Below are 45,428 nucleotides of genomic sequence, written 5' to 3' on the forward strand. Positions count from 1 at the left end.
CCGGAATCGTAATCGAGTCGTTCGCTACTTCCGTATAGACGCGCAAGCGCGGCGCGACAAACAACCAGTTTGCATAAGCGCCAAGCGTCAAGCCGATGACGATCCAGGCGGCACTCACCCCATCGACATACATCGCCCCCGGCAGCCCCATGAGCAGCCAGCCGCTCATGTCGGAAGCCCCGGCGCTGAGCGCCGTCACCGCCGGTCCGAGCGTCCGGCCGCCAAGCATATAATCAGACAAATTGGACGTCCGTTTATACGCCCAATAGCCAATCCAAAGCATGCCGACTAAATACACAATGACGGAAAATAAAACCATATGGGCTCTCCTTCCTCTACTGTCTTGTCACCACTTTCATCATAACGAAATTGATAGTATTTACACAATAGTATTTATTTTTCCATACCTCTATAATAAACAAATTGACAAAACCTTTGCCAACTCTACCCTCTTTCTGGTATAATATTCTGTAAATTCAAAATCAATCGTTTATGTCTTTTTATACATAAAAAATTATTTTATAAAAATGCACACGAAATGATATTAGCCATATGCCCTTCAGTTAATGTGGCGAAAAACATTGAAAAATGCGCCTTTTCCCCATTTATACGGCGTGCCAAAATGTTCAAACAATTATTTTTATAAAACCTATTGCATAATAACAAAAATATTGATAGTATGATAATCGTTCATCGACAATGATTCCAAAGGGGGATTTTATAGGATGTTAAAAATGAAGAAAGGTTTGATCGTAGCGGTCGTTGCTGCGTTGTTTATGGCGCTCGCCGCTTGTGGCAAGTCGACAGAAACAAGCTCTCCGTCAGGCGCTGAAAAAGAAGGGAAGCAAAAAATCACCGTCGGGACGGACGCGTCGTTTGCGCCATTTGAATATATGCAAAAAGGAAAAATTGTTGGGTTTGACGCCGACCTTTTGGATGCGGTGATGAAAGAAGCCGGCTTGGATTATGAATTAAAAAACATCGGCTGGGATCCGCTGTTCGCTTCGCTGCAAAGCAAAGAAATCGACATGGGCATTTCCGGCATTACGATTACGGACGAACGGAAACAATCTTATGATTTCTCAGCTCCGTACTTTGAAGCAACACAAGTCATCTTAGTCAAACAAGGCAGCCCGGTGAAAAACGCCCTTGACTTAAAAGGGAAAACGATCGGCGTTCAAAACGCGACAACCGGTCAAGAAGCTGCGGAGAAGCTATTTGGCAAAGGCGATCATATTAAAAAATTCGAAACGAGTGTTGTTGCCATTATGGAACTGCTAAACGGCGGTGTTGATGCTGTCATCACGGACAACGCGGTGGCAAACGAATACATGAAAAACAATCCGGACAAAAAATTGCAAGTCATTGAAGATCCACAAAACTTCGCTTCGGAATACTACGGCATGATCTTCCCGAAAGAAAGCGAATTGAAAGCCAAAGTGGACGAAGCATTGCAAAAAGTGATCGACAGCGGCAAATATGCAGATATTTACAAAAAATGGTTTGGCAAAGAACCGAATATGGAAGGCTTAAAACAACAACAATAAGCGCACGAACATAGAAAAATGCGTAACTGCTAGCAAGTTACGCATTTTTCTTAGAGAAAGGTGAGATCGATGGATTTTCGTTTTGATATTATTGTTGAATACGCCCCTTACTTTTGGCAAGGGCTGCTCGTAACGATCGGCGTATCATTAGCCGGCATCGTGTTCGGCCTCATTCTCGGCCTGTTCATCGGCCTTGGCAAAATGTCGTCCAACCCGATTATTCGTTTGCCGTTTTCGTGGTACATTAACTTTTTCCGCGGTACGCCGCTTGTCGTGCAAATTTTGCTCGTCCATTTCGGCGCCATGCCGCTCTTTTTCGCCCAGCCAAATGCCGTCGCTTCCCTGGCCGTCTCGCTGTCGCTCAACTCGGCCGCGTATGTGGCCGAGATTTTCCGCGCCGGCATCCAGTCGATCGACAAAGGGCAAATGGAAGCGGCCCGCTCGCTTGGGATGACGCATGCGCAGGCGATGCGCTACATTATTTTGCCGCAGGCGTTAAAGCGAATGATTCCGCCGTTTGCGAACGAGTTTATCGTCTTAATTAAAGATTCGTCGCTTGGGATGGTCATCGCCGCCCCGGAAATCATGTATTGGGGGAAATCGGCCGCGGGTGAGTATTACCGTGTTTGGGAGCCGTATTTAACAGTGGCGTTCATCTATTTGCTCTTAACGCTTTCGTTAAGCAAACTGTCACACTATCTTGAAAGGAAGTATTCGACCCAATGATTGACGTACGCCAGCTGAAAAAATCGTTCGGTTCGCTCCAAGTTTTAAAAGGAATCGATGTCCATATTCGCGAAGGAGAAGTCGTGGTCGTCATCGGCCCATCGGGGTCGGGAAAATCGACGTTTTTACGCTGTTTAAACTTGCTTGAGGATTTCGATGAAGGTGAAATTATTATTGACGGCATTAATTTAAAGGCGAAAGACACGAACTTAAATAAAGTGCGGGAAGAAGTCGGAATGGTGTTCCAGCGCTTTAACTTGTTTCCGCATATGACGGTGCTGAACAATATCACGCTGGCACCGATGAAAGTGCGGAAATGGCCGCGTGAAAAAGCGGAAGCGAAGGCGATGGAGCTGCTCGCCAAAGTCGGGCTGCAAGACAAAGCGCACGTCTACCCGGACTCCCTCTCCGGTGGACAGGCGCAGCGCGTCGCCATCGCCCGGGCATTGGCCATGGAACCGAAAATCATGCTGTTTGACGAGCCGACGTCAGCGCTTGACCCGGAAATGGTCGGGGAAGTGCTCTCGGTCATGAAGCAGCTGGCCAATGAAGGGATGACGATGGTCGTCGTCACCCACGAGATGGGCTTTGCCCGTGAAGTCGGCGACCGCGTCCTGTTTATGGACGGCGGCTACATTGTCGAGGAAGGGAAGCCGGAAGACTTGTTCGACCACCCGCAGCATGAGCGGACGAAAGCGTTTTTATCAAAAGTGCTGTAAAACGTCGTCTTGCCTGTTTGAGGCAAGACGACTTTTTTAGGCACATATCATGCCCCCTATAATGCAACCACGTTGCCTCTCCATCTCTTCAATGTTCCGTCAACGGCTCCCCCATTTCAGGCATCTATGACACCACAAAAGCCCTTCTGAACATAAAAAGCCGGCCGAACCCCGGCCAGCCTCGCTTTACAACACAAACTGCATCACCCAAATCGAACCGGCGACAACGACAACAGCAATAAAGAAGCTGTATACCATGTTGAACGTTTGCACTTTGCCGCTGTCGCTTTCGTTGACGTGCATGAATAGAAACAGCTGCAAGCTCGCTTGGATGATCGCGAACAAGACGATGATGACGATCACGGCTTTAAGCGGCAGCCCAGACGAGAGCGCCACCCAAAGAGCCGCAAACGTCAAGACGAGCGACAACAAAAACCCAATAATATGTTTCCACGGAAATGATTCGCGATGGCTGTTTGCGCCCATGTTAGATCACCATCCCTAACAAATAGACGAGCGTGAAGATGAAAATCCAAACGACGTCCAAAAAGTGCCAGTACAAGCTGACAATAAACACTTTGCGCGCTGTTTTCGGCGTAAAGCCGCGCTGGAGAAGCTGGATGATGATCAAAATCATCCAGCCAATCCCTACACTGACGTGGGCGCCGTGCGTGCCGACGAGCACGAAAAAGCTTGATAAAAATGCGCTCGTCTGCATCGTCGCTCCTTCATGGACGTAATGGATGAACTCGCGAATTTCAACCGTAATAAACCCCAACCCAAGCAGAAGCGTCACGAGCAGCCAAGCGATCAGCCCGCTCATGCGGCCGCGGCGCATTTCAAAAATGGCCAACCCACATGTGAAACTGCTCGTCAACAGCAACAACGTTTCGATCAAAACGTCTTTTACCTCAAACAGCTCCGCTGCCGTCGGCCCCGAGCCGGTCCGTTGGAACAAGACGAGATATGTCGCAAACAGCGTCGCAAACAGCGCGACTTCCGCCCCGAGGAAAATCCAGAAACCCAATATGTTCAACCGACTTTCTTGCGTCCGATACTCCAGCGGCACCGTTTCCTCATAGCGATGTGCAGCTTCTCCCATTCGTCACGCCCCCTTCCGCACCGCTCGTTCCGTCCGTTTGATTTCGTCAACCGGAATATGGTAGCCATCATCGTCTTCAAATGAGCGGAGAATCAATCCAAGCACAATGAACAACGCACCAACGATAGCCAACGCAAACCACTTGAACACAAGGCCGAACCCGGCGACGAAAAACGCCACCGACATCCAAAACGGGCGTCCTGAGTTGCTTGGCATATGGATCGGCTTCAAGTCTTCTTCTTTCACGTGGAAGCCGCCATACTTTTTCTTCATCACCCAATACGCGTCCACATCTTCGACAACCGGCGTCACCGGGAAATTGTAATGCACCGGCGGCGACGCGGTCGCCCACTCAAGCGTCCGTCCGTTCCACGGGTCGCCGGTCATGTCGCGCTCGCCGTAGCGGGCGCTGTAATAAATGTTGTAACAAAGCACGATAAACCCGATGCCCATCAACACCGCCCCGACCGTCGCGACGACGTTGAGCGGCGTCCAGCCGAGACCAGCCGAGTACGTGTACATGCGGCGCGTCATCCCCATCAATCCTAGGAAATACATCGGGAAGAAGCAGATGTTAAAGCCGATCATAAACAGCCAAAACGTCCACTTGCCAAGCCGTTCATTCAAGATATGGCCGAACATTTTCGGATACAATAATGCAAACCGGCAAAGCAGGCGAACACCGTACCCGCGATCAACACGTAATGGAAATGGGCAATCAGAAAATAGCTGTTATGGTATTGATAATCGGCCGCGGCCATTGCCAGCATCACGCCTGTCACGCCGCCGATGACAAAGTTCGGAATAAACGCCAGCGACCAAAGCATCGCGGTTGTAAAACGAATTTTCCCTTTTCGGATCGTAAACAGCCAGTTGAAAATTTTCACCCCGGTCGGGATCGCGATCGCCATCGTCGTGATCGAGAAGGCAGAGTTCACGGCCGGCCCTGCGCCCATCGTAAAGAAGTGGTGCACCCAAACGATAAAGCTTAAAAACGCAATGCCGACGATCGAACCGACCATCGCCTTATAACCGAACAGCCGTTTCTGCGCAAACGTGCTGACCACTTCCGAGAAAATGCCGAACGACGGCAAAATGACGATATACACTTCCGGATGGCCCCAAATCCAGAACAAGTTCGCCCAGAGCATCGACATGCCGCCGTTGGCCATCGTGAAAAATTGCGTGCCAAATACGCGGTCGAACGTCATTAATGCCAAGGCGACCGTCAACACCGGGAAGGCGAAAATAATGAGCACGCATGTGATGAGAATCGTCCACGTAAACATCGGCATGCGCATCAACGTCATGCCCGGCGCACGCATTTTTAAAATCGTGACAAGGAAGTTGATCCCGGTCATCAATGTTCCGATCCCGGAAATTTGTAAAGCGACAGCGTAATAGTTGTTGCCGACGCCATGGCTGAATTCGTTGCCGGCAAGCGGGAAGTACGCCGTCCAACCGGCGTCCGGCGATCCGCCGATGACGAATGAAATGTTAAACAGCAACGCACCGAAGAAAAAGAGCCAAAAGCTTAACGCATTCAAATATGGAAACGCGACGTCGCGCGCCCCAATTTGCAGCGGAACGACAATGTTCATCAAACCGATGATGAACGGCATCGCCATAAACAAGATCATAATCGTCCCGTGCGTCGTAAATATTTCATTATAATGTTGCGCGTCAAGAAACTTCATGTTCGGCGCGGTCAGCTGCGCCCGCATCAAAAGCGCATCAACGCCGCCGCGGAAGAGCATCAAAACTGCGCAAATAATGTACATGACGCCGATTTTTTTATGGTCGACGGTAGTGAGCCATTCGTTCCACAGCCATTTCCATTTTTTAAAATACGTCAAGACGAACACAATGCCGATTATCGTTAAAACGATCGCGACATCAGCCGCGTAAATGAGCGGCTCTCCGGTTACGAAAAACTCGCTCCATTTCATCTTTCGCTCCTCCTTTCCTACTCCCCATGATGGTGACCGTTTGTCATCGTTTCATCATGTTGATCGTCATTTTTCATTGGCTTTCCATCTCCATGATGGCTGTTCTGTTTCGCATGGTCAATCCATTGCAAGTGGGTGTTCGAAAACGTCATTCGCCCAACAAGCCCCGGTTTTAAAATTTGTGTGTATTTTTCCTCATCGAGCTTCGGGGCGGTTTGTTTCACTTCATTTATCCATTTGCGGAAGTCCGTTCCCGTTTGGGCGACAACCTCAAATTCCATATGGGCGAACTTTTCCCCGGAAAAGTTGGCGCTCCGCCCCATATACGATCCTGGTTTATCAGCTTGTAAAATCAGCTCTGTCTCCATGCCGTCCATCGCATATTTTTGTCCGCCTAGCTCCGGCACCCAAAACGAATTCATCGGTCCGACGGACGTGAGCTTGAATTTGACCGGCACACCGGCCGGAATATGGACGTAGTTGACCGTTTCAATGTTTTCTTCCGGATAGCTGAAAATCCATTTCCAGTTCGCCGCCGTCACATGAATCGTGATCGGTTTCACGTTCTCGGTCGGCGGCTTTTCCAATGCAAACGTCGCCTTCACTGTTGGAACAGCGAGCGCAGCGACAATCAAAATCGGAATGGCCGTCCAGACGACTTCAAGCAACGTGTTTCCTTCCTCATCCGGCGGCTCATAGCCGGCATTTTCCGGCTTCTCGCGATAACGAATGAGAAAAACGGCAAACAACGTAAATACAACAACAATAATGAACAACATAAAGCCGACAGACCACATGATCAAATCATACTGCATGCGCGCCACCGGCCCTTGCGGATTTAACACCGCTGTGCGCTCGACGCAACCACCAAGCAAAAGCAAAAACGGCAAGGCTAACATGACGCGCCATATCGCCTGTTTCATCGCTCTGTATCCCCCTTTATCCGTCCCCGATATCCAGGGCGTCTTCCATCCAATAATTTATTTGTTTTCTACCATATCAAAGTTGAAAATATTTGAAACCAACACACGCAAAAGTTCATAAATCAGCAAAACATTTGTCACCAACTGTTCAATCATTGTTCAAGAAATCGTCACTTGTTTTCCTCGTTCAGGGAAATATTGATGGGAAAAGGGATTGAAGGAAGAAAAAGCCATCAAAAAAACGGCCGGATTCCTACGTTCCAAAAAATCCGGCCGTTTCTTGTATGTGAACTACCCACCACCTACGCTTCGCTTAGAGGCGGGGGCTTCAAGCGACTTGTGTATGTTCGCTGAACGGTAAGCCACACACAAGAACCCTTTACGCTTCCCTTCGTTCCGAAGGTGTCCGTTCTAGCCATATTCTATCCTATTCGTTGGCTAACGCCAACCGACATTCATCTCCCACTTTCACTGGTGCTGGCGCACCTTCACGTTTAGAAGTAGAAGACTTCTTTCGGAGGGAAGTTAAATGGTATACCCTTGCAGCTCAAGCTGTTTGCGGATGCGCGGATTCAACGTTTGCCACATCCATTGTTGGTAGAGCGCTTTTTTCTCATTCGACGATAAATAATAGCGCGTTCCGGCTTGGCGGCGCGCGCGCTCAGTCACATCGTACAGCGCCAGCGCCGCGGCAACGGAAATGTTAAAGCTTTGGACGAAGCCGTACATCGGGATGACGAACGTCCCGTCTGCGAGTTTCAGCGCCTCATCGGATACGCCGCTATGTTCGTTGCCAAATAAAAGCGCCGTCGGTTTGGATACATCGATGTCGGAAAGAGGAATCGTCCCCTCGCCAAGATAGCTGGCATACACTTGATACCCTTGCTGTTTTAAGTCGTTGATGGCGGTTTCGATATCAGGCTGCCGGTGAAGCGTCAGCCATTGGTCAGCATGGCGCGTCACGAGCCGGTTTGGCGAAAATGGCGCTTTTCCCGTGACGATATGGATGTCTTGAACGCCGAACGCCTCGGCTGTCCGCAGCACCGCTGCCTGATTGTGCGGGTCGTCGACCGCTTCAATCAAAACCGTAATATAACGGGTGCGCTCGTTAAGAACGTCATACATTCGTTTTAATCGTTTCGGCAAAATCATTTCCCAAACCGGACGCGTCTGCTCGGTCAGCAGCCCTTCTTGCTGCAGCTGGGCAAGAAACGTCTTCATGTCCCGTTCTTCCATGTCGATCACCTTCGCTCCGTTCCTCTTCTCCTGTGCTTTCCTATTGTACAAAATAGGATGCCGCTGGGCAATCTCGATCATTCCCTGAACTATTCAAACTATTCTATAAATAATATTTTGGAAACATTGTTCATTTACAAACTATCATTCATGCGGCTGCCGGAATCATTAACTTCGTCGTCTTGACTGCGGCTTTATCGTCATGCAACAACGGCATTTTCAGCACGAGCCGGATAATGGCGAAGCAAAACGGGGCTGACCCAAAAGAGCGGTAATGCTCCTATCTGGGGCGACATAGAAAAATAGACCAACACGAAAAACCCGGTAAAACCGAGGATTTCAGAGGTGGTCTCTTTCACATACTTCGGTTACATTTCATCAAAAAGGGACTTTTGAGTCAGCTCCGTTTCCTTTTCATTTGTTGGCAACTGCACAACCCGTCCCTCATCTTTCTTTGACGCCGATGTACGCCTGGCGCGGGTGGTTCGGCTGATCCGGGTATTTCAATCGGATTTTCCCTTCGTCGACCAGCTTCCCTAAGTAGTTGGTGCGCAGCCCATCCGGCGTCCGTTCCAACAGCGTCGCCAACTCTTTCAGCCGCAACGGTCGCTCGCAGCACAGGCGGACGATCATCTCTTCCATAACCGCCGGAGCCAACCGCTTTTTTCGACGTGCTAGTTCTGCCATCTCCCACAGCCGCTCATCGATCGACTCGTTTCTCTCTTCTTCCTCCCTTTCATCAACAGATATAGCATTATTTACGGAGTTTGGTGTTTTATTAACGGAGTTTTCACCTTTATTAACGGAGCATGTCGGGATATTTACGGAGTCAACCTCGTTTTTTACGGAGTTCGCCTCCCTATTCAAGGAGTTTTTCGAGTTGTTTACGGAGTTTTGTTCGATAATAACGGAGTTGAGCTCCTTATTTACGTAGTTGGCCTCGTTACTTCCGAAGTCCACGTCATGTTGATCCGCACCGTGTTCTATCCATGCTTGTTCTTGCTGTTGCAATGATTCATTGATTTCTGTTTCAATTGTCGCCCCCGCCTCAGCTGGAAACAACAATGGGCATAACGTCACGATCGTGCGGTCTGGATTCATTTGCTGCAAAATATCGACCGGCTGGACAAGCGCCCGTTCCTGCCAATCATGCATGCGCTTCAAACCGGATCCTGCGCGTTTGCATACATCGATCAACAAAAACATTTTAAAGATGTTCGGATTGCGCAGATTGCTCATTTGTCCAGCCATAGCGGCTTCAATTGGCAGGCGGAACCGGCCCGGGTTGGCAAATCGAAACGCCCCGTCCTCTTTTTCAACGGTAATGCCGCCTTCTTCCCCGTAATCGGCATGAACGATGGCATTAGCGAGCGCCTCGGCGAGCAGATCACGCCCTTCCTCAAGCCAAACGTGGCGCTCCAACTCCGCCAACACGCGGAAATAAAAATCATAGGCGTTGCCGGACCACGTTCCATCCTGCGATGTGAACCGCTTCGCCCATCCTGCCGCCTTTGCACCGTCATATTCCCGGTATTCTAAAAAATATTGCGGCAGCACCTCGGTAATGATCCGCTCTTCGCTGAACATCACGAGTCCGGCGAGCGTCAGTCCTTCTTTGCTGCTGTCGCGCAGCTTGCCCCAAGCGCCGATTTTGTATAAAAACTCTTTCGTCTCAAGACTGTTCCATGGATGCCCCGGTTTGGCGCGGGCAAACTGCTCCCGGTAATGGCTGACGGTCTCAAAATTGAGCTCGCTCAAGCTGTAATGCTCTAAAATAAAGCTGTCTGCCAACCCATTGGCGCGTTCATGAAACGAATGTGTATATTTATTCACTCTTGATCTTCCTTTAACATTATTTTTGCAAAACAGTCTTGACCTCTTTTTTTCTATTGTACCATCTTTTATTCTCCTTGCGGACGATTGCCAAAAAAAGAAAAGGGTTGTGGATATGTGGAACGAGCACACGCCGGTCGCCGACATTGAACAAGGAGAGCGGCTGTCCGTCGTGACGCGCAGCAAACGGCGGGTCACATGCGACCACATCGCCGTCTGTTCCCACTTTCCGTTTTATGACGGCGGATTTTATGTTTCCCGCATGTATGCTGAGCGCTCGTATGTCATTGCCATCACAGCTGCAGAGCCATACCCGGGAGGCATGTACTTGAGCGCCGACAACCCGAAGCGCTCGGTCCGTTCCGCAGCGGCAAATGGCGAGACGCTTATTCTCATCGGCGGGGAAAACCATAAGACCGGCCAAGGGGTGCCGACAATGCGCCATTATGAGGCGTTGTCCTCGTTCGCCTCGCAGTTGTTTACGGTAAAAGACATTCGTTACCGTTGGTCGGCCCAAGACTTGACGACGCTTGATAAAGTGCCATATATCGGCCCGATGACGGCAGGGACGCCAAACATTTATGTCGCGACAGGGTACCGGAAGTGGGGGATGACAAACGGCACAGCGGCGGGGATGATGTTGTCCGACCTCATTCTCGGCCGCGACAACCGGTATCGCGACTTGTACTCTCCGTCGCGCTTTTACGCCGACCCGAGCGTGCGGCAATTTTTCACGACAAACCTCGATGTCGCCAAACACTTGATCGTTGGAAAAATCGAACTAGCTGTTCGCCAGCCGCAAGATTTGGCGCGCGGAGAAGGGGCGGTCGTCTCGGTCAACGGGAAACGGGCGGGCGCCTAATAAGGACGAGGCGGGAACGCTTCATGTCGTTGATACGACGTGCACCCATATGGGCTGCGAGCTGGAGTGGAACAGCGGCGACAAGACGTGGGACTGTCCATGCCATGGCTCGCGCTTCTCGATCGATGGCGATGTGATCGAAGGACCGGCGAAACAGCCGCTCGCGTGCATTGAACTTGATGACACGAAGTGACGCGCTGACGCGAGACGGCGGCGCATGCAGAACATCGTTGCAGTGGACATGTCGACCTTGAATTCCAATGGGGGTTGGGAGCGTATATTCCTAACCCCCTTATCGTTTTCATTTGCCGATCGCGCATTTCGTGATAAGATGAAAATGAGAGTGGACTGTACGTTACATGATGTTTTCGGGAGGGATGACGCATGGACTTTGAACCGATTTTTCTCACCCCTGTCTTCCAAGAACGGATTTGGGGCGGCACGAAGCTCGCCGAACGATTCGGCTACGACATTCCGTCTTCGCAAACAGGGGAATGCTGGGCGGTGTCCGCCCATCCGCACGGACAGACAGTCGTCGCCCGCGGACCGTTTGCCGGGATGACGCTTGGTCAATTATGGGAGGAACGCCGCGATTTGTTCGGCCACTTCCCGTCTGATCGCTTTCCGCTGTTGACGAAAATTTTGGACGCCAACGCCGACTTGTCCGTCCAAGTCCACCCGGACGATGAATACGCCAAAACGCATGAAGGCGGAGAGCTCGGCAAAACGGAATGTTGGTACATCATCGATTGCAAGCCGGGCGCTGAGCTCATTTACGGCCATTACGCCGAGACGAAGGAGCAGCTGCGCGCCATGATGGAGGCGGGGGAGTGGGAGCGCTTGCTCCGGAAAGTGCCGATCCGCCCGGGCGACTTCTTCTATGTCCCAAGCGGCACGATCCACGCCCTTTGCGAAGGAACACTCGTCCTCGAGACGCAGCAAAGCTCGGACACGACATACCGCGTCTACGACTACGACCGTGTCGACAGCCAAGGGCGCAGGCGGGAGCTTCATCTTGACAAAGCAATAGATGTCACGACTGTCCCGCACCGCGACATCGACATCCGCCCCCATGTCGCCGAATTCCCGGGCGCGACTGTGACGACATTCGTGGAAGGCGACTACTTCGGCGTCCAAAAATGGGACGTCCGCGGCGCGTTCGAATCAGAGCAGGCAAAACCGTTTCTCATCGTCAGCATCCTCGAAGGCGAAGGCGAGCTTGTCCGCAAAGGACAGACATACTTGCTTCGCCGGGGCGACCATTTCATTTTGCCGCATCAATTCGGCCGTTTCACCATTCGCGGCTCCCTCCAGGCGATCGCGTCGTGGCCGCGGACAGGCAAATAAACGACTGACTTCCTCAACCAATGGGTTGCAACATACAAAAAAGGTGTCCTCTTGCCTTTGGGACACCTTTTTCTATTGTCCACCCGAGAAGGGGACGGCTGAACAGAACATGCCGTTCAACAATAGGATTTCACCCATGAAGAAATCCCATCATCTTCCCCGCTTAGGAGAAAGATGTCCCTTTCATTTGACCGAGACGATACACAGAGGCAATATGCCGCGCCGTTTGCGTCACATACTGTTCCGCCTGCTCGAACGCTTTCTCAAACGGAATGACGCCGGGAACAATTGTAAAGAGGGCGTCAATGCCATGGTCTAAGACGACCGCACTGTCGTCGCCTAACGAACCGGCGATGCCGATGACCGGGACGCCGAACTGCTTCGCCGTTTTGGCGACACCGATCGGCGTTTTTCCGAATATCGTCTGTCCGTCGATCCGTCCTTCACCGGTAATGACTAAATCGGCGCCTTTGACGCGCTCCGCGAGCTGAACCGTCTCGATCACAATATCAACGCCGCGCTTCAGCTCAGCCGGGAGGAACGCAAGCAACCCCGCTCCCAAGCCTCCGGCCGCGCCGGCGCCGGGAATGTCGCCGACTTGTTTGCCGAGTTCGCGGCTGATGACGTCGGCATAGTGCGTCAAGTTCTGGTCGAGAACCGCGACCATATCCGGTGTCGCCCCCTTTTGCGGGCCGAAAATGGCGGACGCGCCTCTCGGTCCGGTGAGCGGATTATCGACATCGCATGCGACATCAATGCGCACGTTCTCTAGACGCGGATCGAGCCCGGACAAGTCGATCGACTGCAAATAAGCGAGCGCTCCGCCTCCCGGACCGATGTCCCGGCCGTCTTCGTCCAAAAGCCTTCCCCCAAGCGCCTGCACCATGCCGGCCCCGCCATCGTTTGTCGCGCTGCCGCCAATGCCGATAATCAAATGAGTGGCGCCGGCGTCAAGCGCTGCTCGGATCAGTTCTCCCGTCCCCCGTGTCGTCGTCACCAACGGATTACGTCGGTCGCGTGGGACAAGGTGCAGCCCCGAGGCAGCCGCCATCTCGATGACCGCTGTCTTCCCGTCGCCGAGCAAGCCAAAAAACGCCCGCACCGGCTCACCGAGCGGTCCGGTCACGTTCACTTCCACGATGCGGCCGCCAGTCGCATCAACAAGCGACTGCACCGTCCCTTCCCCGCCATCGGCCATCGGCACTTTCACGTACTCAGCTTCTGGAAACACCGACCGGAACCCGCGTTCCACCGCCTCGGCGACTTCGAGCGCCGAGAGGCTTTCTTTAAACGAATCTGGGGCAATGACGACCTTCATCTTTTTCCCTCCTCGATGTCGTGAAACGGGGCGACACATGGCCATAACGATGCAAACGCAGCCGGCCGCACGAACAGCGGATTCATATCCGTGCGGCGCAAGCCACTAGGCCGCAGCGGCCCAGACGATGGCCATCGCGGTCAGAGCGGCGGTCGCCCCCTACTATTGTTTTCACCAACGAAAATGCCGTTTCCTTTATCGGGCAGGCAAACAGATAGATGCCGAATGGGCCAATGACCGTTGAAACAGTCTTGACCGCGATCAACGAAGGCAACGCTGCGCACTTCCGTCGCCGCGATTTTCCATAGGGCTCAGCTCGGAAGTGCAGCGCCCTCAGTCCGGCGTACATTTGATTTCCAGAAACTCGCGGTCTCTCGTCCCCGCCCGATGGTGCTGATGGAACGATCGATGTTTGATCCCCGTCCTTTCGCCGCTCGTATTATATACAACGAAAGAGGCAGGATCTAGCGGCATCGCTCATGATGTCAAATTTTGATAAAAAAAGACGGAGACAGCCGCTTTTGTGTGAGTAAAATATTTGTGGGTGACATTCCAAAATGATCCCCGACGAGGGTTGCGAACTTTTGTTCACGACGCTCGTCGGGGCCACCAAGCGAAGCGCGGTAGAACAAGCAAATGTCATGCAAAAAGGACTCTCTCCCTGCTATGATGGTAATTATCAACATCAACCGAAAACAGGAGGGAGAGAGTCCATGAAACATCTTAACACATAATGGATTTTATGGAAATAACTAGAGGAACAATTCGTCAGAACTCTTCAAAAGGTGTTCGCTGTCTTGTTGGCGGCCCTTTTGGAGGAGATCGATCAACAATTGGCGGAAGCGCGGGACAAGCGCCGGTATCAGCTGAAAGACAAACGGTCGACTACGATCCAAACGCTGTTTGGAGAAGTGACGTTTCGACGGAACGACTACTATGACCGGCAAACGGGGAACTATACCTTCTTGCTGGATGCCGAATTAGGCTGCTGGAAAGACCAAGGGCTTCGGGCGTTTCTGAGGGCGATGGCGGCCCGAATCGACGGGATTTGGCGGAGAAATGGGCAGTTGGTGGAGGAAGAAGAGACCCGAACGGCGGCCTCGGCCTCAACAACGTCCAAGCGGATCGAACAGGCCAAGCGGAAGGCCGGACGGTTATGGGCAGATGTGGTGCGTCAGAATCTACCGTGTCTGCAGCGGTCATCCAGGACACCGATCCATCAAGCGTTGTCGGTGCTCCGGGATGGTGGTTGTGTGTAAAAAAATGGAATATCGTATCATCGCCTCAAGATGAGGGATGAGAGTCCAAAAGCGCTTACGATATGAATTCCTGAAAATGGTTCGCTAACTAGTGATTGACAACGCCCGTAGTGAACCGAAAAAATGTTCTCCACAAAGTCTTGACTGACTCGACGCATACCCCTTGCCTCTTGGGGCGATGTTAAAGTCGTTGTTTGCCGATAAAACGTCCGAACATCGTGTCACCATTTATGTATCACACGAAACATTATCGGAACAAAACCAGCTAAACTGAGAAAAAAGTATTAAAAAACATCCCCCAAAGTAAAAGGGGACGGCTCACTTGTGATACGGCTCCCCCCGATTGATCCGAAATGCGCGGTAAATCTGCTCGAGCAAAATGAGACGCATGAGCTGGTGAGGAAACGTCATTTTCGAAAACGACAACGCCTCGTCAGCGCGCGCCATCACTTGTTTGCTTAAGCCAAGCGAGCCGCCGATGACGAACACTACCTTGCTTTTGCCATAGGTGGCGAGCTCATCGAGACGGGCGGCAAATTGCTCGGACGATTTCATCTTTCCTTCAATCGCAAGCGCGATGACGTGGGCGTCATGCGGAATTTTCGCCAACAGCCGCTCGCCTTCCCGCTGTCTGATTTGCTCTTCCTCAAGTTCGCTTGCCCGTTCGGAGGTTTTTTCATCGGCGACCTCAATGATCTCAATTTTTGCATATGCGGACAGACGCTTTGTGTACTCATTGATCCCTTGAATTAAATATTTTTCCTTCAATTTGCCCACAGCAGCAATGGAAATATGCACACATCATCCCCACCTTACAAACAACTTATCAACAATATTTATCCACATATACACAACACATATCCACATATTGTGCAAAAACATCAGCATCCTACGGCATAGACAGCCTTTTTCTTGCAAAAACGGCACAGTTTTTCGCTGTTATCCACAAACATGACATCAGGGGCCTGCTCCGTCTCATCCACATATTCGTCAATGGCCATATCGATGTGCTCCTCACATGTGAATATCATCATTCTCGCTCCTTTCCTTGTGGAAAAAAGAAGGAGCGTTTCCGCTCCTCCATCGTTTTCGTTTAATACGACTCACGCGTCAACTTCATCGTGACCGTGCGTTTTTCCCCATCACGATAAAACGTGACTTCCATCCGGTCGCCGATCGATTTTTTCGTATACAAATATTTGCGCAAGTCGAGCACATTGCGGATTTTTTCGCCATCAAGCGCCACGATGACATCAAACTGTTTTAAGCCTGCCTGGGCGGCTGGCGACATCGGCACGACTCGGATGACCGCAGCCCCTTCTGTTACATTCGGCGGCAAATGAAGCGTCGCCTGCAAATGGTACGATGGGATGTCGCTCAGCGAGCGAAGTTCAACGCCCATATATGGACGGCGCACTTGTCCGTATTTTTCCAAGTCCGAAATGATCGGAATGGCTGTGTTGATCGGGATCGCAAATCCGATGCCTTCAACCGCCTCTTGGGCGATTTTCATCGAATTAATGCCAATGACTTGCCCTTTGATGTTGACGAGGGCGCCGCCGCTGTTGCCCGGGTTAATGGCTGCGTCTGTCTGCAATACTTCCGCATTCCAATCCGGAGAGCCGTCCTGGTCCAAGTCAACTTCCACCGTCCGGTTCGTCCCGGAAATAATGCCTTGCGTCACCGACCCGGCAAACTGCAGGCCAAGCGGGTTGCCGATGGCGATGACCGGCTCTCCTGGCTTTACCGCGTCGGAGTCGCCGAACTCAGCCACCTTTTTCACATGCTTTGCATCGATTTCCAGCACAGCCAAGTCCATTAGCACATCGCTGCCCAGCAGCTTCGCCGGCACTCTCGTCCCATCTTTGAGGCTCACTTCGAGCTGACTGGCGTTTTCAACAACATGATGGTTCGTGACGATAAACGCCCGTCCTCCCGCTTTCTTGTAAATGACGCCCGATCCGACGCCAGCCTCGCCTCCTTGCGACCAGAAGCTGGCTTCTTGAATGTTGACAACGCCGACAACCGCATCCGATACTTGGTCGATCGCCTTTGTCACCGCCGTCGTCACATCGACGGAAACGCTTTGCCGAACCGCAGGAGCTTCACTTTCCCCTTCCGGCTTCCCTCGTTCCTCTTGCGACGGCACGATGTCGTACGGGAGGACGTCCCAACGGGAAAACGCCGGAATGGACATGAGGACAAGCAATCCTCCTAACACAGCGCCGACAAGCGTGGACAAAAACGAACCGCTGCGCCGTTTCCGTCTCGTTTGCCCGTGCGCTTCGTAATGGTCATCGTAATATCCCACATTCACCACCCTTTCCACATTCGTCTTCATCCCTCATTATAATCATCAATAGAGAAAAAAATCCAACAAACACATTTTCCCCAGTTTAGCCAAAACGCCTCTCATACATACGCCAACGCGGTCGCCCGACGGGGATCGGTGTCGTATAAATGAAAGCGGGCGCCGACTGCCAGCCCTCTTTGTTCCAATATTTGCGCCACAGTCATGCGCGCCAGCTCTTTCATATTGTTATCTTGACTTAAATGAGCCAAATACACTTGTTTTGTCCGCTCCCCGATCACATCGGCAAGCGCCAGCCCTGCTTCCTCGTTCGAAATATGGCCGACATCGCTTAAAATGCGGCGCTTGACGCTCCACGGATACCTCCCCATCCGCAGCATCCCGACGTCGTGGTTGCTTTCAAACACGAACACATCAGCATTTTCGATCGTCTTTTTGATCCGCTCGCTCACGTAGCCGGTGTCGGTGAGCAACGCAAGCTTTTTTCCCCCGTAGTGAAAGACGTAAAACATCGGTTCAGCCGCATCGTGAGAGACGCCAAACGATTCGACATCCACATCGCCGAACGTCCTCACCGCGCCGAGTGGAAAGACAAATTTTTGTTCGGCCGGAATGTCGCCGACGACCTGTTCCATCGCCCGCCATGTTTTTTCATTCGCATACACAGGCAGGCGGTATTTGCGAGCGAGCACCCCAAGCCCTTTAATGTGGTCGCTATGTTCATGGGTGACAAGCAGCCCATCAAGCTCCTTTGGATGGCGGCCGATTTCGGCAAACAGCTGCTCAAGCTGCCTGCCGCTCAACCCGGCGTCGACGAGCAAGCGTTGGCGGTCCGTTTCAACGTAAAACGCGTTGCCGGTACTGCCGCTGGCCAGTACACTAAATCGCATCGTCATTCAAGCTCACTCCAACACACTTCCTTCATCGGTAATGACTTGTCCTTCAAACGCATTCACAAAATAATCTTCTTTCCGATTGACGACGATATGCCATGTCGGCGTCAACACTTGGGAAGCGGTAAACTGGACGAGGCCATAGTAGCCAAGCTCCACTTTCGTGACGCGGTCGCCCGGCTGCAAATATCCTTTCCGGTACAGCGTCTCAAGAGCTTTAATGGCCGGAACGATGTCTTGTTTCCGCTCGTATTTTTCCAAGTCATCGAGCATCGTCTGTTCATAAGAAACAGCTTTTTGCTGCTTATTGACATGAATGATGAGCTTGCTGTTTTCGTTGCCATAAATCATTTTGCCTTCGTACACTTGGTAACAAATTACCGTTCCTTCCCCTTCATCAAATGACCAAAGGGCGTACTGCTCCCCATCCAAAATATAGCGCCGCAAAAACTCGCGCAACTGGTACGGGTCGCTGACATTTAAAGCAATGGGATGGAGAAACGTTCCTTTCAATTTCGTTTCTCCTTCTTCGATTTTTACTTTTTGCGCGGACAGTTTTTTCGTATCGGCGGCGGTAAACGCTCGGCTTTTGCCGCTGACGTACGCCGCTTTCGTCACTTCTTTCGGCAGCTCCACATACGTGATGCCGTTCGCTTTGAGCTGCTCTTCAATGGTCGTTTCCAAAATGACATCAAGCTGGCTGCTGTTTCGTTTTTCCATAAACTGATACACTAAAAAGCAGTCGAGGATGAGGAACACAATGATGAAAATCGTCTTCGTTTTACTCCAATCCATTCGTTCCCCCTCCTCCGCCGTCCCCATCGTCGCTCACTTTTTTCCACGTTTGCTCGTACAAATAAAACCACGCCGGTTCCAGACGAATCACTTTCTCCCGTTCCGGATCTTTGAAGAGCTCGTAGCCGATGGCGATATCTTTCACGAGCGATTTGCGAACGCCTTTCGCTTGTTCAAGCTGTTTGACGATCTCACGGCCGGACGGCAGCGTTTTCGGGGTTCGGGTGCGGTCGGGGATTTCCAGACGGAAGAGCGGGCGCTGATATTTCATTAAATCGCTCGCCCCCCACGTCTCCACGATTTCCGACATGCCGTATTCATTAAAAACCGGATACCCGTTGACAACAAGCCGGAAAATGACTTTCCGATCTTCTTCACTCCAACGGGCAAAATGGTATAAATCAGTCCAGCCGCCATGTTCATTGACAAAATCAATGCTTTTTTGAATGAAGTGAGTTTCTTGATCAGTTTGGCCCATATTGGAGACACGGGCTGCCGGATTGACATACAGAAGCAGGCGCTGAAAGAAATCGACGTCCATCAGTCGCGAACCATCGGTGTACTCCTCGCCAAACGGAATCAAGTCCTTTTTCACAAAGCTCGGGTCGCTAAACAGCGCTTCTTTAAACTTATCGACGTCCAACTCATCGGTGTAGTATTGCAAACTGCTAAGCTCCACTTCTTTTTCCGGCAAATAAAGCTGCTTCGTCTCGCTGACCGGATAAGCGAAATAACGTGGAAAATGGTTGGCCTCCTTCGCCAGCCGGCTGATGGCGTCCTGCGAAGCGTCACTGGCGGTCGCCTTATAAATTTTGTGCCTATCGGTTGCGATAAAATAGACTGGGAATTTATCCCCTTCACTGAATGGAACAAGAATGCGGTCAAATGCCAAGCCATCAAGCCCTCTATCTTCCACCGTGAAGATCAACCGGTAAATATCGATCGGCAGCTCGTCTGGGTAAATGATTTCCAGCCGCTCTTTTCCGTCTAAAAACGACAAAAACTTTCCTTGCGGGACGGAAGATGAAATGTTCTCAAAATCGTCGAGCGCCCATTTTTTGACTTCTTTCAGCACTTCATTTTTCTTTTCCTCTTTCGTGAGGGCGTAGTGGGCTCCGCCTTTATGGATGAGCACCTGCTTTGGCTGCACGACCATCGCCGTATCAACTTGCGTATTGCTGACGGAAACGTGCTGAATATACTCGTCGTTTTGCAGCACGTCATATTTAGGATGATACGTCCATAAAGCAAATGTCATCATAATGCTGATGAGCACAAGCGACGTCAACACAACTGTTTTGATCGCTTCATACATCGTACCAGTCATCCTTTTGCTCCCGTTCTAGCGGCAGCGTAAAATAAATCGTCGTCCCTTTATGTTCTTTGCTTTCCGCCCAAATCGTCCCGCCATGGGCGAGCACGACTTCTTTGGCAATGGCCAGTCCGAGGCCGGTGCCGCCCAATTTGCGCGACCGCGCCTTATCGACCCGGTAAAAACGCTCAAAAATTTTCGCCAAATCGGCCTTCGGGATGCCGACCCCTTCGTCGCTGACGCTGACAATGATCTCGTCGGCCAGCTCGCGGACGCGGAACGTGATCGTCCCGCCTTGCGGAGAGTATTTCAACGCATTGGAAATGATGTTATCCAATACTTGTGTGATTTTGTCCTCATCCACTTCGATGAAAATCGCCTGGCGCGGAATTTTGCGAACGAACCGGATGTTATCGCTTTTTGTCAGTTCAAACCGGTCAATCACTTTATGAAAATAAGCCGAAAAATTGATCCATGTCTTTTTCAGCTTGTAATCTTTGCTGTCGAGCTTCGACAGATGAAGCAAGTCGTTGACGAGCCGAATCATGCGCTCCGTTTCATTTTGCACGACTTGAATGAACCTTGGAGCGATGTCTTTATCTTGCCAGGCGCCATCCGCCAATGCCTCTAAATAGCTTTTCATTGTCGTCAAGGGCGTGCGCAGCTCATGCGAGACATTGGCGACGAACTGCCGCCGCTCGCGGTCGATTTTTTCTTGCTCGGTGATGTCGTGCAAAACGACAATCAGCCCGTTGACAAACCCGCCCTCTTTTTGAATGACCGATAGTGACGCCCGCAAAATGTACAATTCCTCATCGGTGCTGAAATCCAAAATGAGTGAGTCGCGTTCCTCGAGCAGCGTTTCAAACGTATATTGGTCAGCGATGCCGAGCACGTCGACGATCGAACTCGACAGCACTGTTTCACGTGAAACATTCAAAATGTTTAACGCCGCATCATTAATGAGAATGACGCGGCCGCGGCGGTCGGTCGCGATCACGCCATCGGTCATGTGCGTCAACACCGACTCAAGCTTGCGCCGTTCGCCTTCCGTTGTCGCCTGCGCTTCCTGCAGTTTTTTCGTCAAGTTGTTAAAGGTCATCGCCAGCTGGCCGATTTCATCATAGCCGTACACTTTGACTTTGCGGGAAAAATCGCCCCTTGTCATCGCCAGCGCTTGCCGGCGCATATCGGAAATCGGCCGGGTGATGGTGCGCGACAAAAAAATACCGAGCACGGCGGTAATGGCGAGCGCGATCCCCGTCCCAGTCGCCAAAATCATGTTGATTTGCCGCATTTGCGAAAAGACGTTTTCCATTGAGGCAATAACGTAAATGACCCCTTTGACTTCCCCGCTCGTCTTAATCGGAGTCGAGGAAATGTACATACGATGGCCTGTCCTTGAATCAAGCATCATCCGGTCGACAGTTTCGCCGGTGACGAGCGAACGCTTCACGTAAATCTCCGTCGTCCGCTTCCCGACGATGTTTTGCATATACGGATTCGACGTCGCCAACACCTTCCCTTTGGCATCAATGACGCGCACTTCGGAAATATCTTGGGAAACGAAATCATGAAGAAGCGAACGGATGTCTTCTTCCAATGTCGGGCTTTTTTCATCGCGCTCCCGATTCATTGCCTGCTCGACGTTATAGGCGAGCAGCGTCACCCGTTCGTTCAGTGAGTTTTTGAAATTTTGCACAAGCTCCGTTTCCAACTTACGGACAAAATACACGCCGATGATTTGCATGGCGACAAGAATGAGCAGCACATAAATAATAACAAACTTAAAGCGGATCGAACGAAATGGCCCTACTTTTTTCATGCCGACTCATGACTCCTGTTCCGGGTTGCGCAAATAATAGCCGACGCCCCGTCTTGTGACGATCCACGACGGATGGGAAGGGTTGTCTTCGATTTTTTCACGCAGCCTTCTTACCGTCACATCGACCGTGCGCACATCGCCGTAATAGTCGTAGCCCCAAACCGTTTGCAGCAAGTGTTCGCGCGTCATCACTTGGCCGATATGTTTCGCCAAATAGTGGAGCAGTTCAAATTCGCGCTGGGTCAACGCGATCGTCTCCCCCCGTTTTTGCACGACGTACGCATCTGGACGGATGACAAGCGGCCCGATGACGATTTCATTCGTTTCATTCTCCACTTCCTCTTGGTTGGCTGTTTGCGCATGGCGGCGCAAGTTCGCTTTGACTCGCGCCAGCAGCTCGCGCGTGCTGAACGGCTTTGTCACATAATCGTCCGCCCCCAGCTCCAAACCAAGCACTTTATCAATCTCGGAATCTTTCGCCGTCAGCATGATGATCGGCATGTCGTATTTTTTCCGCACCTCGCGGCATACTTCCATGCCGTCTTTCAGCGGCAGCATAATATCCAATAAAATCAAATCCGGCATCGTTTCTTCCACTTTTTGCAGCGCTTCCTCGCCGTCATAGGCGCAGATGACTTCGTACCCTTCTTTTTGTAAGTTAAATTGCAAAATATCGGCAATCGGTTTTTCATCGTCAACAACTAAAATGCGTTTTTCCATCTCGCTCACGCCCTTCCTTTTGCGATGGAATGCTATCATTATTAATTTACCACGTTATAAAAACGAAATCATCCTTTGCCCGCTGCCATTTTGAGGAGCAAACCATATATATAGATGCAATTTGAAGATTTACCATTTGCAGCCTTTATCGACTGTCAGGCGACCGAACAACGCCGCTTCACAGACCCATATATGGGTCTGTGAAGCAGGTGGTTGTTCGGTCTTCCGTCACGCCTTGGCGTGACGGGGCAAGCCTATGGCTTGCCTTCGACAGTCGAAAATGGACAAACCGCTTTTCCGTCAAGGATATGTTAAACTTCTTCGTTGCATCTATATAGATGCAATTTAAAGCTTTAACATTTTTCGTTTTTACCGGTCATTTCATCCGAATGTCAAGTGACCGAACAACACCGCTTAAAGACCCATGAATGGGTCTTTAAGCGAGTCGTTGTTCGGTCTTCCGTCACGCCTTAGCGTGACGGAGGCAAGCCTATGGCTTGCCTTCGACAGTCAAAAATGGATGAGCCACTTTTCCGCCAAGGATATGTTAAACGATTTCGTTGCATCTATACAGTGAAAAGGGCATAGACGCACGCGCATGACACCGATCACGGACGGAACCGCTTTTCCTCCGCGAATGAAAAAAGCATAGACGCATGTGCATCTATGCTTTGGTGTTCACCGCTAGCCGCTTATGCATAAACGCTGCGGACGACGTTCGTTTGCGAGCGGTCCGGACCGACAGAGAAAATCGAAAGCGGGATGCCGGTGAGTTGGGAAATGCGTTCGACATAGTGGCGGGCATTGGCCGGCAGCTCGTCCAAGCTTCTCACCCCGGTGATATCTTCCGTCCAGCCCGGCAGCTCTTCGTAAATCGGCTCGCATTCCGCCAAAACTTTTAAGCTGGCTGGAAACTCCTCGATCACTTCACCGCGATATCGGTAGGCGACGCAAATTTTCAACGTTTCAATGCCGGTCAACACGTCAATCGAATTGAGCGACAAGTCGGTGATGCCGCTCACCCGGCGGGCATGGCGAACGACGACGCTGTCAAACCAGCCGACGCGGCGCGGACGGCCGGTTGTCGTCCCATATTCGCGGCCCACTTCACGAATGCGGTCGCCGATTTCATCATGCAGCTCGGTCGGGAACGGCCCATCGCCGACGCGCGTCGTATAGGCTTTTGCCACTCCGACGACGTGCTTGATTTTCGTCGGGCCAACGCCAGCACCGATCGTCACCCCGCCGGCCACCGGGTTGGAAGACGTAACAAACGGGTACGTCCCTTGGTCGATATCGAGCATGACGCCTTGCGCTCCTTCAAACAGGACGCGGCGTCCTTCATCAAGCGCGTTGTTCAATACGACCGATGTATCACAGACGTATTTTGCGATTTGCTGGCCATACTCGTAATACTCTTCAAAAATGTCCTCGAAGCGGAACCCTTCGGCACCGTACACTTTTTCGAACAACATGTTTTTCTCTTCCAAGTTGCGGGCCAGCTTTTCCGCAAACACATCGCGGTCGAGCAAATCGATGATGCGGATGCCGATGCGCGCTGCTTTATCCATGTACGCCGGCCCGATTCCTTTTTTCGTCGTGCCGATTTTATTGGTGCCTTTCCGCTCTTCCTCAAGCCCATCCAATTTCAAATGATACGGCAAAATGACATGGGCGCGGTTGCTGATGCGCAAATTATCGGTCGAAACGCCGCGCTCATGCAAATAGGAAAGCTCGGCGACAAGCGCTTTCGGATCAATGACCATGCCGTTGCCGATGACGCAAATTTTGTCTTTATAAAAAATGCCCGACGGGATTAAGTGAAGCTTATACCGCTCTCCGTTAAACACGATCGTGTGTCCGGCGTTGTTCCCTCCCTGGTACCGGGCAATGACTTCCGCGTTTTCCGATAAAAAGTCTGTAATTTTCCCTTTTCCTTCATCGCCCCATTGCGTGCCGACAACAACGACTGACGACATGGCGAGCACCTCCAGTTTCCTCGGTCTAAACATTGTCAGTGTATCAGTTTTTCGGTGCAAAGTCAATGAAACACGAACATTTTAAACAGTTATAAACTTTTTGTTCGTCTATTAAACCCGAAAGGAGGCGCCTGCCGCCAACGTGAGCCGGTTTACGCCCCCGGCGGAATTTGCGCCTCATCGAAGCGGCGCTCTAGGTTGACAAACTTATTATACTCTTTAATAAAAGCGAGCTGCACCGTTCCGACTGGACCATTGCGCTGTTTGGCAATAATGATTTCAATGATGTTTTTGTTCTCAGAATCTTTGTTGTAATAGTCATCGCGGTACAAAAAGGCGACAATGTCGGCGTCTTGCTCAATGCTTCCGGATTCACGAATATCGGACATCATCGGCCGTTTGTCTTGGCGCTGCTCGACGCTGCGCGACAGCTGCGACAAGGCGATGACCGGCACTTCAAGCTCGCGGGCGAGCGCCTTCAGCGAGCGGGAAATTTCCGATACTTCCTGTTGGCGATTTTCTTTGCTACGTCCGCTCCCTTGAATGAGCTGCAAATAATCAATGACAATCATGCCGAGCCCGCTTTCCTGCTTAAGCCGGCGGCATTTGGCGCGAATGTCGCTGACGCGGATGCTCGGCGTGTCGTCGATATAAATGCCGGCGTTCGATAAACTCCCCATCGCCATCGTCAGCTTGCCCCAGTCTTCCGGCGTCAATTTGCCGGTGCGCAAGTTTTGCGCGTTAATGTTGCCTTCTGCACAAAGCATCCGCATCACCAGCTGCTGGGCGCTCATCTCCAAACTGAAAATGGCGACATTTTCATTCGTTTTCGTCGCTACATTTTGGGCAATATTTAAGGCGAACGCTGTTTTCCCAACCGACGGCCGGGCGGCCACGATAATCAAATCGCTCCGCTGAAAACCGGACGTCATCCGGTCAAGCTCGGTGAACCCGGTCGGGATGCCGGTGATTTCCCCATCCCGGTTATGGAGCATCTCAATATTGTCATACGTTTGCACGAGAATGTCCTTAATATTTTTAAAGGCGCCCGAATGCTTCCGTTGGGAAACCTCCATAATTTTGCGCTCAGCTTCATCAAGCAAAACGTCGATCTCGTCTTCCCTTGTATATCCGTCTTGCGCGATCGATGTCGCTGTGCGGATGAGGCGGCGCAGCACCGATTTTTCCTCGACGATGCGGGCGTAATATTCGACGTTGGCCGCTGTTGGCACGGCGTCGGCGAGCTCGCTTAAGTAGGAGACGCCGCCGATTTCCTCAAGCTGCTCGGAAGCGGCGAGTTCCGCCGTCACCGTCACCAAATCGACCGGCTCCCCCCTGTCGGCGACGCGAAGCATGGCGTGAAAAATTTTTTGATGGGCTGCACGGTAAAAATCCTCTGGGATTAAAATTTCCGAAGCAGGCACTAACGCAGCGGGATCCAAAAATACGGCGCCAAGCACCGCTTGCTCAGCTTCAATGCTTTGTGGAGGAATTCGTTCTGAAAACAGCTCGCTCATCGTTTCACCACCTTTTCCCCCGTTGTATCTTTCTCTGTTGCAGCTAATAAGCAAAGGAGCCCCGCCGCAGCGGGCGGGGGCATCTTCGCTTCCTGAAATGAGACGTCGCCGTTATTTTTGTTCTGTCACATGCACTTTCAGCGTCGCCGTTACCTCTGGGTGGAGTTTCACCGGCACGTTCGTGTATCCAAGCGCGCGAATGGCATCGGCAAGCTCAATTTTGCGCTTGTCGAGCTTCAAGCCGTGTTGGGCTTGCAGCGACTCGGCGATTTGTTTGCTCGTAATCGAGCCGAACAAACGGCCGCCTTCGCCTGCCTTTGCTGGAATGGTTACTGTCAGCTTCTCAAGCTGTTCTTTCAATTTTTTCGCATTCGCCAGCTCCTCGGCCGCCTGGCGCTGCTCTTTTTGTTTTTGCGCCTCGAGCGCTTTTAAATTGGCTGGCGTCGCTTCAATGGCCAGCCCTTGTTTAAATAAGAAGTTGTTGGCATAGCCGTCGGCGACATTTTTGATTTCCCCTTTTTTCCCTTTTCCTTTGACATCCTTTAAAAAGATGACCTTCATGATGGATTCCCCCCCTCAAAATAGTCATGAATGGCTTCCCGCAGTTGCCGCTCCGCCTCTCCGACCGTCACCCCGGACAGTTGGGCGGCAGCATTTGTCAAATGTCCGCCCCCGCCCAACTTCTCCATAATGACTTGCACGTTGATGTCGCCAAGCGAGCGGGCGCTGATGCCGACCGTCCCATCTGCCCGCTTGGAAATGACGAAAGAGGCGGCGACGCCGCTCAGCGTCAGAAGCGTATCGGCGGTTTGCGCGATCAACACTTGATCGTGCACCTCGTTCTCGCCCCCCTTGGCGATGGCGATGCCGTGTTCATCAATCACCGTCCGCTCGACCAATTTCGCCCGTCTGACGTAATTCGTTACGCTTTCCCGCAGCAATTTTTGCACAAGCACCGTATCCGCTCCTTGGGCGCGCAAATACGACGCCGCATCGAACGTGCGGGAACCGGTGCGGAGCGTAAAACTCTTTGTGTCAACGACGATGCCGGCAAGAAGCGCCGTCGCCTCCAGCATCGACAGCTTCACCCGCTTCGGCTGGTACTCAAGCAGCTCGGTGACCAATTCCGATGTCGATGAAGCGTACGGCTCCATGTAGACGAGAATCGGCGCTTCAATAAACTCTTCGCCGCGACGATGATGATCAATGACGACGATATGATCCATGCGGTACAGCAGTCGTTCTTCAACGACAAGCGACGGACGGTGCGTATCCACGACGATGAGCAGCGTATCTTCTGTCACGAGCTCAAGCGCCTGCTCCGGTTTGATGCATCTCGACCATAAATCAGCATGTTTTCTCATTTCTTCGAGCAGCCGTTGCGCACCTGCATCCGTTTTTGCCTGGTCAACAACAATAAACCCTTCCTTTTGGTTTGATTGAACGACCTTTAAAATGCCAATCGCCGCCCCGAGCGCGTCCATATCCGGATATTTATGCCCCATAATGAGCACCCTATCGCTTTCAGCGATGAGCTCGCGAAGCGCATGGGAAATGACGCGGGCGCGGACGCGTGTCCGCTTTTCCATCGGGTTCGTTTTTCCGCCATAAAACTTCACTTTTCCGTTTCCGTGTTTGATCGCTACTTGATCGCCGCCGCGCCCGAGCGCCAAATCCAAGCTCGATTGCGCAAGCGTCCCAAGTTCTGGCAGTGGGGATACGCCGGCGCCAATGCCGATGCTCAACGTGAGCTGGGCTTGGTGTTTGGCCGTCTGCTCGCGAACCTCATCCAAAATAGAAAATTTGCTTTTTTCCAACCGGGTCAATATGTGCTCATTCAATACGGCAATGAATCGATCCGACGACGTTCGCTTTAAAAAGATGCCGTAATCGTTCGCCCATCGGTTCAACACAGAGGTTACAAGGCTGTTCAATTGGCTTTTCGCTTGATCGTCCATCCCTTGCGTAATTTCATCATAATTATCAAGAAAAATGATCGCCATCGCCAACCGCTCTGCCTCATATTGCCGTTTCAGCTCCATATGCTCTGTAACATCGAAAAAGTAAAGAAGCCGTTCGTGGCGGCGGACGATGACTTTCAGCTGTTTTCCGTTCAGTTCCATAATCTCCTCGTCCGCCTTTCCTTTTTTGACGAAAGCGGCCAACGGTTCGGACAGCTCGGCAAGCGAGCGGCCAACCAACGTCTGTTCCTTAAAGCAGGAGGCTAAAAACCGGTTCGACCATTCGATTTTCCCTTCCTCATCGATGAGCATGATGCCGATCGGCATCTGCATAAGCGCTTCCTCGCCGACTTTCTTCACCCGATACGACAGGTTGGAAATATATTGCCCCAGCTCTTGATACAAAGAGCGCTGTGACCAAATGACATAATAAAGCGTAAACCCAACGGTGAGAAAGCCGATCAGCCCAAGCAGCCAGTGGAAATAAAACAGGCCGGCCGCCATGAGCACCGCCAAGGCGGCTAACGCATAGGATGGATAGCGGTATGCTTTCCTCTCGTAAAAATGGGACATTCAAGTCAGCTCCTACACTGAAGAAATGGCTCACCTTATCCAATTATTTATAGGCGGCGGCGCAAATCAAATCCTAAATCAATTATACCGAATATCGCCACAAGATAAAGTAGAAAAGGCAGGAATAAACAAACAACCGTCCCAGCGATCACCACGCCTTTCGCAATGCCTTTTTTGTAGGCGGCGTAATACAAAAACGAAAATCCTTGTACTGCCATGGCAAGCTGCAGCACATAAGAGAGGTTCAATACAGCAATATAAGGGAAAGTTCCCTCGGCAAACGGAAACATGGAAAGAACAAGCACCATGATGTATATCCATAGCACGCTTTTTGGCAAGGAGAGCTCACGAAACGGCGGCCACGTGCCGACCGGGAGCTTCAGCCGCTTCATAATGGGCAGCGAGACCATGATGGTCACGTAGGCGAGCGCCAACGCAGCGATGACAAACAGCGTCGGAACCATGTAGCCGATCAGTTCGATTCCTTGTTCAAGCTGCTTTTGCATCCCAGCTGGCGGCTTTTGGCCCATCGCTTCCATCATGCGCATCGCCGTATCAAACGACTCGCGCACTAAACCAAGCGTATCCCGGATCATGTCAACTTGGAAAAATTGAATCGAAATGATGTAATCAAGCACGATGTTGGCTAAAAACACGAGGGCGCCGACAAGCCAGATGAGATAGCGGTTTTTCTGTTTCGCCAACATCGCGCCGACCGTTATGCCAACAGTGCCAAACATAAGCGCCATCGGCAGCGACAAAAACGAACCGATAAGGCTGGAGACAACGAGAGCCGCAACGAGCAGCAACCAGGCAGGGGCAAGCCCGTGACGCATCGTAAACACCATAAATGGAAGCGCTAAAAACAGGGCAGCGACAAAGCCGATCACCGGCACGTACAACGCCATCAAAAACAAAACGGCAAACAGCGCGAGTTCGATGGCTGCTTCAGTGAGGGCGTGCGTTTTCCGCAATGAACGTTCTCCTTTCCATCTAGTTTACTCAGCATAAATAGAAAAAGCAGTAAGGTCCCCCTTACTGCTTTTTTCAGCTCACTCATCGGCAACGTACGGCAACAGCGCCATTTGGCGCGCCCGTTTGATTGCGACCGTCAGTTTGCGCTGATATTTCGCGCTCGTTCCCGTCACACGGCGCGGTAAAATTTTGCCGCGTTCAGAGATGAATTTTTTCAGCAAATCAACGTCTTTGTAGTCGATGTGCGTGATGTTGTTTGCCGTGAAATAACATACTTTGCGGCGTTTGCCACGACCGCCTTTCCGTCCTGCCATGCTTCGTTCCTCCTTTCCGCTTCTATCGTTTCCATGATCGTTCAAAACGGTAAATCATCGTCGGAAATATCAATCGGCTGGCCGTCATTGGCAAAAGGATCTTCGTCGAGGAGGCCAACCCCTTTCTCGCTTGAATGACGGTGGTTCTGATCTTGTCCGAATGGGAACGGATCCCCATAGTATCCGCCTGCTGCTGCCCCACGCTGCTCATTGCTTCCTTTTGGCTCAAGAAATTGGACGTTGTCAGCCACCACTTCCGTCACATACACGCGTCGGCCTTCCTGGTTTTCATAGCTGCGGGTTTGCAGCCGGCCGTCAACCCCGGCCAAGCTCCCTTTTTTCAAGAAGTTGGCGACGTTTTCCGCTTGGCGGCGCCAAACGACGCATTGAATAAAATCCGCCTCCCGCTCGCCCTGCTGATTCGTAAACGGGCGGTTGACCGCGAGCGTGAACGTGGCAACAGCCACTCCGCTTGGAGTGTAGCGCAACTCCGGATCTTTCGTTAACCTGCCGACCAAAATGACGCGGTTAATCATCAGAACCACCTCGTACTATATACAAAAAATTATTCTTCTTCTTTCACAACGATATGGCGGATAATGTCTTCGCTGATGCGCGCTAAACGGTCAAATTCTTGCACCGCTTTCGGCTCTGCCGTGACGTTGACAATCATGTAGTAGCCGTCGCGATATTTTTCAATTTCATAGGCTAAACGGCGTTTGCCCCAATCCGTCACATTCGTAATCTCCGCACCGTTTTCTTTCAACACGTTGTTAAACCGCTCGACGAGAGCTTGTCTTGCTTCATCGTCCATGTTCGGGCGGATGATGTACATGATTTCGTATTTTCTCACGCTCGTCACCTCCTTTTGGTCTAAACGGCCCTTCCCGTCGAAGGGCAAGGAGCAATAATCATTACTCACATTCGTTGATTATACCATGACTGTCGGCAATAAGCAAGGCTATTCCGCTTCATTCCGATGACGGAAACATTCGCCAGAATTAGCACTGGAAGTTCACCACGCCGCCAATCATTTTCCTTTCTCCGCGGCATTGCACATGGAACTCACGCAGTCTGCCGCCCCTTGGCCGCGGACTCTGTCGACAATGGCGTTACACATTGAACCGGAAGTGCATGATGTCGCCGTCTTGCACTTCGTAATCTTTCCCTTCCAGCCGCACTTTGCCGGCTTCGCGCGCCGCCGCCATCGAGCCGGCAGCGACTAAATCGTCGTATGAAACGGTTTCAGCGCGAATGAACCCGCGCTCAAAGTCAGAGTGAATAATACCGGCGCATTGCGGCGCCTTCATCCCTTTGCGAAACGTCCATGCCCGCACTTCTTGTTCACCGGCGGTAAAAAACGTCGCCAGCCCAAGCAAGCTGTAGGCGGCGCGAATGAGCTGATCGAGGCCGGATTGTTCAATGCCGAGCTCTTGCAAAAACTGCTGTTTTTCCTCATCGCTGAACTCGGCGATTTCTTCTTCAATTTTTGCACAGACGACAATCACTTCCGCATTGTCGCTTTTGGCAAACTCACGCACTTCCGCGACGAACGGATTGCTCTCCGGATCAGCGACATCGTCCTCGCCGACATTGGCGACATAAAGCATCGGTTTGGTCGTCAGCAAGTGCAGCTGCTTGACGACTTTCATCTCTTCATCGGCAAACTCGATCGTGCGCGCCGGCTTGCCGGCTTCGAGCGTCTCTTTCAGCCGCAGCAAAATTTCGTATTCAAACGCCGCCTCTTTGTCTTTTTGCTTGGCGATTTTGCCCACCCGCTCCACTCGTTTGTCGACCGTCTCCAGGTCAGCAAAAATAAGCTCTAAGTTGATCGTTTCAATATCGGCGAGCGGATCGACTTTGCCGGCGACGTGGGTGATGTTTTCATCGCTGAAGCAACGGACGACTTGGCAAATCGCATCAACTTGGCGAATGTGCGACAAAAACTTGTTTCCAAGCCCTTCCCCTTTGCTTGCTCCTTTCACGATCCCGGCGATGTCGGTAAACTCAAAAACCGTCGGCACGGTCCGCTTCGGCCGGAACATGTCGGTCAGGACGGTCAACCGCTCGTCCGGCACTTCTACGACGCCGACGTTCGGTTCAATCGTGCAAAACGGATAATTGGCCGATTCGGCACCTGCTTTTGTAATGGCGTTAAACAACGTCGATTTGCCGACGTTTGGCAACCCGACGATTCCTGCTGTCAATCCCATTCGTTCCACTCCTCTTTCCCGTTCGCATCTTCCCTCATTATATGGGCTGGCACAAAAAATGACAAGCTTCAATGCGCACAGTTTGCAGCGCCGGAACGAGAGGGTAATGCTGAGAATGGTTTGAACGGAGCGGATGGATCGTCAACAACCGGTACGGATACTTGGCGGCCAATGCCGGATGAGCTTCTTCCGACTCAGCCGGGTACATGATTTGCAGCCGGCCGTCCATTCCTTTTTGCCGGGCAATGTTCGAAGTGAATTCATATTTGCCGCTTGGCGTTTGGAAACGGCGGTCATGCCATGGCACCGGCTCGACGGGCAGAAGAATACGATGCTCAGCTTTGATCCGCTCGAGCGTAATCCCTTGTGTTTCCAACGGGCGCAGCGCCATGGCGAGAAACTGCTCGCGCGTATAGGCGAACACATCGCCAAAGCCAAGCCGTTTGGCCAGCTCCGTCCAAATCCAAAGATCAGGCTTCGCCTCGCCCGGCGGGTCGACGAGCTTCGGCCCGTAATTCAAATACGCATGGTACATTGACGAACAATAAACGTCTTCTTCCTCAAACGAAGCCGCAACCGGAAGGACATAATCAGCAGCGGCGGCGGTATCAGTCATAAACTGTTCAAAGACAACAACAGTGTTGACCGAGGCAAACGCCTCTTTCATTAAATTCGTATTCGGGCTGACGCAAAAGCCCCTTTTTGATGAGATGCAACCGAAGTATGGGAAAGAGACCCCCCTCCTGAAACCCTTGGCTTTACCGGATGTTTCGTGGCGGTCTATGTTTCCATGCTGCTCCAGATAGGAGCGTTACCGCTCTTTTGGATCAGCCCCTTTTGTCATTCTTCATGCCTGACTAACACTTTTTTCATTTTGCGAATAAACTCTTTGCGCGGCAACAGAACGCTGTGGGCGCACCCCTCGCATTTGATGCGGATATCCGCGCCTAAGCGGATCACTTTCCAACGGTTCGTGCCGCACGGGTGCGGCTTTTTCATCTCAACAATATCATACAAGCCAAATTCCTTCTCTTCCATCTGCTCACCTCCATGATTATCATGATTTCTGCCCTTGCCATTTGGCATCAAGCGGCTCCTCTCCGCTTCGCCGATGCAACACGAACCTTGGGTATGCCATTTCGATTCCGCGTTCGTCTAAAAGCATCTTTACTTCTTTGCGGATGGCTCTTGCCACACCGACATGGCACATCGGCTTCGTTTCGCATGTAATACGAAGCACCATTTCCGAGTTTACTAAGTTTTGCACGCCAAGCAACTGCGGCGGTGCGACCATATCCTCGTATTTGTCCGGCAACTGCAGCAGCAGTTCACGAATCGCTTTTTCTGCCTCTTCAATATCTTCTTCATAGGAGATGCTGATGTCCACTACCGCCAAACTGTTGTGAAGTGAATAGTTCGTCACTTGCGTAATGCTGCCGTTAGGCAAAATATGCACTTCTCCCGTCCAGCTTTTAATTTTCGTCACCCGAAGCCCGATCTCTTCCACATACCCTTCAAAATTGCCGATGCGGACGTAATCGCCGACCGCAAACTGGTCTTCAAAAATGATGAAAAACCCGGTGATGATGTCTTTTACTAAGCTTTGCGCCCCGAAGCCGACGGCCAGGCCAACAACCCCGGCCCCAGCCAACAACGCTTTGACCGGAACACCAAACGTATCTAAAATCATCAACAGCGCCATAAAATATAGTACGTACGTAATCACATTGTCTAACAGCCGCGTTAACGTCATCTCTCGCCGTTCCGAAATGCGGATCGGTGCTTTCTCCCGCACTTTGAACATATTATGAACGGCTATTTTCAACACTTTCACTGCTGCGGCGCATATGAGTAGGATAAGAACAATCTTAAGCGCCCCTGTTCCAATTCGAAGCCATAGCTCCTCATTCGTCAACAGCTCGAGCAACCGGTTAACCGTTTTTTCCATCGCATTCAATGTTGACGACACCTCAACCTTTTTCTATTCTGCGCTTTTATTTTAACAAGATGGACCGCCGATTTGTAGTCAAATGCAGGCAACGGGCGAAAAAGAAAAGACAAGAAAAGACAAGAAAACAAACATCGAGATGTATATGATTTTTTTATTTTCCGTATACTGTTAATAATTTTGAACCGAAAGTAGGAGTGAATCGCATGAGCATACCGTCGATATTTTTCTCTTCCCGGGAAGAAAGGAATCGCGTTTTTTATGATGAACAGGGGGCGGCATCGTCCATCGCCTGGCGAATCACTTCGCTGCTTCCCGATCCGCTCGTTCAACCGATTGCCGTCGTCTGCATCGGCACGGACCGTTCGACCGGCGATTCGCTTGGACCGCTCGTCGGCACGATACTGAAGGAGAAGCCATTGGCCCGTTTTCACGTATACGGAACGCTTGAAGAGCCGATTCATGCGGTCAACTTGGAAGAAAAAGTGGGGGCCATTCAGCTGATTCATCGCGATCCGTTTATCATCGCTGTCGACGCTTGCCTCGGACGGTTGAAAAGCGTCGGGGCCATCACCGTGTCGAAAGGGCCGGTTCGCCCCGGAGCCGGAGTGAACAAGCAACTTCCCCCTGTCGGCGACGCCCATATTACTGGAGTCGTCAATGTGAGCGGGTTTATGGAATTTTTCGTCTTGCAAAATACGCGTCTTCATCTCGTCATGAATATGGCGAAAACGATCGCCAACGGCATTTATGAAGCGGAGCGGCACATCATCCGCAAAGAGCGAGCCGCCCAACCGCTTCTGAAAGACCGGCATTCCTTATGGTAAACAGCAAAATCCCCTCTCATCCGGCTGTTGTTCTTAAAGAGGGGATTTCTTTTGCGCTCCTTGAACGCCCGGTTTAGGCGCTCCCTCTGCACGGACGTCGTTTGTCCGCTCTCGGCCGAAGAGGCGGCCGTCTATTAGACGAATGAAAGAACACACACGGCAGCCGCCACGACAAGAATGCTCGGCAGCAAATTCGCCACGCGAATGTTCGTCAAACCGAGCATATTCAGCCCGATGGCCATAATTAAAATTCTGCCGGTGGCCGTTGATTCCGCGATGAATGAATCCAGCACTTCCCTTGGCACGAACCGTTCAATTTGCGTGGCCAGCAGCGCGATGCCGCCTTCGTACAGGACAACGGGCAGGGCGGAGAACATGACGCCGATGCCGAGCGTCGTCGTCAAAATGACGCTCGCAAAGCCGTCTAAAATCGCCTTCGTATACAAGACGCTATGATCGCCGCGCAGTCCGCTGTCAAGCGCCCCAACAATCGCCATCGCCCCGATGACAAACAACAGCGTCGCGCTCACAAATCCTTTGGCACTGCCGATTTCTCCGCTGCCGCCGACTTTCTTTTCCAGCCATCGTCCGAGCCGGTTCAGCTTTTCCTCCCAATTCCACCATTTGCCGAGAATGCCGCCGAAAACAAGGCTGAAGATGACAATGAGAAACTGTTCGCTTTTCATTCCCATTTGGATGCCAAGGAGCGCCACCGCCAGTCCGATTCCTCCCATCACCGTCTCTTATACCCGTTCGGGAATGCGGTGAAACCATTTTCTAATCAATGCCCCGGCTACAATGCTGAGCCCGTTCACAATCGTTCCTAGCAATACCATGATGTTCACCCCTCTCTAGCTCCAGCAAAAATAAACCGGCCCTTATTGCCAGACCGCTCTACTCGTCGAACTGCACATCAAGCAGTTCCAATATTCTTTGCAAGTCTTCCGGAGAAAAAAACTCGATTTCAATTTTCCCCTTTTTCTTCGTCTGTTTGATCGTGACGTTTGTGCCGAATTTTTCGCGCAACAGCGATTCGCTCTCACGGAGAAACACGCTTTTTTCCGGCGGTTTCCGTTTCGATGTTTCACGTGAAACATTTTCGTTGATTTGCCGGATCAGTTTCTCGAGCTGGCGGACGTTCAGCCCGTCGCGGACAATCCTCTCGATCACGAACTTCATTTTGCTTTTTTGCTTCAGCCCGAGCAGCGCACGTCCATGGCCCATTGACAGCGTTCCATCGGCAAGCAGTTTTTGCACGTCGGGAGGAAGCGACAAGAGGCGCACATGATTGGCGACGTGCGGGCGGCTCTTTCCGACGCGGCTGGCGACTTCCTCCTGGGTCAGATGCAGTTTGTCCATCAACATTTTATAAGCCATCGCTTCTTCAATCGGGTTCAAATCTTCGCGCTGCAAGTTTTCCAAAAGGGCAAACTCCATCATTTGTTCATCGGTCAGTTCGCGCACGACGACCGGCACAAACTGCAGGTTCGCCTCTTTTGCCGCCCGGTAGCGCCGCTCGCCGACGACAATTTCAAACCCTTTGACCGACTGGCGGACGATGAGCGGCTGCAAAATGCCGTGCTGCAAAATGGACTGTTTTAACTCTTCGATCGTTTCGGGCTGAAATGTTTTCCGCGGCTGGTATGGATTCGGATGAAGGACATGAATGCTGACCTCCTGCACCACTCCCTCTTTTCCGTCGAGTTCGAGGTTGTGAAACAGCGCATTAATGCCTTTGCCAAGACCTTTAGCCACGCTCAAGCACCTCCTTCGCCAACTCTAAATACACTTCCGCCCCCCGCGATTTGACATCGTACAAAATCACCGGCTTGCCGTGGCTTGGCGCTTCGCTCAGCCGCACGTTTCTCGGGATGATCGTTTCGTACACCATTTCGCGAAAATACTTTTTGACCTCCTGAATGACTTGCAACCCTAAATTCGTCCGCGCATCGAGCATGGTCAACAAGACGCCTTCGAGGCGCAAATTATAGTTTAAGTGGCGCTGCACAAGCCGAATCGTGTTCAGCAGCTGGCTGAGCCCTTCAAGCGCATAATATTCGCACTGGACGGGAATCATGACGGAATCGGCCGCCGTCAGCGCATTCAGCGTCAGCAGCCCTAGCGAAGGGGGGCAATCGATAATGATAAAGTCGTACATGGCTTTCAGCGGCTCAAGCGCATTTTTGAGCCGGATTTCTCGGGAAATGACCGAAACAAGCTCAATTTCTGCACCGGCAAGTTGGATCGTCGCCGGGATGACATATAAGTTTTCAATGTTCGTCGGCCGAATGACCTCTTTCGCCTTCATATCGCCAATAATGACATTATAAATGCATTCGTCGACATCGCCTTTTTCAATGCCGATGCCGCTTGTCGCGTTTCCTTGCGGATCGGCGTCAACGAGCAGCACTTTTTTTCCGAGATGCGCCAAACAGGCCGACAGGTTGACAGCTGTTGTCGTTTTTCCGACTCCGCCTTTCTGATTTGCAATAGCAATGACTTTGCCCACGGTGCCACCTACCTCTATTCCTTACTCGTAAATTCTATTTTACCATGAAAAAAGGAAAATGACTTTGTTTTCTGAAAGAAAAAAACCCCATCAGCTACGCTTGATGAGGCAAAAGGCGACTTGATGATTATTTTTTCGCGATGCGAATCGTAATTTGATAGTAATCGTCAAATTCCTCTTCTTCGGAATGGACGGATACGCCACTGTTTTCCACCATGGAGAGCGATTGGCGGATCGTGTTGACGGCGATACGCATATCGCGGCTGAACGCCTTCCGTTTCGGCTTCGGCTTTCGCTCGCCAGCCTCGAGCATCTTGACGACCCTGTCTTCCGTCTGCTTGACGTTGAGCTGTTTGTCGATGATTTCTTGCAACAGTTTCAGCTGTTTCTCTTTATCTTTCAACACAATTAACGCGCGTGCGTGGCGCTCAGTGATCGTCCGCTGCAACAGCGCCTCTTGCACTTCCTGAGGGAGTTTTAGGAGACGCAGCTTGTTGGCGATCGTTGATTGCCCCTTGCCAAGGCGCTGGGCGAGCGCCTCCTGCGTCAAATCGTGCAGCTCGATCAGCCTGGCGTACGCCATCGCCTCTTCGATCGGCGTCAATTCCTCGCGTTGTAGGTTTTCGATGAGGGCGACGGAGGCGGTTTCTTTGTCGTTTAAGTTTTTCACAATAGCGGGGATTTCCGTCCAGCCAAGCTTTTGCACCGCCCGCCATCTCCGCTCGCCGGCAATGATTTCAAATTGGCCGTTTCCGCATTCACGCACAACGATCGGTTGAATAATGCCATGCGTGCGGATCGTCAACGCCAATTCATCGATTTTCTCCTCATCGAACACAGCGCGCGGTTGGAAACGGTTTGGAATAATGCTGGAAATGGGAATATGGCGCACTTCTTCCCGGTCTTTGTCTTCTCCCATTTCTTCTTGCTCTTTTTCTCCAAAGCTGAACAAGCGCGAAAACGTATGCTTCATCCCCCTACACCACCTTTGGACATACTTGGCCGATATTCTCTGTTTTGCCCGGCATACGCCGCTGCTTTAGGCCGTCTTTTGTTTCCCTTGGCATAGGACGCAAAGCGGAGGGACGGACCCCCGCGCCGTCTGCAAGGGGTTTTATTGAATCGGTTGTTTGCTCGGCATTCCCGGCTTGCGCGGATATCGAGCCGGCGTCTTTTTCGTTTTGCGGACGAAAATGATCGTCCGTTCGCCCTCTTCGAACGGCAGCATGAACGTTTCCACCGCCGCCACCTCCCCGCCAAGCACAGAAATTGCCTTCTCCCCCTCTTTCAGCTCTTCCGGCGCTGAGGCAGCTTTCATCGCAATGAATGTACCGCCTGTCTTCACAAGCGGAAGACAAAGTTCAGCAAGCACCGGCATGCGCGCCACCGCTCTAGCCGTGACGACATCGAACGATTCGCGCATCCCCTTTTGGCGGGCGAACGTCTCGGCGCGGTCATGGTACAGCGCTACATCCGCAAGTTCCAGCTCTGCTGCGAGATGCTCCAAAAAGCGGATGCGCTTTTGCAGCGAATCGACGATCGAGATGCGCAGCTGCGGAAAGCAAATTTTGAGCGGAATGCTCGGAAACCCCGCCCCGGCGCCTACATCGCAAAGCGATATAGGCGCGGAAAAATTGTAATAGAAAGCCGGAGAAACCGAATCAAAAAAATGCTTTACATAGACGCCGGGCTTGTCCGTAATGGCAGTCAAATTCATTTTCTCATTCCATTCCACAAGCAGTTCATAATAGCGCTCAAACTGCGCAAGCGCCCGGGAAGAAAGGGAAATCCCTCTCTCTTCAAGCATGGATTGAAATTGTGTCGCCTCCATATGCCAATCCTTTCCCTCATGATTTATTCATTCGACACGCGCGCGATTCTTCCTTGTTCCAAATACACTAATAATATCGAAATATCGGCGGGATTGACGCCGGAAATGCGCGATGCCTGGGCAATTGAGAGCGGCCGCACTTGCTTCAGTTTTTGCCGCGCCTCGGTCGCCAGCCCTTGGATGGCGTCGTAATCGATATCTTCCGGGATTTTTTTGTTTTCCATTTTTTTGAGCCGCTCGACTTCCTGCAGCGATTTTTGGATGTAGCCTTCGTACTTGATTTGAATTTCGACTTGCTCGGCCACTTCCGGAGCGATGTCCTCGTCCGCCGGCGCCAGTTTTCGAATATGTTCATACGTCATTTCCGGACGCCGGAGCAAATCAGCGGAGCGGATGCCGTCTTTCAGCTCGCTTCCGCCCGCTTCGCGGATGACTTCCTGCACTTTTGGCGTCGGTTTGATGATCACCGTTTGCAGCCGCTTTTTCTCCCGCTCGATCGCCTCTTTTTTCGCCAAAAATTTTTGATACCGCTCTTCGGAAATGAGGCCGATCCGATAGCCGAGCTCGGTCAGGCGCAAATCGGCGTTGTCGTGGCGGAGCAACAACCGATATTCAGCGCGCGAGGTGAGCAAGCGGTACGGCTCGTTCGTCCCTTTCGTCACCAAGTCGTCGATTAAGACGCCAATATAGGCGTCCGAACGGCTTAAAATGATCTCCTCGCGGCCGAGCGCACGGTGGGCGGCGTTAATGCCGGCCATAATGCCTTGGCCCGCCGCTTCTTCATAGCCGGACGTACCGTTGATTTGCCCTGCGGTATACAAGTTTTTCACAAGCTTCGTCTCGAGCGTCGGCCAGAGCTGGGTCGGCACGATCGCATCGTACTCGATCGCATATCCCGCCCGCATGAGCTGCGCTTTCTCAAGCCCCGGAATCGTTTCAAGAAGCTTGCGCTGAATATGTTCCGGCAGGCTCGTTGACAGTCCTTGCACGTACACTTCTTCCGTTTCCCGCCCCTCCGGCTCGAGGAAAATTTGATGGCGCGGCTTGTCATGGAACCGAACGACTTTATCTTCGATCGATGGGCAATAGCGCGGTCCGGTTCCTTTAATCATGCCGGAGTACATCGGCGACAAATGCAAATTTTCATCGATGATTCGGTGCGTTTCCTCCGTCGTGTACGTCAGCCAGCACGGCAGCTGATCCGTGATGTATGTTGTCGTCTCGTACGAAAACGCCCGCGGCTCTTCGTCGCCCGGCTGAATTTCCGTTTTGCTGTAATCGATCGTCCGGCTGTTGACGCGCGGCGGCGTGCCCGTTTTAAAGCGGACGAGCTTAAACCCAAGCTCCTCTAAATGCTCGGACAGCTTGATCGACGGCTGCTGATTGTTCGGTCCGCTCGAATATTTAATGTCGCCAATGATAATCTCCCCGCGCAAAAACGTCCCGGTTGTGATGACGACCGCCTTGGCGTAATAATGAGCCCCCGTTTGCGTAACGACGCCTTTGCAGACGCCGTCTTCCACGATGAGCCGCTCAACTTTGCCCTGCAGCAGCGTCAAGTTTTCCTGCCTTTCAAGCGTCTTCTTCATTTCCCGCTGGTACAGCACTTTATCAGCCTGGGCCCTCAGCGCGCGCACGGCCGGGCCTTTCCCGGTGTTGAGCATCCGGATTTGAATGTATGTTTTATCGATGTTTCTTCCCATTTCCCCGCCGAGAGCGTCGATTTCACGCACGACGATCCCTTTCGCTGGGCCGCCGATCGACGGGTTGCACGGCATGAACGCAATCATATCAAGGTTAAGGGTGATGACGAGCGTTTTCGCCCCGATGCGCGCAGCTGCCAATGCCGCTTCACAGCCAGCATGGCCGGCGCCGACGACGATGACGTCATACGATCCTCCTTGGTAATCCATGCTTGTTTCCTCCTTGCTTATTTTCCTAAACAAAATTGAGCAAACAGCTGATCAATCAAACTTTCGTGCACTGTATCACCCACGATTTCGCCAAGCAGCTCCCACGCCCGGCGCAAATCGATTTGCACAAGATCGACCGGCATGCCGGCGTCAATGCCGGCCAAGGCATCGTCAATCGCCTGTTTCGCCTGCTCGAGCAAGGCGATATGGCGGGAGTTGGAGACGTATGTTAAATCGCCGGCTTCCAGTTCGCCGCCGAAAAATAAGTCAGCAATCGCCTGTTCCAATTCATCAATTCCTTGTTCGCGCAACAACGACGTCGCCACAACCGGACGGCCGGCCGCCAGCTCGTTCACGCGCTCCATGTCAATCTTCTTGGGCAAATCGGTCTTATTCACAATGACGATGACATCCATCCCTTCCGTCATCGCAAACAGCCGTTCATCTTCTTCTGTCAGCGGTTCGTGGTAGTTTAAAACGAGCAAAATTAAATCGGCCCGCTTCAACATTTGCCGGGAGCGCTCGACGCCGATTCGTTCGACAACATCTTCCGTTTCCCGGATACCGGCCGTATCAATCAAGCGGAGCGGCACGCCGCGGACGTTGACATACTCCTCAATGACATCGCGCGTCGTCCCCGGGATATCGGTGACGATCGCCCGATTTTCATGGGCGAGCGCATTTAACAGCGAAGACTTGCCGACGTTCGGCCGTCCGATAATGACCGTGGCCAACCCTTCGCGCAAAATTTTCCCCTGATTGGCGGTCGACAAAAGCTTTTCAATTTGCCGGCGCACATATTGCGCCTTCTCCTTTAGCAGCCGCGGCGTCATCTCCTCGACATCATCGTATTCGGGATAATCGATGTTCACTTCAACATGCGCCAGCGTCTCCAAAATCGTCTGCCGCAGCTCGCGGATGAGCTTGGAAAGACGCCCCTCCATTTGCTGCAAGGCGACATTCATGGCCCGGTCCGTTTTCGCTCGAATCAAGTCAATGACCGCCTCCGCTTGGGACAAGTCAATGCGCCCGTTTAAAAACGCCCGCTTCGTAAACTCGCCCGGCTCGGCAAGCCGCGCTCCGTTGGCGAGCACTAACTGCAAAACGCGGTTGACGGAAACAAATCCGCCATGGCAGTTAATTTCCACCACGTCCTCGCGTGTAAATGTTTTCGGCGCCCGCATGACCGACACCATCACTTCTTCGACGACCCGGCCGCTTTTCGGGTCGACAATATGCCCGTAATGGATCGTATGCGACGGGACGTCTTTCAGCCGCTTCCCGCTCGGGCTCCGAAACAGCCGGTCAGTGATCTCCACCGCCTCATCTCCGCTCAGCCGGACGATGGCGATCGCCCCCTCGCCCATCGGCGTTGAAATGGCGGCAATCGTATCCAATTGTGTCACCGCTTTTCACCTCGCTTTTCTCCGTTTCTTCTATATCCACAGCCTTTCTCAGCCGCATGCTCCCTGTGCATAGTTGTTTAGTTCAATTTTAACTTATCCACATGTGAATAACAATATGGCACGCTCAGCCCCGCTGTGGAAAAATATATTGCTGGCCCATTTTCGCGCAGCCGCAAGTACACAAGCGAAAGAGGGCAAAAAAAGAGGCCTCCTCCACATTCGTTAGAGGGGCGTCCTTTTCGTTGGCGATTTTTTGCTTGTTATCGGGGAAACAACAATAAGGCGGTGCGGGTCAACTCCAACCGAATAGGTAGAGACATGCTTATGGCCGGCCAACGCAGCATGGATGATTTTGCGTTCATGGGCGGGCAACGGCTCCAGCCTCACTTCTTTGCCTGTCCTGACCGCCTGAGCTGCCAGTTTGTGCGCCAGTTCCACAAGCGCCTTTTCCCTTCGTTCACGATAATGCTCCACGTCAACCGCAATCGACACATATTCCTCCGCATGGCGATTGGCAACAAGCTGCGCCAAAAACTGGAGAGCATTTAAAGTTTGGCCGTGTTTGCCGATCAACAAACCGACCGGCCCCCCATGGATGTGGAGCGTCACTTGCTTGCCGCAGCGGACAGCTTCGACGTATGCCTCTTCCGCTCCCATATGCGCAATGACTTGCTGCAAGAAGCGCACCGTCTCCTCAACCGGATCCATTTTCAACACCGCTTTGACAACCGCCGGCCGGCCGCCAAACAAGCCAAACCAACCTCTTTTCCCTTCGTCGATCACAACAATAACCGCACGCTCTCGAGGCACGCCAAGCTGCGCGAGCGCCAACTGCACCGCCTCTTCGACTGTCCGGGCAGTCGCGGTCACTTCTTTCACTTTTTCGCTCCTCCTGAATGGGCGGCAATCTCCGGCCCTTTAATGAGATACGTTTGCACAATGGAGAAAATATTTCCGACGACCCAGTAAAGCGACAAAGCAGCTGGGAAGTTGATCGCGAAAATGACGATCATAATCGGCATCATCCAAAGCATCATCGCCATTTGTGGATTTTGCTGAGCGGAGCCGGCCATCATGATCTTTTGCTGGATAAACGTCGTCACCCCGGCAATGACCGGCAAAATAAAATACGGATCCTTTTCGCCAAGGTCAAACCATAAAAAATTTTGTTGGGCAATTTCCCTTGTCCGCATAATCGCGTGGTAAAAACCGATTATAATCGGCATTTGGATTAAAATCGGCAAACAGCCGGCCATCGGATTGACCCCGTGCTTTTGGAACAAGAGCATCATTTCCTGCTGGAGCTTTTGCTGTGTCTGAGCGTCTTTCGAACTGTACTTTTTACGCAACGCCTCTATTTCCGGCTGAAGCGCTTGCATCGCTTTGGCATTGCGCGTCTGTTGGATCATCAGCGGCAAAATCAACAAACGGATTAAAATAGTGACGACAATAATCGACAACCCAAAACTTCCGCCGAGCAGCCCGGCCACATATTTGATCAGCCAGGAGAGCGGATAAACGATATACTCATTCCAAAATCCTTTGCTTTCCGGAGTGATCGGCTGATTGATTTCCGTGCATCCGGCCAGCATGGCAGCCAATGCACCGATCAAAGCAATGAATAGTATTCGCCTTTTCACCTTCTTTTTCCTCCCACATGTACAAGTTCACTGTATGTATTTTATCATCTTTTTCCGCCCTTGTGAGAGCGTTTTTTCAGGCTAAATCCGGCGTTCAGCCTCCTTTTTCAGCCCCCCGGCTTTCCGCAGCACATGGATCAAACTTTTTTTCACTTCCGCGTAGCCCATTTCCGCCGCAGGCTGCCTGGCAATAATGACATAGTCCTTGCCAGGGGCGACCTCTTCTTTCAATTCAAGAAAGCATTGGCGGACGTATCGTTTGATCCGGTTTCTGACAACCGCTTTGCCAAGCTTTTTGCTGACTGACAGCCCAATGCGAAAATAAGGCTGCTCAGGACGGTCAAGCGTGTAGACAACAAACTGGCGGTTCGCCACCGAGACGCCCTGCTGAAACACCTCTTGAAATTCCTCGTTTTTTTTGATGCGATATTTTTTTTTCATGCCCCTAAAACACTCCATTTGCCTAGTTTCCCGCCGCCAAAACATTGAGAAAAAAGACCACTGAAGCTTCAGTGGCCTATTATGCAGACAATACTTTTCTTCCTTTGCGACGGCGGCGCGCCAATACTTTTCTCCCATTTTTCGTGCTCATGCGCGCGCGGAACCCGTGCACTTTGCTGCGCTTCCGTCTATTTGGTTGATACGTCCGTTTCATCTATGACACCTCCCTGAAGGAATAACTGTTACGGGCAGTCTTTCTCATTATATTGAACAATCTCAGCAAATGTCAACCGCCCCTTTCTCTTTTCTTGAGGCGGCCTTGATGTGGATAAATTTTTCTGTCCTCAACCACAATCCACAACATTTATCGACATTTTTTTCACATACGCAACGGTGTGGATAACGTTTTTTTCACAACCTGTCCGTTTTGTGGATAATCAAAAAATTCCGTTGCAACAAGCCGTTTTATTTGCTATTATTATTGTGTTTTCACTATGGTCGACAATGGATAACTGTGTGGATAAAAAAACATATCCACACTTGTGGATAGGTTGTGGATATGTTTTTTCACATCTTGTTTATAATGTTGTCCACAGTTGGTGGGTTTTGTCGAAAAGCCGTCTTTTTTCCTTAATATATCTTTTCCACAAACTTATTTTTTTAAACAAATGATTATCCTCTGAATTAAAAGGGAGGGGCAACGG

At 51.6% G+C, this 45,428-nt stretch carries 41 protein-coding genes and 6 pseudogenes (1 of these 47 running past the window's edge); 8 read left to right on the forward strand and 39 right to left on the reverse strand.

Features of this window, described 5'->3' with window-relative positions:
- On the reverse strand, positions 1-319 hold the start of the coding sequence (gene putP, locus QSJ10_RS15120) for a sodium/proline symporter PutP (RefSeq protein WP_053532443.1). The gene continues 1,139 nt to the left of window position 1, outside the view; 319 of the gene's 1,458 nt are visible here — the first part of the coding sequence; its start codon is at positions 317-319; the stop codon falls past the left edge of the window.
- Positions 320-725: 406 nt separating this feature from the next.
- On the opposite strand from putP, the gene QSJ10_RS15125 reads away from it, so the two are divergent.
- The 3 genes from QSJ10_RS15125 to QSJ10_RS15135 all read left to right on the forward strand — a co-directional run bounded on the left by QSJ10_RS15125 (position 726) and on the right by QSJ10_RS15135 (position 2,992).
- The gene (locus QSJ10_RS15125; protein ID WP_053532444.1) at positions 726-1,547 is read left to right on the forward strand and encodes a basic amino acid ABC transporter substrate-binding protein; all 822 of its coding nucleotides are present in this window, start codon (positions 726-728) and stop codon (positions 1,545-1,547) included.
- A 69-nt stretch (positions 1,548-1,616) separates the two neighbouring features.
- Positions 1,617-2,273, forward strand: coding sequence for an amino acid ABC transporter permease (locus tag QSJ10_RS15130; RefSeq protein WP_053532445.1), 657 nt, complete (start codon positions 1,617-1,619; stop codon positions 2,271-2,273).
- Positions 2,270-2,992: an amino acid ABC transporter ATP-binding protein gene (locus tag QSJ10_RS15135; RefSeq protein ID WP_011232919.1), complete on the forward strand. Its 723-nt coding sequence runs from the start codon at positions 2,270-2,272 to the stop codon at positions 2,990-2,992. The genes QSJ10_RS15130 and QSJ10_RS15135 overlap by 4 nt, the downstream gene beginning before the upstream one ends.
- A 186-nt stretch (positions 2,993-3,178) precedes the next feature.
- On the opposite strand, the gene qoxD is transcribed toward QSJ10_RS15135, so the two are convergent.
- From qoxD to QSJ10_RS15165, 6 genes and pseudogenes are all read right to left on the reverse strand, one after another.
- On the reverse strand, positions 3,179-3,478 hold the full coding sequence (gene qoxD, locus QSJ10_RS15140) for a cytochrome aa3 quinol oxidase subunit IV (protein WP_011232920.1): 300 nt from the start codon (positions 3,476-3,478) through the stop codon (positions 3,179-3,181).
- 1 nt (position 3,479) lies between these two features.
- Positions 3,480-4,094, reverse strand: a complete 615-nt coding sequence (gene qoxC, locus QSJ10_RS15145) for a cytochrome aa3 quinol oxidase subunit III (RefSeq protein WP_049625413.1) — start codon at positions 4,092-4,094, stop codon at positions 3,480-3,482.
- Between the two features lie 3 nt (positions 4,095-4,097).
- Positions 4,098-6,043, reverse strand: a pseudogene (gene qoxB, locus QSJ10_RS15150) (cytochrome aa3 quinol oxidase subunit I).
- Between the two features lie 17 nt (positions 6,044-6,060).
- Positions 6,061-6,966, reverse strand: coding sequence for a cytochrome aa3 quinol oxidase subunit II (qoxA, locus tag QSJ10_RS15155; RefSeq protein WP_042381220.1), 906 nt, complete (start codon positions 6,964-6,966; stop codon positions 6,061-6,063).
- 525 nt (positions 6,967-7,491) lie between these two features.
- The gene (locus tag QSJ10_RS15160; RefSeq protein WP_033008879.1) at positions 7,492-8,202 is read right to left on the reverse strand and encodes a TrmH family RNA methyltransferase; all 711 of its coding nucleotides are present in this window, start codon (positions 8,200-8,202) and stop codon (positions 7,492-7,494) included.
- A gap of 444 nt (positions 8,203-8,646) precedes the next feature.
- Positions 8,647-10,035 carry a DUF8451 domain-containing protein gene (locus QSJ10_RS15165; protein ID WP_053532534.1) on the reverse strand — a complete coding sequence of 463 codons (1,389 nt, stop codon included), beginning with the start codon at positions 10,033-10,035 and terminating at the stop codon, positions 8,647-8,649.
- 124 nt (positions 10,036-10,159) lie between these two features.
- On the opposite strand from QSJ10_RS15165, the pseudogene QSJ10_RS15170 reads away from it, so the two are divergent.
- Positions 10,160-11,090 (forward strand): annotated as a pseudogene (locus tag QSJ10_RS15170) (FAD-dependent oxidoreductase); the annotation flags it as partial.
- A 191-nt stretch (positions 11,091-11,281) separates the two neighbouring features.
- Positions 11,282-12,244, forward strand: coding sequence for a mannose-6-phosphate isomerase, class I (gene manA, locus QSJ10_RS15175; RefSeq protein ID WP_033008876.1), 963 nt, complete (start codon positions 11,282-11,284; stop codon positions 12,242-12,244).
- A 163-nt stretch (positions 12,245-12,407) separates the two neighbouring features.
- Here the strand turns inward: manA and QSJ10_RS15180 are convergent, their stop codons facing one another.
- Positions 12,408-13,562 (reverse strand): glycerate kinase, encoded by a 1,155-nt coding sequence (locus QSJ10_RS15180; protein WP_053532536.1) that lies wholly within the window; start codon positions 13,560-13,562, stop codon positions 12,408-12,410.
- 785 nt (positions 13,563-14,347) lie between these two features.
- Between QSJ10_RS15180 and QSJ10_RS15670 the strand changes: the two are divergent.
- Positions 14,348-14,488: pseudogene (locus tag QSJ10_RS15670) on the forward strand (UPF0236 family transposase-like protein); the annotation flags it as partial.
- A gap of 63 nt (positions 14,489-14,551) precedes the next feature.
- Positions 14,552-14,821, forward strand: a pseudogene (locus QSJ10_RS15675) (ISLre2 family transposase); the annotation flags it as partial.
- A gap of 318 nt (positions 14,822-15,139) precedes the next feature.
- Here the strand turns inward: QSJ10_RS15675 and rlmH are convergent.
- The 20 genes and pseudogenes from rlmH to QSJ10_RS15285 form a co-directional block, all read right to left on the reverse strand.
- Complete coding sequence (gene rlmH, locus QSJ10_RS15190; RefSeq protein WP_020754209.1) at positions 15,140-15,619, reverse strand: 23S rRNA (pseudouridine(1915)-N(3))-methyltransferase RlmH; 480 nt, start codon at positions 15,617-15,619, stop codon at positions 15,140-15,142.
- An 83-nt stretch (positions 15,620-15,702) separates the two neighbouring features.
- Positions 15,703-15,822, reverse strand: coding sequence for a CxxH/CxxC protein (locus tag QSJ10_RS15195; RefSeq protein WP_434543311.1), 120 nt, complete (start codon positions 15,820-15,822; stop codon positions 15,703-15,705).
- 92 nt (positions 15,823-15,914) lie between these two features.
- Entirely contained in the window at positions 15,915-17,132 is a 1,218-nt protein-coding gene (locus QSJ10_RS15200; RefSeq protein ID WP_053532759.1) for a S1C family serine protease, read from the reverse strand.
- Positions 17,133-17,233: 101 nt separating this feature from the next.
- Positions 17,234-18,028, reverse strand: a complete 795-nt coding sequence (locus QSJ10_RS15205) for an MBL fold metallo-hydrolase (protein WP_033016890.1) — start codon at positions 18,026-18,028, stop codon at positions 17,234-17,236.
- A gap of 6 nt (positions 18,029-18,034) precedes the next feature.
- Positions 18,035-18,820 (reverse strand): two-component system regulatory protein YycI, encoded by a 786-nt coding sequence (locus QSJ10_RS15210; RefSeq protein ID WP_053532758.1) that lies wholly within the window; start codon positions 18,818-18,820, stop codon positions 18,035-18,037.
- Positions 18,807-20,135: a YycH family regulatory protein gene (locus QSJ10_RS15215; RefSeq protein WP_053532757.1), complete on the reverse strand. Its 1,329-nt coding sequence runs from the start codon at positions 20,133-20,135 to the stop codon at positions 18,807-18,809. The genes QSJ10_RS15210 and QSJ10_RS15215 overlap by 14 nt, the downstream gene beginning before the upstream one ends.
- Positions 20,128-21,957 (reverse strand): cell wall metabolism sensor histidine kinase WalK, encoded by a 1,830-nt coding sequence (walK, locus tag QSJ10_RS15220; RefSeq protein ID WP_033016895.1) that lies wholly within the window; start codon positions 21,955-21,957, stop codon positions 20,128-20,130. The genes QSJ10_RS15215 and walK overlap by 8 nt, the downstream gene beginning before the upstream one ends.
- 6 nt (positions 21,958-21,963) lie before the next feature.
- The gene (gene yycF / locus QSJ10_RS15225; protein WP_049625405.1) at positions 21,964-22,677 is read right to left on the reverse strand and encodes a response regulator YycF; all 714 of its coding nucleotides are present in this window, start codon (positions 22,675-22,677) and stop codon (positions 21,964-21,966) included.
- Between the two features lie 692 nt (positions 22,678-23,369).
- Positions 23,370-24,656 carry an adenylosuccinate synthase gene (locus QSJ10_RS15230; protein WP_053532726.1) on the reverse strand — a complete coding sequence of 429 codons (1,287 nt, stop codon included), beginning with the start codon at positions 24,654-24,656 and terminating at the stop codon, positions 23,370-23,372.
- A gap of 152 nt (positions 24,657-24,808) precedes the next feature.
- Complete coding sequence (dnaB, locus tag QSJ10_RS15235) at positions 24,809-26,173, reverse strand: replicative DNA helicase (protein WP_033016901.1); 1,365 nt, start codon at positions 26,171-26,173, stop codon at positions 24,809-24,811.
- Between the two features lie 111 nt (positions 26,174-26,284).
- A complete protein-coding gene (gene rplI, locus QSJ10_RS15240) occupies positions 26,285-26,734 on the reverse strand; it encodes a 50S ribosomal protein L9 (protein ID WP_033008865.1) in 450 nt (149 codons plus the stop codon).
- Positions 26,731-28,707, reverse strand: a complete 1,977-nt coding sequence (locus tag QSJ10_RS15245) for a DHH family phosphoesterase (RefSeq protein ID WP_053532725.1) — start codon at positions 28,705-28,707, stop codon at positions 26,731-26,733. Before QSJ10_RS15245 ends, rplI begins: the two co-directional genes overlap by 4 nt.
- 47 nt (positions 28,708-28,754) lie before the next feature.
- The gene (locus tag QSJ10_RS15250) at positions 28,755-29,681 is read right to left on the reverse strand and encodes a YybS family protein (protein WP_033016903.1); all 927 of its coding nucleotides are present in this window, start codon (positions 29,679-29,681) and stop codon (positions 28,755-28,757) included.
- A gap of 78 nt (positions 29,682-29,759) precedes the next feature.
- Positions 29,760-29,996, reverse strand: a complete 237-nt coding sequence (rpsR, locus tag QSJ10_RS15255) for a 30S ribosomal protein S18 (RefSeq protein ID WP_008880812.1) — start codon at positions 29,994-29,996, stop codon at positions 29,760-29,762.
- 41 nt (positions 29,997-30,037) lie between these two features.
- A complete protein-coding gene (gene ssb / locus QSJ10_RS15260) occupies positions 30,038-30,532 on the reverse strand; it encodes a single-stranded DNA-binding protein (RefSeq protein WP_033016904.1) in 495 nt (164 codons plus the stop codon).
- Between the two features lie 29 nt (positions 30,533-30,561).
- On the reverse strand, positions 30,562-30,849 hold the full coding sequence (rpsF, locus tag QSJ10_RS15265) for a 30S ribosomal protein S6 (RefSeq protein ID WP_033008861.1): 288 nt from the start codon (positions 30,847-30,849) through the stop codon (positions 30,562-30,564).
- 259 nt (positions 30,850-31,108) lie between these two features.
- Positions 31,109-32,209: a redox-regulated ATPase YchF gene (gene ychF, locus QSJ10_RS15270; protein ID WP_049624894.1), complete on the reverse strand. Its 1,101-nt coding sequence runs from the start codon at positions 32,207-32,209 to the stop codon at positions 31,109-31,111.
- Between the two features lie 67 nt (positions 32,210-32,276).
- A pseudogene (locus QSJ10_RS15275) lies at positions 32,277-32,891 on the reverse strand (molybdopterin-dependent oxidoreductase); the annotation flags it as partial.
- A 158-nt stretch (positions 32,892-33,049) separates the two neighbouring features.
- Positions 33,050-33,247 (reverse strand): DUF951 domain-containing protein, encoded by a 198-nt coding sequence (locus QSJ10_RS15280; RefSeq protein ID WP_033008859.1) that lies wholly within the window; start codon positions 33,245-33,247, stop codon positions 33,050-33,052.
- 19 nt (positions 33,248-33,266) lie between these two features.
- Entirely contained in the window at positions 33,267-34,166 is a 900-nt protein-coding gene (locus tag QSJ10_RS15285; RefSeq protein ID WP_053532724.1) for a mechanosensitive ion channel family protein, read from the reverse strand.
- A gap of 197 nt (positions 34,167-34,363) precedes the next feature.
- Between QSJ10_RS15285 and yyaC the strand changes: the two genes are divergently transcribed.
- Complete coding sequence (gene yyaC / locus QSJ10_RS15290; RefSeq protein WP_049624135.1) at positions 34,364-34,984, forward strand: spore protease YyaC; 621 nt, start codon at positions 34,364-34,366, stop codon at positions 34,982-34,984.
- A 134-nt stretch (positions 34,985-35,118) separates the two neighbouring features.
- On the opposite strand, the pseudogene QSJ10_RS15295 reads toward yyaC, so the two are convergent.
- From QSJ10_RS15295 to rpmH, 11 genes and pseudogenes are all read right to left on the reverse strand, one after another.
- Positions 35,119-35,820, reverse strand: a pseudogene (locus tag QSJ10_RS15295) (DUF554 domain-containing protein).
- A 58-nt stretch (positions 35,821-35,878) separates the two neighbouring features.
- Positions 35,879-36,739: a ParB/RepB/Spo0J family partition protein gene (locus tag QSJ10_RS15300; protein WP_033014251.1), complete on the reverse strand. Its 861-nt coding sequence runs from the start codon at positions 36,737-36,739 to the stop codon at positions 35,879-35,881.
- Positions 36,732-37,493, reverse strand: coding sequence for a ParA family protein (locus QSJ10_RS15305; RefSeq protein WP_033010849.1), 762 nt, complete (start codon positions 37,491-37,493; stop codon positions 36,732-36,734). The genes QSJ10_RS15300 and QSJ10_RS15305 overlap by 8 nt, the downstream gene beginning before the upstream one ends.
- Positions 37,494-37,620: 127 nt before the next feature.
- Positions 37,621-38,466, reverse strand: a complete 846-nt coding sequence (noc, locus tag QSJ10_RS15310; RefSeq protein WP_033014250.1) for a nucleoid occlusion protein — start codon at positions 38,464-38,466, stop codon at positions 37,621-37,623.
- A gap of 141 nt (positions 38,467-38,607) precedes the next feature.
- Entirely contained in the window at positions 38,608-39,324 is a 717-nt protein-coding gene (gene rsmG / locus QSJ10_RS15315) for a 16S rRNA (guanine(527)-N(7))-methyltransferase RsmG (protein ID WP_033010847.1), read from the reverse strand.
- Positions 39,325-39,347: 23 nt separating this feature from the next.
- A complete protein-coding gene (mnmG, locus tag QSJ10_RS15320) occupies positions 39,348-41,237 on the reverse strand; it encodes a tRNA uridine-5-carboxymethylaminomethyl(34) synthesis enzyme MnmG (protein WP_053532723.1) in 1,890 nt (629 codons plus the stop codon).
- A 17-nt stretch (positions 41,238-41,254) separates the two neighbouring features.
- Complete coding sequence (gene mnmE / locus QSJ10_RS15325; RefSeq protein WP_033014247.1) at positions 41,255-42,643, reverse strand: tRNA uridine-5-carboxymethylaminomethyl(34) synthesis GTPase MnmE; 1,389 nt, start codon at positions 42,641-42,643, stop codon at positions 41,255-41,257.
- Positions 42,644-42,865: 222 nt separating this feature from the next.
- Entirely contained in the window at positions 42,866-43,522 is a 657-nt protein-coding gene (gene jag / locus QSJ10_RS15330) for an RNA-binding cell elongation regulator Jag/EloR (protein WP_033014246.1), read from the reverse strand.
- The gene (gene spoIIIJ, locus QSJ10_RS15335; RefSeq protein WP_033014244.1) at positions 43,519-44,283 is read right to left on the reverse strand and encodes a YidC family membrane integrase SpoIIIJ; all 765 of its coding nucleotides are present in this window, start codon (positions 44,281-44,283) and stop codon (positions 43,519-43,521) included. The genes jag and spoIIIJ overlap by 4 nt, the downstream gene beginning before the upstream one ends.
- An 81-nt stretch (positions 44,284-44,364) precedes the next feature.
- Positions 44,365-44,724 carry a ribonuclease P protein component gene (gene rnpA, locus QSJ10_RS15340; RefSeq protein ID WP_033014243.1) on the reverse strand — a complete coding sequence of 120 codons (360 nt, stop codon included), beginning with the start codon at positions 44,722-44,724 and terminating at the stop codon, positions 44,365-44,367.
- 79 nt (positions 44,725-44,803) lie between these two features.
- Positions 44,804-44,938 (reverse strand): 50S ribosomal protein L34, encoded by a 135-nt coding sequence (gene rpmH / locus QSJ10_RS15345; RefSeq protein ID WP_020961658.1) that lies wholly within the window; start codon positions 44,936-44,938, stop codon positions 44,804-44,806.
- Positions 44,939-45,428 lie beyond the last annotated feature (490 nt).

It is taken from the genome of Geobacillus stearothermophilus ATCC 12980 (assembly GCF_030369615.1).
In the GTDB taxonomy this organism is placed as follows: Bacteria; Bacillota; Bacilli; order Bacillales; family Anoxybacillaceae; genus Geobacillus; species Geobacillus stearothermophilus.

What these genes read in the sequence shown, in the direction of transcription:
- rnpA (WP_033014243.1), bottom strand. Translation starts at nt 44,724, where the DNA reads ATGAAAAAAAAATATCGCATCAAAAAAAACGAGGAATTTCAAGAGGTG.
- QSJ10_RS15215 (WP_053532757.1), bottom strand. Translation starts at nt 20,135, where the DNA reads ATGTATGAAGCGATCAAAACAGTTGTGTTGACGTCGCTTGTGCTCATC.
- rpmH (WP_020961658.1), bottom strand. Translation starts at nt 44,938, where the DNA reads ATGAAACGGACGTATCAACCAAATAGACGGAAGCGCAGCAAAGTGCAC.
- rsmG (WP_033010847.1), bottom strand. Translation starts at nt 39,324, where the DNA reads ATGGAGGCGACACAATTTCAATCCATGCTTGAAGAGAGAGGGATTTCC.
- qoxA (WP_042381220.1), bottom strand. Translation starts at nt 6,966, where the DNA reads ATGAAACAGGCGATATGGCGCGTCATGTTAGCCTTGCCGTTTTTGCTT.
- QSJ10_RS15230 (WP_053532726.1), bottom strand. Translation starts at nt 24,656, where the DNA reads ATGTCGTCAGTCGTTGTTGTCGGCACGCAATGGGGCGATGAAGGAAAA.
- manA (WP_033008876.1), top strand. Translation starts at nt 11,282, where the DNA reads ATGGACTTTGAACCGATTTTTCTCACCCCTGTCTTCCAAGAACGGATT.
- dnaB (WP_033016901.1), bottom strand. Translation starts at nt 26,173, where the DNA reads ATGAGCGAGCTGTTTTCAGAACGAATTCCTCCACAAAGCATTGAAGCT.
- yyaC (WP_049624135.1), top strand. Translation starts at nt 34,364, where the DNA reads ATGAGCATACCGTCGATATTTTTCTCTTCCCGGGAAGAAAGGAATCGC.
- QSJ10_RS15205 (WP_033016890.1), bottom strand. Translation starts at nt 18,028, where the DNA reads ATGACGATGCGATTTAGTGTACTGGCCAGCGGCAGTACCGGCAACGCG.
- QSJ10_RS15245 (WP_053532725.1), bottom strand. Translation starts at nt 28,707, where the DNA reads ATGTCCCATTTTTACGAGAGGAAAGCATACCGCTATCCATCCTATGCG.
- QSJ10_RS15125 (WP_053532444.1), top strand. Translation starts at nt 726, where the DNA reads ATGTTAAAAATGAAGAAAGGTTTGATCGTAGCGGTCGTTGCTGCGTTG.
- yycF (WP_049625405.1), bottom strand. Translation starts at nt 22,677, where the DNA reads ATGGAAAAACGCATTTTAGTTGTTGACGATGAAAAACCGATTGCCGAT.
- QSJ10_RS15210 (WP_053532758.1), bottom strand. Translation starts at nt 18,820, where the DNA reads ATGGATTGGAGTAAAACGAAGACGATTTTCATCATTGTGTTCCTCATC.
- QSJ10_RS15195 (WP_434543311.1), bottom strand. Translation starts at nt 15,822, where the DNA reads ATGGCCATTGACGAATATGTGGATGAGACGGAGCAGGCCCCTGATGTC.
- mnmG (WP_053532723.1), bottom strand. Translation starts at nt 41,237, where the DNA reads ATGGATTACCAAGGAGGATCGTATGACGTCATCGTCGTCGGCGCCGGC.
- QSJ10_RS15280 (WP_033008859.1), bottom strand. Translation starts at nt 33,247, where the DNA reads ATGGAAGAGAAGGAATTTGGCTTGTATGATATTGTTGAGATGAAAAAG.
- noc (WP_033014250.1), bottom strand. Translation starts at nt 38,466, where the DNA reads ATGAAGCATACGTTTTCGCGCTTGTTCAGCTTTGGAGAAAAAGAGCAA.
- qoxD (WP_011232920.1), bottom strand. Translation starts at nt 3,478, where the DNA reads ATGGGCGCAAACAGCCATCGCGAATCATTTCCGTGGAAACATATTATT.
- ssb (WP_033016904.1), bottom strand. Translation starts at nt 30,532, where the DNA reads ATGATTAACCGCGTCATTTTGGTCGGCAGGTTAACGAAAGATCCGGAG.
- QSJ10_RS15130 (WP_053532445.1), top strand. Translation starts at nt 1,617, where the DNA reads ATGGATTTTCGTTTTGATATTATTGTTGAATACGCCCCTTACTTTTGG.
- ychF (WP_049624894.1), bottom strand. Translation starts at nt 32,209, where the DNA reads ATGGGATTGACAGCAGGAATCGTCGGGTTGCCAAACGTCGGCAAATCG.
- rpsR (WP_008880812.1), bottom strand. Translation starts at nt 29,996, where the DNA reads ATGGCAGGACGGAAAGGCGGTCGTGGCAAACGCCGCAAAGTATGTTAT.
- QSJ10_RS15160 (WP_033008879.1), bottom strand. Translation starts at nt 8,202, where the DNA reads ATGGAAGAACGGGACATGAAGACGTTTCTTGCCCAGCTGCAGCAAGAA.
- QSJ10_RS15135 (WP_011232919.1), top strand. Translation starts at nt 2,270, where the DNA reads ATGATTGACGTACGCCAGCTGAAAAAATCGTTCGGTTCGCTCCAAGTT.
- rplI (WP_033008865.1), bottom strand. Translation starts at nt 26,734, where the DNA reads ATGAAGGTCATCTTTTTAAAGGATGTCAAAGGAAAAGGGAAAAAAGGG.
- QSJ10_RS15180 (WP_053532536.1), bottom strand. Translation starts at nt 13,562, where the DNA reads ATGAAGGTCGTCATTGCCCCAGATTCGTTTAAAGAAAGCCTCTCGGCG.
- walK (WP_033016895.1), bottom strand. Translation starts at nt 21,957, where the DNA reads ATGAAAAAAGTAGGGCCATTTCGTTCGATCCGCTTTAAGTTTGTTATT.
- qoxC (WP_049625413.1), bottom strand. Translation starts at nt 4,094, where the DNA reads ATGGGAGAAGCTGCACATCGCTATGAGGAAACGGTGCCGCTGGAGTAT.